This window comes from Pedobacter sp. JY14-1 (genome assembly GCF_029269825.1).
Classification (GTDB): domain Bacteria; phylum Bacteroidota; class Bacteroidia; order Sphingobacteriales; family Sphingobacteriaceae; genus Pedobacter.
Genome location: NZ_JARJHU010000009.1, coordinates 601 through 58271, shown reverse-complemented (window position 1 = coordinate 58271; position 57671 = coordinate 601). Strand labels below are relative to the sequence as shown.

At 45.3% G+C, this 57671-nt stretch carries 49 protein-coding genes, 1 tRNA gene, 1 other RNA gene and 1 pseudogene (1 of these 52 running past the window's edge); 33 read left to right on the top strand and 19 right to left on the bottom strand.

Going from position 1 to position 57671, the window contains the following annotated elements:
* The 3 genes from P2W84_RS17355 to P2W84_RS17345 form a co-directional block, all read right to left on the bottom strand.
* A protein-coding gene (locus P2W84_RS17355; RefSeq protein ID WP_276091430.1) for an AraC family transcriptional regulator crosses the window boundary here: on the bottom strand, positions 1-197 show its start. The gene continues 559 nt to the left of window position 1, outside the view; 197 of the gene's 756 nt are visible here — the first part of the coding sequence; the start codon lies at positions 195-197; its stop codon lies off the left edge, out of view.
* 2 nt (positions 198-199) lie between these two features.
* Positions 200-1909, bottom strand: coding sequence for a serine hydrolase domain-containing protein (locus P2W84_RS17350; RefSeq protein ID WP_276091429.1), 1710 nt, complete (start codon positions 1907-1909; stop codon positions 200-202).
* A gap of 67 nt (positions 1910-1976) precedes the next feature.
* Complete coding sequence (locus P2W84_RS17345; RefSeq protein WP_276091428.1) at positions 1977-2822, bottom strand: sulfurtransferase; 846 nt, start codon at positions 2820-2822, stop codon at positions 1977-1979.
* Positions 2823-2905: 83 nt separating this feature from the next.
* Here P2W84_RS17345 and P2W84_RS17340 point away from each other — a divergent pair, with 83 nt between their 5' ends.
* From P2W84_RS17340 to P2W84_RS17325, 4 genes are all read left to right on the top strand, one after another.
* Positions 2906-4447 (top strand): glycoside hydrolase, encoded by a 1542-nt coding sequence (locus tag P2W84_RS17340; RefSeq protein WP_276091427.1) that lies wholly within the window; start codon positions 2906-2908, stop codon positions 4445-4447.
* Between the two features lie 75 nt (positions 4448-4522).
* Complete coding sequence (locus P2W84_RS17335; RefSeq protein ID WP_276091426.1) at positions 4523-4975, top strand: carboxymuconolactone decarboxylase family protein; 453 nt, start codon at positions 4523-4525, stop codon at positions 4973-4975.
* 58 nt (positions 4976-5033) lie between these two features.
* Positions 5034-5375 carry a YciI family protein gene (locus P2W84_RS17330; RefSeq protein WP_276091425.1) on the top strand — a complete coding sequence of 114 codons (342 nt, stop codon included), beginning with the start codon at positions 5034-5036 and terminating at the stop codon, positions 5373-5375.
* A 50-nt stretch (positions 5376-5425) separates the two neighbouring features.
* Positions 5426-6664: a DUF6596 domain-containing protein gene (locus tag P2W84_RS17325; protein WP_276091424.1), complete on the top strand. Its 1239-nt coding sequence runs from the start codon at positions 5426-5428 to the stop codon at positions 6662-6664.
* Here the strand turns inward: P2W84_RS17325 and P2W84_RS17320 are convergent.
* The 3 genes and pseudogenes from P2W84_RS17320 to P2W84_RS17310 all read right to left on the bottom strand — a co-directional run bounded on the left by P2W84_RS17320 (position 6661) and on the right by P2W84_RS17310 (position 8560).
* Complete coding sequence (locus P2W84_RS17320; RefSeq protein WP_276091423.1) at positions 6661-7725, bottom strand: cellulase family glycosylhydrolase; 1065 nt, start codon at positions 7723-7725, stop codon at positions 6661-6663. The two genes, P2W84_RS17325 and P2W84_RS17320, sit on opposite strands and share 4 nt — an antisense overlap.
* A 24-nt stretch (positions 7726-7749) precedes the next feature.
* Positions 7750-7887 (bottom strand): annotated as a pseudogene (locus tag P2W84_RS17315) (gfo/Idh/MocA family oxidoreductase); the annotation flags it as partial.
* A 55-nt stretch (positions 7888-7942) separates the two neighbouring features.
* Entirely contained in the window at positions 7943-8560 is a 618-nt protein-coding gene (locus P2W84_RS17310) for a competence protein (protein ID WP_276091422.1), read from the bottom strand.
* A 232-nt stretch (positions 8561-8792) separates the two neighbouring features.
* Between P2W84_RS17310 and P2W84_RS17305 the strand changes: the two genes are divergently transcribed.
* Positions 8793-10382 carry a LamG-like jellyroll fold domain-containing protein gene (locus tag P2W84_RS17305; protein WP_276091421.1) on the top strand — a complete coding sequence of 530 codons (1590 nt, stop codon included), beginning with the start codon at positions 8793-8795 and terminating at the stop codon, positions 10380-10382.
* Positions 10383-10426: 44 nt separating this feature from the next.
* Positions 10427-11986, top strand: coding sequence for a glycoside hydrolase family 76 protein (locus P2W84_RS17300; protein ID WP_276091420.1), 1560 nt, complete (start codon positions 10427-10429; stop codon positions 11984-11986).
* 34 nt (positions 11987-12020) lie between these two features.
* Here P2W84_RS17300 and P2W84_RS17295 read toward each other — a convergent pair whose 3' ends face one another.
* Together P2W84_RS17295 and P2W84_RS17290 are read right to left on the bottom strand one after the other, a co-directional pair.
* On the bottom strand, positions 12021-12419 hold the full coding sequence (locus tag P2W84_RS17295; RefSeq protein ID WP_276091419.1) for a DUF2784 domain-containing protein: 399 nt from the start codon (positions 12417-12419) through the stop codon (positions 12021-12023).
* Positions 12416-14044, bottom strand: a complete 1629-nt coding sequence (locus P2W84_RS17290; protein WP_276091418.1) for a L,D-transpeptidase family protein — start codon at positions 14042-14044, stop codon at positions 12416-12418. The genes P2W84_RS17295 and P2W84_RS17290 overlap by 4 nt, the downstream gene beginning before the upstream one ends.
* A 124-nt stretch (positions 14045-14168) precedes the next feature.
* On the opposite strand from P2W84_RS17290, the gene P2W84_RS17285 reads away from it, so the two are divergent.
* The 6 genes from P2W84_RS17285 (at position 14169) to P2W84_RS17260 (ending at position 25437) form a co-directional block, all read left to right on the top strand.
* A complete protein-coding gene (locus P2W84_RS17285) occupies positions 14169-15167 on the top strand; it encodes a 2-hydroxyacid dehydrogenase (protein ID WP_276091417.1) in 999 nt (332 codons plus the stop codon).
* Positions 15168-15225: 58 nt separating this feature from the next.
* A complete protein-coding gene (pta, locus tag P2W84_RS17280; RefSeq protein ID WP_276091416.1) occupies positions 15226-17322 on the top strand; it encodes a phosphate acetyltransferase in 2097 nt (698 codons plus the stop codon).
* A 10-nt stretch (positions 17323-17332) separates the two neighbouring features.
* Positions 17333-18496, top strand: a complete 1164-nt coding sequence (locus P2W84_RS17275; RefSeq protein WP_276091415.1) for an acetate kinase — start codon at positions 17333-17335, stop codon at positions 18494-18496.
* The gene (locus tag P2W84_RS17270) at positions 18493-19269 is read left to right on the top strand and encodes an endonuclease/exonuclease/phosphatase family protein (RefSeq protein ID WP_276091414.1); all 777 of its coding nucleotides are present in this window, start codon (positions 18493-18495) and stop codon (positions 19267-19269) included. Before P2W84_RS17275 ends, P2W84_RS17270 begins: the two co-directional genes overlap by 4 nt.
* Positions 19270-19602: 333 nt before the next feature.
* A complete protein-coding gene (locus P2W84_RS17265) occupies positions 19603-23409 on the top strand; it encodes a PVC-type heme-binding CxxCH protein (protein WP_276091413.1) in 3807 nt (1268 codons plus the stop codon).
* 51 nt (positions 23410-23460) lie between these two features.
* Positions 23461-25437 (top strand): glycoside hydrolase family 97 protein, encoded by a 1977-nt coding sequence (locus tag P2W84_RS17260; RefSeq protein ID WP_276091412.1) that lies wholly within the window; start codon positions 23461-23463, stop codon positions 25435-25437.
* Between the two features lie 113 nt (positions 25438-25550).
* Here the strand turns inward: P2W84_RS17260 and P2W84_RS17255 are convergent, their stop codons facing one another.
* Entirely contained in the window at positions 25551-26594 is a 1044-nt protein-coding gene (locus P2W84_RS17255; RefSeq protein ID WP_276091411.1) for an aldose epimerase family protein, read from the bottom strand.
* 135 nt (positions 26595-26729) lie between these two features.
* Here P2W84_RS17255 and P2W84_RS17250 point away from each other — a divergent pair, with 135 nt between their 5' ends.
* The 5 genes from P2W84_RS17250 (at position 26730) to P2W84_RS17230 (ending at position 30513) form a co-directional block, all read left to right on the top strand.
* Positions 26730-27881, top strand: coding sequence for a galactokinase (locus P2W84_RS17250; protein ID WP_276091410.1), 1152 nt, complete (start codon positions 26730-26732; stop codon positions 27879-27881).
* A 6-nt stretch (positions 27882-27887) separates the two neighbouring features.
* Positions 27888-28421, top strand: a complete 534-nt coding sequence (locus tag P2W84_RS17245) for an RNA methyltransferase (RefSeq protein WP_276091409.1) — start codon at positions 27888-27890, stop codon at positions 28419-28421.
* Positions 28422-28538: 117 nt separating this feature from the next.
* Entirely contained in the window at positions 28539-29084 is a 546-nt protein-coding gene (locus P2W84_RS17240; RefSeq protein ID WP_276091408.1) for a YdeI/OmpD-associated family protein, read from the top strand.
* 45 nt (positions 29085-29129) lie between these two features.
* Entirely contained in the window at positions 29130-29927 is a 798-nt protein-coding gene (locus tag P2W84_RS17235) for a metallophosphoesterase (RefSeq protein ID WP_276091407.1), read from the top strand.
* Positions 29914-30513 (top strand): hypothetical protein, encoded by a 600-nt coding sequence (locus tag P2W84_RS17230; protein ID WP_276091406.1) that lies wholly within the window; start codon positions 29914-29916, stop codon positions 30511-30513. Before P2W84_RS17235 ends, P2W84_RS17230 begins: the two co-directional genes overlap by 14 nt.
* 79 nt (positions 30514-30592) lie before the next feature.
* Here P2W84_RS17230 and P2W84_RS17225 read toward each other — a convergent pair whose 3' ends face one another.
* On the bottom strand, positions 30593-32059 hold the full coding sequence (locus P2W84_RS17225) for a glutamate synthase subunit beta (RefSeq protein WP_276091405.1): 1467 nt from the start codon (positions 32057-32059) through the stop codon (positions 30593-30595).
* A 3-nt stretch (positions 32060-32062) separates the two neighbouring features.
* Entirely contained in the window at positions 32063-36574 is a 4512-nt protein-coding gene (gene gltB / locus P2W84_RS17220) for a glutamate synthase large subunit (RefSeq protein ID WP_276091404.1), read from the bottom strand.
* A gap of 373 nt (positions 36575-36947) precedes the next feature.
* Between gltB and ffs the strand changes: the two genes are divergently transcribed.
* Together ffs and fsa are read left to right on the top strand one after the other, a co-directional pair.
* An RNA gene (ffs, locus tag P2W84_RS17215) (signal recognition particle sRNA small type) lies at positions 36948-37047 on the top strand.
* A gap of 139 nt (positions 37048-37186) precedes the next feature.
* Positions 37187-37852: a fructose-6-phosphate aldolase gene (fsa, locus tag P2W84_RS17210; RefSeq protein WP_276091403.1), complete on the top strand. Its 666-nt coding sequence runs from the start codon at positions 37187-37189 to the stop codon at positions 37850-37852.
* Between the two features lie 55 nt (positions 37853-37907).
* On the opposite strand, the gene P2W84_RS17205 is transcribed toward fsa, so the two are convergent.
* Entirely contained in the window at positions 37908-38258 is a 351-nt protein-coding gene (locus P2W84_RS17205; RefSeq protein WP_276091402.1) for a DUF2200 domain-containing protein, read from the bottom strand.
* Positions 38259-38302: 44 nt separating this feature from the next.
* On the bottom strand, positions 38303-39217 hold the full coding sequence (locus tag P2W84_RS17200) for a LysR family transcriptional regulator (RefSeq protein WP_276091401.1): 915 nt from the start codon (positions 39215-39217) through the stop codon (positions 38303-38305).
* A gap of 98 nt (positions 39218-39315) precedes the next feature.
* On the opposite strand from P2W84_RS17200, the gene P2W84_RS17195 reads away from it, so the two are divergent.
* On the top strand, positions 39316-39933 hold the full coding sequence (locus P2W84_RS17195; protein WP_276091400.1) for an NAD(P)H-dependent oxidoreductase: 618 nt from the start codon (positions 39316-39318) through the stop codon (positions 39931-39933).
* A gap of 5 nt (positions 39934-39938) precedes the next feature.
* Here the strand turns inward: P2W84_RS17195 and P2W84_RS17190 are convergent, their stop codons facing one another.
* From P2W84_RS17190 to P2W84_RS17175, 4 genes are all read right to left on the bottom strand, one after another.
* Positions 39939-41048, bottom strand: a complete 1110-nt coding sequence (locus P2W84_RS17190) for an acyltransferase (RefSeq protein ID WP_276091399.1) — start codon at positions 41046-41048, stop codon at positions 39939-39941.
* A gap of 17 nt (positions 41049-41065) precedes the next feature.
* Entirely contained in the window at positions 41066-42031 is a 966-nt protein-coding gene (locus P2W84_RS17185; RefSeq protein ID WP_276091398.1) for a glycosyl hydrolase, read from the bottom strand.
* A gap of 154 nt (positions 42032-42185) precedes the next feature.
* Positions 42186-42258 (bottom strand) — tRNA-Lys (locus tag P2W84_RS17180).
* A 114-nt stretch (positions 42259-42372) separates the two neighbouring features.
* Positions 42373-43203 (bottom strand): alpha/beta hydrolase, encoded by an 831-nt coding sequence (locus P2W84_RS17175; RefSeq protein WP_276091397.1) that lies wholly within the window; start codon positions 43201-43203, stop codon positions 42373-42375.
* Between the two features lie 68 nt (positions 43204-43271).
* Between P2W84_RS17175 and P2W84_RS17170 the strand changes: the two genes are divergently transcribed.
* The 3 genes from P2W84_RS17170 to P2W84_RS17160 all read left to right on the top strand — a co-directional run bounded on the left by P2W84_RS17170 (position 43272) and on the right by P2W84_RS17160 (position 45004).
* Positions 43272-43799, top strand: coding sequence for an HAD family hydrolase (locus tag P2W84_RS17170; RefSeq protein ID WP_276091396.1), 528 nt, complete (start codon positions 43272-43274; stop codon positions 43797-43799).
* An 80-nt stretch (positions 43800-43879) separates the two neighbouring features.
* Entirely contained in the window at positions 43880-44290 is a 411-nt protein-coding gene (locus P2W84_RS17165) for an Rrf2 family transcriptional regulator (RefSeq protein ID WP_276091555.1), read from the top strand.
* Between the two features lie 60 nt (positions 44291-44350).
* Positions 44351-45004: an NAD(P)H-binding protein gene (locus P2W84_RS17160; protein WP_276091395.1), complete on the top strand. Its 654-nt coding sequence runs from the start codon at positions 44351-44353 to the stop codon at positions 45002-45004.
* A 63-nt stretch (positions 45005-45067) separates the two neighbouring features.
* Here P2W84_RS17160 and P2W84_RS17155 read toward each other — a convergent pair whose 3' ends face one another.
* Positions 45068-46126: an NAD(P)-dependent alcohol dehydrogenase gene (locus tag P2W84_RS17155; RefSeq protein WP_346348969.1), complete on the bottom strand. Its 1059-nt coding sequence runs from the start codon at positions 46124-46126 to the stop codon at positions 45068-45070.
* A 177-nt stretch (positions 46127-46303) separates the two neighbouring features.
* Between P2W84_RS17155 and P2W84_RS17150 the strand changes: the two genes are divergently transcribed.
* Positions 46304-46876, top strand: a complete 573-nt coding sequence (locus P2W84_RS17150; RefSeq protein ID WP_276091394.1) for a lipocalin family protein — start codon at positions 46304-46306, stop codon at positions 46874-46876.
* Positions 46877-46892: 16 nt separating this feature from the next.
* A complete protein-coding gene (locus tag P2W84_RS17145; protein WP_276091393.1) occupies positions 46893-47351 on the top strand; it encodes a low affinity iron permease family protein in 459 nt (152 codons plus the stop codon).
* A 12-nt stretch (positions 47352-47363) separates the two neighbouring features.
* Here P2W84_RS17145 and P2W84_RS17140 read toward each other — a convergent pair whose 3' ends face one another.
* Positions 47364-48233: an AraC family transcriptional regulator gene (locus P2W84_RS17140; RefSeq protein WP_276091392.1), complete on the bottom strand. Its 870-nt coding sequence runs from the start codon at positions 48231-48233 to the stop codon at positions 47364-47366.
* A gap of 103 nt (positions 48234-48336) precedes the next feature.
* On the opposite strand from P2W84_RS17140, the gene P2W84_RS17135 reads away from it, so the two are divergent.
* The 8 genes from P2W84_RS17135 to P2W84_RS17100 all read left to right on the top strand — a co-directional run.
* The gene (locus P2W84_RS17135; protein ID WP_276091391.1) at positions 48337-49980 is read left to right on the top strand and encodes an alpha-L-fucosidase; all 1644 of its coding nucleotides are present in this window, start codon (positions 48337-48339) and stop codon (positions 49978-49980) included.
* Between the two features lie 12 nt (positions 49981-49992).
* Positions 49993-50991: an aldo/keto reductase gene (locus P2W84_RS17130; RefSeq protein ID WP_276091390.1), complete on the top strand. Its 999-nt coding sequence runs from the start codon at positions 49993-49995 to the stop codon at positions 50989-50991.
* Positions 50988-51323: an L-rhamnose mutarotase gene (locus P2W84_RS17125; RefSeq protein ID WP_276091389.1), complete on the top strand. Its 336-nt coding sequence runs from the start codon at positions 50988-50990 to the stop codon at positions 51321-51323. Before P2W84_RS17130 ends, P2W84_RS17125 begins: the two co-directional genes overlap by 4 nt.
* Complete coding sequence (locus P2W84_RS17120) at positions 51323-52345, top strand: zinc-binding alcohol dehydrogenase family protein (RefSeq protein ID WP_276091388.1); 1023 nt, start codon at positions 51323-51325, stop codon at positions 52343-52345. Before P2W84_RS17125 ends, P2W84_RS17120 begins: the two co-directional genes overlap by 1 nt.
* Complete coding sequence (locus P2W84_RS17115; protein WP_276091387.1) at positions 52342-53424, top strand: endo-1,4-beta-xylanase; 1083 nt, start codon at positions 52342-52344, stop codon at positions 53422-53424. The genes P2W84_RS17120 and P2W84_RS17115 overlap by 4 nt, the downstream gene beginning before the upstream one ends.
* Positions 53425-53457: 33 nt before the next feature.
* A complete protein-coding gene (locus P2W84_RS17110; RefSeq protein ID WP_276091386.1) occupies positions 53458-55914 on the top strand; it encodes a glycoside hydrolase N-terminal domain-containing protein in 2457 nt (818 codons plus the stop codon).
* 5 nt (positions 55915-55919) lie between these two features.
* Positions 55920-56777, top strand: a complete 858-nt coding sequence (locus tag P2W84_RS17105; protein WP_276091385.1) for an alpha/beta hydrolase-fold protein — start codon at positions 55920-55922, stop codon at positions 56775-56777.
* Positions 56778-56786: 9 nt separating this feature from the next.
* Positions 56787-57671 (top strand): ThuA domain-containing protein (locus P2W84_RS17100; protein WP_276091384.1); only part of this gene is annotated, 885 nt, incomplete at its 3' end.

The window sequence follows — 57671 nt, the reverse complement described above, 5'->3', positions numbered from 1 at the left end:
GCTGTTTCGAGCCCGATCAGCAAGGGCTGAAAGAAACCTAATCCTGAACGCATGAAAAACAGGTCGATCCGGCCATCCGGTAACAGTACAGCTTCCTTCGGGTTATCGGAAGGATTATGGAACATGCCTATGCTTTCGACAAAATCGGCAACGGGCCCTTCAGGCTGACAGAACTGGTATCGGAAGTCGGCTGCCATTTTTAATCTATCTTATTGAATAGCAAATGCATTACACGGCCATCGTTTACTTCAAAACCAGTGATCTGGTTGGTATTGTTACGTAAGACCTTCAGGTGTGCCATCCACCAGAATGCCGTACGAAGATGATCCTCTCCGGTAAACTTTATGGGAGTGTCATCGTATTTGACATTGGTCAGTACCAATTCATGGCCTTTCAATGCGATGCCGTACTTGCAGTCCAGTTCCGGGGAATAATAGGTGCCGGCGTAGGCCTGCAATTGCTTATCTGTAGGATGAAAGTCCAATGTATACTTTTTAAAGATCTGCCCTCCCGGCCAGCATTCACGAACAATGGTGTCACCTGTCCTGGTTACACTGAATATGAATTTGAGGTCAGGTTCTGATGCAGTCTGGAAGGTGTCTTTCTTTAATTTTAAGAGCAGTTCCGTCCTCCCTTGTCTTTCTCCGTACAATTTCTGGCCGGTAATCCTGAAATGATACTGTGCACCATCATCTGCAAGGTAGTCTCCCAAAAAACGCTTAATGGCAGGTATATCTTTTAAGACCGCATTACTTGTATCCGGAACAACCCTCTTATTGACAGGAACTCTAGATATTGTCTTCTCCTTAATGAACAATCCGGCCATTTCATAGAATTTGCCCATATTAAAATCACCTAGGTTACTGAAGAGTATAAAACCCATTTTCAGTTCTGGAAATGAGGCTACAGCGGTCCGATACCCCGCATCGGCACCATTATGGGTGTATTGCTTCCAGCCTTTGAAGTTGTTAACTACAATACCCAGGGCATAATCGATGGTTTTTCCATTGTTGAGTTTTCCCTTTTCAGTGAGTGTTTGTATATCTTCTGCCTCGCCTACCCTATGCATGTAAAAATTTGCGATCCATTTTGCCATATCGCTGACATTGGTAAAGAGACTGGTAGCGCCCGCATTAGAATAGGACAATATGCTGTTGCTAAACCCTTTGCTCCCTGAATAATAAGAATACGAACGATTCTTTACAACTTCGGTATAATCATCATGGAAATGGGTATTTTTCATACCAAGTGGTCGGAAGATGGCAGAATCGGTAAACTGTCTGAGACTCTGCCCTGTAACAGACCTGATGATTTCGGCCAGCATGGTGTATCCGCTGTTGGAATAGCTGTATTGTTCGCCAGGCCGGAAGTTGAGCGCACGTTGTTTTTGCAAGATTTTAACAATATGTTCTTGCTTAATAACATCGTCGATCCTGGTTCCGGATATGGCCAGCAATTGCCACTGGTCCCTGATACCGCTGGTATGATTGAGCAATTGACGGACGGTGATGCTGGATTTGAGGTCCGGAAACCAGGGAAGGTATTTCCGGATATCTTCGTCAAGTCCGATTTTACCTTGTCTGGCCAGTAAAACGATCGCATATGCCGTAAACTGCTTGGAAACCGAGGCCATGTGGTATATGGTACCAGGAGTATTGGTAATGTCATATTCAATATTGGAAAGGCCATAACCTTTTGCGTAGATCACCGAATCATTACGGACGATTCCGATTACACAGCCGGGGCTGCTGGGTTTATTCCATTGATCAAATATTGCATCTACTTTCCCTGCTAATGAATCGGGCAGTACGGACAACGTCTGACCCGATACAGACGCCGGTTTCAGCAAACAGAGTGCCGGTAAAATAAGGGCCATAATCCTTAGGGCCATATGAGAATTGCGGTACATAGGATGGTTTTAGTTTAGCAATTAATTATTTTCCGGCGATGGCAAAAGCGAACGATTGCACTACAACCTATAGTTCACTGGCCTGTTCTTTATCATTTCTGCTCCATTCGCTCCAGGACCCTACATATAGTTTAGGTATAGGTAAACCAGCATAGTCCAGTGCTAAAAGTGTATGACAGGCCGTAATGCCTGAACCGCAATGGACGATCGTATGATCAGCAGGAATACCCGCAAATGCCGCAATGTATTTATGACAAAGTTCCTCAGGAGCCCGAAAGGTGCCCTCTGGGTTCAGGTTTTCTGTAAATGGAATATTTATCGCACCGGGAATGTGTCCTGCAACAAGATCTATAGGTTCGGTAAGACCGGCATACCTCGCGGCATCACGGACATCGATGACCAGATGATCCTCAGATCCGGAGACATGCGCTACTTCATCCATATCTGCCAGAGACAACTCCCATTTGGCTGGCATGGGATAAGGTTCTATTTCTTTTGCCCTTTCTTCTTTTGAAGATACCGGAAAACCGAATTTTATGGCATGCTCAAAACCGCCGTCAACAACTTGGACCTTTTTATGCCCTATTGCCCTGAGCATCCACCATAATCTTGCCGCCGCATTTGCGCCCTGCTTGTCATCGTAGACAATAACGTGACTGTCTTTACCGATCCCCAATCTTTGCAGTACCCTGGCAAACCTTTCCAATGATGGCAAGGGATGACGCCCTCCCTTTGCGAAATCGCCGATCTCGGCAAGATCGATGTTTACATCAGCAAACAAGGCCCCTTCGAGGTGTCTCATGCGGTAACGTTCGGCTGAACCCGCACTTGCGTCGATAATGACAATTTCCTCATTATTGTTCAGTCTGATCAACTCCTGTAGCTGTATAACTGGAGAAATATGCTTGTCCATTTTTCTTCTGTTTAGTACTGTTATAATTGCCTGTATCTTCATGTGAAGTGGCAATAAGCCAAATATAACTGTATTTTTAAGGCATGAACCCAATCAGTCTAAAAACATATGCTCCCGCCGTCGTTCTGCTGGTGTGTACTTGCGTGTTTCCTGGCTTTGGCCAAAATAAGGAAATAAGGGTAACCATAGACCTGTCAGAGACCTACCAGGCCATTGATAACTTTGGTGCATCAGATGCATGGGGATGCCAGTTTGCAGGTAATTGGCCTGATGAGAAGAAAGAGAAGATAGCTGACCTGCTTTTTAGCAACCTTAACTATCCTGACGGCTCGCCAAAGGGTATTGGGCTAACGATGTGGAGGTTCAATATCGGTTCGGGTAGTGCTGAACAGGGTGAAAAAAGCGGGATAAGGGATGAGTGGCGGCGTGCGGAATCTTTTCTGAATGACGATGGAAGTTATAACTGGCAAAAGCAGAAAGGACAAATATGGTTTCTAAAGGCTGCAAAAAAGAGAGGGGTTTCTCAGTTTCTCGCCTTTACCAACAGTCCGCCGGTCCAGTTTACGGTCAACGGCAAAGCTTTTGCTACTCAGGGTAAAACCAATATTTCCATGGACCGGTATGGTGACTTCGCCGGGTTTCTGGCCAGAACGATAAAGGGCATACAGCGGTTGAGCAGGGTAAATATTGGCTATATCAGTCCGGTGAACGAACCTCAGTGGGATTGGAGCGATGGAGGCCAGGAAGGATGTCCTTACGACAATGTTGAAATAGCAGGTTTGGTGAAATCGATAAGCAACGCATTTTCAGCCGCGAAAATAAGCTCGGGGATTATTATCGGTGAGGCGGGAAAAATAGACTATTTGCTGAGCATGGCAGATAAACCAAGAAAGGGAAACCAGATCAGGGAGTTTTTCAACCCTGCTTCTGCCAGCTATATCGGTAACGTTCCGGGACTAGTTCCCATAATTACCGCACATAGTTACTTCACAACTTCTCCGGCTTCATTTGCCGTAAATCTGCGCAGTAGGTTGCGTGACAGTATCGGCAAGATAACAGGTCTCAGGTTCTGGCAATCTGAGTACTGTATTCTGGGCAACAATAACGGAGAGATCAATGGTAGCAAACGGGATCTGGGTATTAATGCAGCATTATACGTAGCAAAGGTAATCCACCGTGACCTGGCAATTGCAAATGCATCTGCCTGGCAATGGTGGACGGCTGTTTCTGCATACGATTATAAGGACGGCCTCATTTATATAGATAAAGACAAAGAAAACGGCAGCTTTTACAGCAGCAAAATACTCTGGGCACTGGGAAACTACAGCAGGTTTATAAAACCTGGTTCCGTGCGTGTTGGGGCTGGAATTTCTACGAAGCAGCAAGTGGAGTCATTATTGGTTTCGGCTTACAGGAAAGGACAAAATCTCTCCGTAGTAATGGTCAATACCGGTGAAGATACACTCCATGTTAAACTTTCCGGGGTCAGCAGCAAACTAAACACAACAGCAGCCTATTTAACTTCAGCTACATCAGACCTGAAGTATAGCGCAACAGAAAGTACTGGTGCTATGGTTCCGCCGAGGTCTATTGTAACGGTAATAGCAAAAATATCCTCCATGTAGAATAAATTTTTAAAAATTTGTCCAATATCTGGCTCTTGGTTGTCATTGGATAAAACATCAAAAACAAATTATCACATGGAAAAGAGAATCAACATCTTCGCAAAAGGACAAAATCACCTGAAACATCTACTGGAGCTGGGGCGTGAGCTTAAAAAGTCTACCCTGGGAACCGGCCTCCTGGAACTGGTCCACGTCAGGGTTTCACAAATCAACCAATGCGCATATTGTATTGATATGCATTATAAGGATGCCCGGGCAAATGGCGAAACTGAACAAAGGCTTTATGGCCTGAGTGCCTGGAGAGAGGCCCCTTACTATAGCGATCGTGAACGGGCGGCATTCGCCTGGGCTGAGGCAGTAACTGCGGCACATGTTTCAGACGAGGTGTATAACGAAGCCATCAGCCAGTTCTCTGAGCTGGAACTTGTTGAACTTACACTGACCATCACAACGACCAACGCCTGGAACCGTATTAACATCGCATTTCCTCACGGCGTAGGGACCTATAAAGTTGGCATGTTTGGTTAGCAATAACAGTTTGGTCTATATTTAAAACATCAATTATTTAAAAATGAGTGATTTTTTAATGATTTTCAGAAGGGACTTTGTCACTCCCGAAGTACAACCCAGTGAAGCTCAGTACAAGAAACATATTTTGCAGTGGCAGGATTGGCTGGGCAGCCTGGCAGCCCAAAACAAGCTTTCACGGCCTTTACAGCGTTGGGATTCAGGTGGGCGGGTCCTGAAACCGGACCATAGCGTCACAGACGGACCCTATGCGGAAATCAAGGAGTCGATCGGTGGCCTGGTCATCATTAAGGCAGACAGCTATGATGAGGTTGTGGAAATTGCCAGGGGCTGTCCGATTCTGAGTGTCGGTGGCACCGTAGAGATCCGGCAGGGTTTCCAGGCTTTGGATCTGGTCTGAGGCTATGGTCATAAAAAAAAATGCCGTGTATATTTACATGGCATTTTTTTATGGACAATAACGGATTATTACAACAGCTTTTCAGGTCGGAATACAACAAGATTGTTTCGGTATTATGCCACCGTTTTGGTATCAAGCATATTGAAAATGCAGAGGACATCGTTAGTGAAACTTTTCTGGCTGCTTCAGAGCACTGGGAGCTCAGGGGTATTCCTGAAAACCCAGCCGCATGGCTGTTTACCGTAGCGAAAAACAAGACCAGGAATCTGCTTAAGCGTCATTCGCTATTTGAACAGAAACTGACTCCGGAATTCAAGGCCGGACAGCCCCTTTATGAAGACATGGTGGAGATTGATCTGTCTGAAAAGAACATTAGTGACAGCCAGCTGGCAATGATATTTGTAGTCTGCGATCCTGTTAACTCTGTTGATGTCCAGGTAGCCCTGGCACTGAATTTATTGTGCGGCTTTGACATACAGGAAATTGCCGATGCATTCCTGTCCGGCAGGGAAGTGATCTATAAACGGATACAGCGCGGGAAACTGAAGCTGAAGGAAGCGGGGATCAAGGTCGAACCGCCGGGAAAACAACAGATAGCCGACCGGAAAAAAGCAGTGCTTACAACATTGTACCTGTTGTTTTCTGAAGGTTATTACTCAGCTTCACAGCATGTAACTCTGAGAAAGGATTTCTGCCAGGAAGCGATGCGGCTGGCTTATTTGCTGGTTAGCCATGAGCGGACCAACGGGCCGGAAGTGAATGCATTGCTTTCACTTATGTGCTTTCATGCATCCCGGTTCGAGGCGAGGACGAATGAGCAAGGTGAGCTGATATTGTATCAGGATCAGGATGAATCGCTCTGGGACATGGCCTTAGTTGAAAAAGGCGCTTATTTTCTCGGCCAGGCTGCGTCGGGAGAGCAACTGAGCAAATATCATCTGGAAGCCGGTATCGCCTACTGGCACACGCAGAAACAGGACACCCGCGAAAAATGGGAAAACATCCTTCAGCTGTACAATCAGCTACTGATCCTGGAATATTCACCTGTTGCCGCATTAAACAGGACCTTTGCGCTGGGCAAAGCTAGAGGTAACGAAGAAGCGATCGCAGAAGCGGAAAAACTAGGTCTTACGGACAATCACTTCTATCACACCTTGCTTGGCCATCTTTATACTGGAATGGACAATGACCTGGCAATAGCACATTTTAAAAAGGCGTTGGGCATTGCCAGGAGCAATAACGACAGGCAACTGATATTAAAGAACATAAAAGCGGTCACTTCCCGTTAGAACTGCTGCAGCAAGCTAAGCATTTTACGATCGAGCCGGTGCCCCTGATAATCTTCGTAATCAACGTCTGTCCGTTCGCTGTCCAGTATTCCAAAAGTTCCCCTGAAATTCCAAAGTGACCAGCCCCAACCATTTTCCCTGAAGATCTCAAGATTGTCCTTCATCCATGACAAAGCAACTTCATGAGGTGTGTAGTGATAGGCTCCCCACTCTCCTACATGCACACCAGCTCCCTGGCCCTGAATTTCCTTCCATGGATTAAAGATCTCCCGCTTCAGACGTTCTTTGTCCCAACGGTCATTTCCATTCGGGTACAATGGCCAGGTTGGTTCAGCCCAGTCCGCATTTACCCAGTTGGCCTTGTAATGGCTCACCTGCATAGGTGCATAGCCCCTTGTGCTTTGCCCGACATTGAGTTTGATGGCACCGGGTACAGGTTGGGTACCGTATTGGAGCCCGTCAATAATGATCAGCCTGGATGGGTCTTCTTTACGGATGGTTTCGGCGATACGGTTGATGACACGCAGGTAATCCTGTTCATCTACTTTTGAAGGCTCGTTGATCAGGTCGAAACTTAGTTTTTTACTGCTGATACCTTTATACCTTCTGGCAAAGTGCTGCCAGTGAAAGGCAGCAGCTTCCAGTGCTTTTTCATCCTTCCATAAATTAAATGGTTCTTCCGGAGGATTAACACAATAACCTGGTACTCTGTGTAAATTGAGGTTTACATGTATTTTATATTTATCTCCGTAAGCGATCGCCTGGTCAATTTCTTTAAGTACGGACTCGTCCATTTTCAACCAGTCAGACGGCTTTGACCAGCAATGATAAGACATCGGTAATCTTGCAAAATCAAACTCCCATTCCTTCATCATCCTGAAATCGGCTTCTTTGAATGGCTGGTTCACATCACCGTTAAATTTCTCGAGAAGGTTGAAGCCTCTCCATCGGGGTAGTTTGTTGGCAGGACTAAAGACCATACCGGCTGACGCGACTGCCGGGGCGAGGAGCCCGCCGACCGCGAGGCCGGAACTAATTTGCAGGAATCTTCTTCTTTTCATGTTTTTATATTTTTTGGCTGATCACTATATACTCCATTCCTTTCGTAACTTCCTGCTCAACAAAAAGTTTGCTTCCTTATCGTTAAATCTTCCTTTAACCGGATCCCATTTAAGCGAACGTTTGAGCGCGTATGCAATGTTACCGATATTACATACAGTAGCTGTGCGGTGGCTGAACTAAGCTATGAATTTTACCGGACTTTTACAGCGGGCGAACTTAAAGCGTACCGGCCGTATATTTCTGGATAAAAGATTTGCGGGTAATCATGTGCAGATAGGGATAGTTTCCGGATATCTGCGTGCGTTGTTTTAAATAATATAGAAAATGTCCCCCTAGATCGACAACAATAGGGCACCTGGCCTCATACCATACCCTGTGCGGATGTTTCCAGCAAAATGAATAATAGCAGGTGGTCATTGGTATCGAACACAATTCCGGATGATGGAAACTGAGCCGTCTGGTTGAGCCGTCCCGGAGTTCGGACGTCCGGTACACGGCCAAATGGTCACTATGGGAAAAATCATACGCTGACAGCTTTGGATCATCTACGTCGGGTAAATGTTTAAGTATCCTAAACCCTTTGAATTTCTTACCATTGAGTACCCAGATGAGTTTAGGATAAAATGCCTCCCTGCTCCTGAGTTCTTCCAGTGTAATCGGAGAATTCTGAAACTCTATCGCTGTTCCGCACAAGGTATAGACATCCGCACGGTGAAATCCTCCCTGAAGCTCATCTGCAAAGCTGACCTCCCTGAAGCCCTCGGGAAAAGCCTTCTTCCAGTCGCGGTGCCAGGGAGTTTCTCCCTTTAGGAATAAGCTTAGGTCCGTATTCATGGTTTACAAAGAGATGGAACAAAATTAGTCCAATTGAACAATCGTTCAAAATTCTGTGCAATTAAACAGTAGTAAAACGTTTTATCAAATTATTTGCATACCTGATGCCCAATATGTACTTTAGGCTAAACCAAATATTAAATCCCTGATGAACGATCTCTGCCTGCTGGCTTTCACTGGCCATTAGCTTTCCCTGAATTAACCACCATTAACCAAATAACCAACCATTTTTATGCTAAAAAAGAATCATATCCTATTCTTATTTATGGTCTTTCAGTTGCTGATCATTCAGGGCTGCTCGAAGAAAGACCCGGAATTTAACATCGTAGAACTGAAGCTCGAACAGACCGGGATCTCTCTTACTCCGGATAATAGCCTGAACGTCACAATTGAAACCGGAAACGGAGATTATACTGTAGTATCTTCCAATGATCAGGTAGCACAGGCTAATGTATCAGGGAACGTAATTACCATCAAGGCGACGACAAGGGAAGACAGGGCAAATGCAGTGATCGTAGTAACAGATAAGATGTTCAAACGTGCAACTATTGATGTTTCTGTTACGAAATTGCTTGAACTTACGTTGAATAGTAATGAGCTAGTGCTTGAAGCCGGCGTACCGGGAAAAAATGAGGCGACCATCTCAGTTAAAACGGGGAATTTTGGATATAAAACCAAACTGCTGGACAATGCCGCTGATATCGTGCATATTGATGCAGCAAAGCTGGAAACTTATGGTAAATTTACCGTAAAGGCGCTTAAAGCAGGAACAGCGAAAATTAAGGTATCTGATGTTAAGGGAAAGGATGCTATTCTGATTATCTCCGTGACTTCGCCTGCAGGAGTCGTCACGGATAAGTCTTCGGTTAAGCTTGCGGCTGTTCAGGGGACCGGGCAAGTAACCATTACCGGAGGTAACGGAGGTTACCGGGCTATAGTTGCAAACCCTTTGGTAGCTAAGGCTGTGGTAAATGGTAATATAGTCACCATCAAGGGAAAGATAAATGGTGCTACAACCGTAGACATTATTGATAATAAAGACCAGAAAACTACTGTAAATGTTATTGTAGAAGGTCCGGCATATGCCATGAACTTCAGCGATCAGTATTTTGGCTATGCAAATTTTACAGATATAGGTATTGTTGACCAGTCGGTAAAGAGGCTAAAGAAGGTTACCTTCGAGATGACCTGTAAAATTGATGGTTACCGGGGTCTTCAGACCTTTATGGGACTAGAAGGAAAACTGATTATCCGGGGAAAAAATGATGACTATAAAGACACCCACCCGATACAGATTGCCGGTCTTGGTGATAAGATCATGCTGGAGAGCACTACCAGCTTCAAACTGAACGAATGGATGAATATTACCTTGGTTGTCGATTGCGACCAGCAGGATATAAGGGAAAAATATAAGCTATACATCAATGGTATACAGGATGTACTGGTTATTGCAAGACAAGATGAGACTCATACAACAGTAGACCTGACTTCCAGCGCCGATGGCAACAGGTTTGAAATAGGCCGAGCTTTTGGACAGGATTTTCGGGCCATGAGGGGAACAGTCTCAGAAGCCAGGGTATGGACTGTCGCACGTACTGCCCAGCAGATCAAAGATAATATGTGTGGGCTTTCGGGACAGAATAATAACGGCCTGCTTGCCCGGTGGGATTTCTCTGCCGGTACCGAAACAGGATACATCCAGGACAGCAATGGTGGAAAATACGAAACCAACCTGATCCTTGCCAATGCAAAATCGGGCAATAATTATGATCAGGTCAAAGTACCCAAACTCGTGTTCGTAAGTAAAGGATGTCCTGATTAATCTGTATCTATTATTGCGCAAACCATAAACTTAAGATCCTTAAAATGAAAAAAATAACATATATCATATTATTATCGTGCCTTGCCTTTACAGTTGTATTGACCAGTTGTAAAAAAAGTAAGGAGGTTGAACTGTCGCAAGACGGTGTAGGAAAGTCAGTCAAGCAGGTCATTTATCTGAAGGTTGTTCCAACGACGGAGGAAAATGAGCTTGAGGTAAGCTGGAAAAATCCGGATGACGACGCATTGATCAAAGCTGAGGTTTCCTTTAGCCCGGTAGCACAGGGAAGCGCAAAATCTTCCCCAAATCCAATAGTGGTGAATGCAGCTAAAAATGCAGAGATGAAAATGAACATCATGGTTCCTGGCCATGAAAAATATACGATTAGTGTAGTCACCATCAACAGTGCCGGCTACCGGTCTGAGCCTGTTACGATGCAGGCAACTCCATATTCTCCTGTTGCCCCAGATATGACACCGGTATTTTTGAAAAGGGCAGATACATTAATGACGGCATTAGTAAAATTATACCTGGATGGCAAGGCAAGGGACATTTGGACTTCAAACTATCCTTTTACAGATGGTTACTGGGACGGAGCAGCAGTTATATGGGGACATGGAGGAGCTTTTTCCGGTTATGCAGCGCTTAAGGAAGCCGCTGAAGCATATCCTGTTTATAAAGATAAGATTGCAAGGATCTATGATGACAGGTTACTTAAGGGTATCGACCAGTTCAGGAATACCCGGAATGGTAAAAGGGAAGCTTATGCTGTATATCCCGGTGCTGGCGACGAGCGTTATTATGATGACAATATATGGGTAGGCATAGACATGACTGATCTTTATTTGCTAACTAAAGATGTAAAATACCTGACCAGGGCCAAACTGGTCTGGAATTTTATCCTGGCAGGAACCGACAACGTTATGGGCGGCGGCGTTTACTGGAAAGAAGATGGAAATTCGAAGAATACCTGCTCTACTGCTCCTGCAGCGGTGTTTTCGGCAAAGCTCTACCTCGCGACAAATGAACAGGATTACCTAAACAGTGCCAAATCATTGTATGCCTGGGTTAAACAAACACTTCAGGATCCTTCAGATTATTTGTACTGGGACAATGCGCGCTTGTCAGATCAAAGCAACCCAAATTCAGCGCTGGTCATTGCCAGGGATAAATACAGTTATAATTCGGGTCAGCCGATGCAGGCGGCTGCTTTGTTGTATAAGATAACTGGAGAGCAAACTTATCTTAACGATGCACAAAACATCGCAAAGTCTGCGTATCGAAAATGGTTCGTACCCTTCAATTCATATACACTTGGAGAATCTTTCAGGATTCTGGATCCTGGACATGTTTGGTTCCAGGCGATCATGTTCAGAGGCTTTATTGAACTGTATAAGCAGGATGGGAATGCAACTTACGTGAGGGCTTATCAGAAAACGATGGCCAATGCCTGGTTGTCCAGCGCGCGTAACCGGTCTACAAACCTGATCAATGGTGATTTCCGTGGCGGTACAACGCAAAACAGCTGGGAAATACTGCACGAAGGCGCATGCCTGGAAATGCTTTCCCGGCTTGCTTTGCTGGAGCATGAAGGGTTGAAGTAATGTCTTAAAGGCCCGGACATTTTTGCCCGGGCTTTTAAACTGATTTTTTCCTGGGAAGGAAGAAATTCAGATAAACTGAAAGTACGACTGCCATTGCAAAGCCTGCTGCAGTGAACCAGTCAATCAGATCAGAACTGATATTGCTGCCTGTTATTTTATCGGCTAAATATTTTATAAAAGATGAGGGAAGATTTTGTTCACCAAGGTGTTCCTTCAGTTGCCATTGCCAGTCAGTTACCGGACAATATCCGATGCCAAACCACATGCCGAGGATAAGCCAGCATCCTGCAGTGACACAGACCGCAACGAAATGTACCTTCCTGGTTTTCGGCCATATCCAGCCCAGAAGGTCAAAGCCCACGATCAGTAAATGGACTATGGTTAACAGGTAGTCGAGCAAACGTAACGCTGTCAGAACTGCTGCTATTTTCATAAATAAAGAAGATTACTTAAACGCTGGTCAAGTTTATAAATATCCTTTCTGAAGTTAAGACGGCCGTCGCGGTCTACAAACGCCGTAAAATAAGCAATAAAGACCGGCACACGCTTTTTTAAGGTTACATACCTCTCCTTACCGGCATGCATTGCAGCACTGATCTTATCATCGCTCCATTGTACGGTATCTTTCAGCAGAAAAGAAGCCAGCCTGGCCGGGTTGCTTACACGGATACATCCATGACTGAAGGCCCTGGATGATTCGCCGAAGAGAGATTTGGAAGGCGTATCATGCAGATAGATGTTGTAACTATTGGGGAACATGAATTTGACAAGTCCGAGGGAATTTTCAGGCCCCGGTTTTTGCCTGATGACAGGAAGTCCTCCTTCGATACCCGTTTTCTCCATATTGTGTTTCCTCAGGTAATTCGGGTCACGTTTCATGGCCGGGATTACCTCCTGTCTCAAGATACCTGGCGGCACATTCCAATAAGGGCTGAAGACGATATATTGTACTTCTCCATAAAATACGGAAGTCTGGTGCATAGTCTGGCCGACGACTACATTGGTACTCCACAGCAAGCTGTCTGCATGATAAACATGAAGTTTGTATTCCGGAATATTGACGCCTAGATAATCGCCTTCTAAACTCACAGGCATCCACCTGCTCCGTTCCATATTCACCAATAGCTGCGAAATTCTGACGGCGGGGCTCACATTGAGTTCATAAAGTGTTTGCTTTCCTATAGTTCCGTTATTTTCCAGCCCGTGACGTTCCTGAAATTGTTTTACCGCCAGCAACAGCGTATCATCATATAAAGTACCCGTCGTGTCGCCCTTAAAATCCCCGAGAAGAAATAATCGTTGTCTTACCTTTTTAACGAGATCGGCATTGCTTCCTGGTTTTACCAGATCTTCGGCAGCCAATTTGGTCCAGTCTTCCCTTGCATTCAGGTCCCTGTATTTTGATAAATAAGATCTCAGCAAATTGTACTGACGGTATACTGGCCCTCCCGTAAAGAACTCATCTGCCGGTTTCCTTAGCATACTATCAAGATAAGCCTGATAAGACACCTTCTTTCTTGGCAGAAACCAGCTTGCCTTCTTACTGATATCCGGATCGGCACCATCCCAGGCATACCTTGAAAAAACAAAGTACTGGGCAGTAAGCATCAGCTCCAGTTCTGGATCGGCAACCTTCTTCCCGACTGATACCTCCTGTCTCAGGGAATCAAGTTGCTTCCGGTAAGGGATAGACTTGCTGATCCCCTCGGCTCCGATATTGGTTACCCTGTTGATCAGGTTACCTGCCTGTTCGATCAGGGTATCGCCCTCAAACCAGGCGTATGCATATTTACGTTCCTGGTAGAATTCCCTGATACCGGAGGTATCTGTATTGAATACAGGATATTTCTCCAGAAAGATAGCTATCCTGGCACTGTCCAGGAGTAGGTCTTTCTGTTCGCTGAAGTTTCCTTTAATAGTCTGATCCCAGTTGCGGGTTACGGTTTCCTTCCTGCTGATCTTTTGTGTCTTATCCCTGCACCCCGCAAACCACACGGCAATAACGATCAGGTTTAGAAAGAAGCACCTTAAGCTAATGTTAATCTTTTTTACAGGCATTTTATGGGGTTATGTAAAATTGAAGATAAAAACATTTTCCGGTTCATATGCTTAGTGATGTACATCATATATCAACTGATATCTTTAACTTAACTTGCATACCCGTTAATTTAATTGATCAGCTATGAGAATCGCTTTTTTTTCTGCAAAACCTTATGATAGGATGTTCTTTAACCAGTGTAATGAAGGTTACGGCTTCCAGATCGATTACTGGGAAACGCATCTGGGTCCTCATGTAGTCAGTGCAATAGAAACAGGCACAGATGCAGTGTGTGTGTTTGTAAATGACAGGCTGACTGCAGATGTGATCGGTGTCCTGGCAGACAAAGGCGTAAAAGTTATCGCATTGCGCTGCGCCGGATTTAACAACGTAGATCTGGATGCTGCAAGGAAAAGGAATATACAAGTATGCCGTGTACCCGCCTATTCTCCTGAAGCAGTGGCTGAGCATGCCGTGGCTATGCTATTGACGCTGAACCGTAAAACACATAAGGCTTATAACCGGGTCCGGGAACAGAATTTTGCGCTCAACGGATTGCTGGGTTTCAATCTTCATGGCAAAACTGTCGGCGTTGCAGGTACGGGTAAAATCGGAAAAGCCTTCTGTCGCATCATGCTTGGATTTGGATGCCGGGTACTAGCCTTTGACCCCTTTGAAGATGAGGAACTGAAGACACTTGGTGTACAATATTTACCAATGTCTGACCTGCTCGCTGCCGCTGATATCATTTCCCTGCATTGTCCGCTTACTCCTGAAAACCATTATATGATCAGCAATGAAGCACTGGAGAAAATGAAACAGGGCATCACCCTGATCAATACCAGCCGGGGCGGGCTGCTGAATACCAAGGATGTAATTGCAGCACTTAAGAAAGGTAAGATCGCTTATCTGGGCATTGACGTATATGAGCAGGAAGAAAAACTGTTTTTCAAAGATTTAAGTGGTTCGATCATTATGGATGATGATATTCAGCGGTTGATGAGTTTTCCGAATGTACTCGTAACCGGCCACCAGGCTTTCTTTACTGAAGAGGCCTTAACGGAGATCGCGTCGGTAACCCTGCATAGCATTTCTTTACTGGACAGTGGTAAACAACCTCAAAACGGCGAAATGCTTGTCTGAGAACTTTGAAGATGGGAAAACTGTTGCTATTACTATCTTTGAACAGAAAACCAGGTTTATGACCAAAAATATTTTTATCGCTTCCGCAGAACCTTACGTGGGTAAGTCAGTAATCGCCTTTGGCCTGATTAACATGCTGCTCACGAAAACGCAAAAGGTCGGTTACTTCAAACCCATAATAGCCCAGGAAGACCCGGACAAGAAGGACGAACACGTAGCCGCAATGCTCGGTTACTTTTCTCTTCCTGTCAACTATGAGGATGCCTTCGCATTTACCCGTCAGGGAATGATGCATCAGATCGACAATGAAGGAAACGCATCTGTGATCAATACAATTATAAGCAAGTACAAGAAACTTGAGGATAATTACGATTTTACGGTAATAGAAGGAAGCGACTTCCTTGGTGAAGGGATCGCATTTGAATTCGAATCTAATGCACTGATGGCAAAAAATCTTGGCGCCCCGGTCCTGATCGTAGTGTCGGGAAGAGGTAAGACGGCAAGCCAGTTATTCAAGTCGGCCATCAATATCTACCGTAACTTCCTTCAACGTGACGTACAGGTACTTGGCGTTGTGGCCAATATGGTTAATCCTGAGGAGGCAGAGCGGATCAGACAGGCCTTTCAGAACCAGCTTCCTGCTGAGCTGATGATCGCTGTTATTCCGGTAGAGACAGCGCTGCAAAGTCCGACGATGAAAGAGATTACAACGGCGTTAAATGCAGAAGTACTTTTCGGTGAGTCTTTGATGGACAATCAGGTGGACAACTTTGTAACCGGTGCAATGATGCTGCCCAATTTTCTGAAGCATATCAAGGAAAATGTCCTGATCGTTACCCCTGGTGACCGGGGTGACATCATCATTGGCGCCTTACAGGCTAACCTCTCGGCAAATTATCCCAAGGTAGCTGGTATTGTGCTTACGGCAGGAAGCCTGCCTGACGATCCTATGCTGAAGCTTATTGAAGGTCTGCAGACAGTAATACCGATCATATCTGTAAAAAAGGGCACTTTTGAGACAACCACGACCATAGGTGCGATACACTCCAGGATAACTATTGATGACAGGAAAAAGATCACTATGGCTATTGATCTTTTTGAACGTTACGTAGACAGTAAGGTGCTGGACAACAAAATCGTCACATTTAATTACACCGGCATTACACCGCATATGTTTCAATATCAGCTGGTCAAATGGGCGAAGCGGCAGAAGAAACATATCGTATTGCCGGAAGGAAATGATGAGCGGATATTGAAAGCGGTTGAAAAACTTATTGCACAGGATATTGTAGACATTACCTTGCTGGGCGATGCGACAGAGATCGGTGTGCTGGTGAAGAAGCTGGGACTGAACCTAGATCTGAATGCAGTACGCATACACAATCCGGCTACCTCGGAGCGATATGACGATTACGTCGAAACATTGTATATGCTTCGTAAGGCCAAGCAGGTCAATATGGAGATGGCAAGGGATATGATGACGGATGTTTCTTACTATGGAACAATGATGGTTTATAAGGGAGATGCCGATGGAATGGTTTCCGGAGCGGTACATACGACACAACATACCATAAGACCGGCGCTTCAGTTTGTAAAGACAAGGCCTGGTGTTTCTGTAGTATCATCTATCTTTTTTATGTGCCTTCCGGAACGCGTGGCAATTTTTGGGGATTGTGCAGTTAACCCTAATCCTACGGCGCAGCAACTGGCTGAAATTGCAATTTCATCTGCGGAAAGTAGTGCAAGGTTCGGAATTGAGCCGAGAGTAGCGATGCTCTCCTACTCTTCAGGGACATCAGGAGAAGGTGAAGATGTAGAACGGGTACGCGAAGCTACCGCTATAGTAAGGGCAAGGCATCCCGAACTTAAGATAGAGGGGCCGATACAATACGACGCAGCAGTAGACCCGCTGGTAGGCCGGCAAAAGCTGCCCGGATCTGAGGTAGCGGGACGTGCCAGTGTCCTGATATTCCCTGACCTGAATACAGGTAATAACACCTACAAAGCGGTACAACGGGAAACGGGCGCACTTGCAATCGGACCGATGCTGCAGGGTCTCAATAAACCGATCAATGACCTGAGCCGTGGTTGTACAGTTGACGATATCTTCAATACAGTGGTGATTACGGCGATCCAATGCCAGGACTTACAATAGGATACTGCAAATGAAAATTTTAGTGATCAATTCGGGCAGTAGCTCGTTAAAATACCAGTTGTTTGAGATGCCGGGGAAAATCCCGTTGACCAGCGGTTTAGTAGAGCGTATCGGTGAACGCGGAAGTGTGGTTCCGAACCACAGGGCGGCGTTGGAGCAGGTACTTGACCAGCTTTCTGAGGGTGAAGAACCATTTATTGAGAGCCCCGACGACATTATGGCGGTAGGTCATCGTGTGGTACATGGCGGTGAAGCTTTTTCGGATGCTGCAATGATAACGGACAAGGTGAAACAGCAAATCAGAAAGTTGTTCTCTCTGGCACCCTTGCACAATCCGGCAAATTACTCCTGTATTGAGGTAGCAGAGGAAACCTTCCCAAAGGCGGTACAGATCGCTGTTTTCGATACTGCATTTCATCAAAGTATCCTGCAGCAGGCCTACCGGTATGCAATACCCCGGTCCTATTACGAAGATTATGGCATAAGGGTTTATGGATTTCATGGCACAAGCCATAAATATGTAAGTGAACAAGCTGCGCTGTGGCTGGACAAGCCGGATGCAAAGCTGATCAGTATACATCTGGGAAATGGTTGTAGTATGGCTGCCATTGACAAGGGCAGGTCAATAGATACCACAATGGGTTTCGGACCCTTAAGCGGACTGATGATGGGAACGCGTTCGGGAGATATTGACCCTTCGGTCATCTTCCATTTGATGGAACATTCAGGATATACACTTGAACAGCTCAGTAAACTGCTCAATAAGCAATCCGGTTTGCTCGGCGTTGGCGGGACTGGAGATATGCGGGATATACGTCAGCGCATTGAAGAAGGCAACGAAGAAGCAAGACTTGCTGTAGATTTATATGTTTACAGGATCAAAAAATTCATTGGGGCATATACGGCAGTTTTGAATGGCGTTGATGCGCTGATCTTTACGGCGGGTGTCGGAGAGAATGATGCCGCAATACGCGCACTTTCGTGTTCAAACCTGGATTATCTGGGAATAAAGATCGACCCTGCAAAAAATACGGTACGGGACAAAATGTTACGGGATATCAGCCTTGATGGCTCCAGGGTTCGTATATTGGTCATCCCTACTAATGAGGAATATGAGATTGCCAGCCAGTGCTACAAAATGTTAAACCAGTCATCAGTTATCGAGGGCAAATGAAACTGTTCATTTTATTTATGCTGTTCCTCGTCATTCCCTTCGAGGGATTTTCGCAAAATATCCTGAAAGTAATGACTTATAATATCCATCATGCCAATCCGCCAGCCAGGAAAGATGTTATAGATATAGAAGCCATTGCAACGGTAATCAAAACTCAGGATCCGGATTTGGTTGCCCTACAGGAACTTGATGTAAACACCAGGAGGAGCGGCGGTGTCGATCAGGTTAGGAAGCTCGCGGAGTTGACAGGTATGCAGGCTTTTTTTTCAAAAGGTATTGATTATGAAGACGGAGCGTATGGTATTGCCATTCTTTCAAAATATAAGATCAGGAGTACAGAACGGTTCGCCCTGCCGTTTAAGGAAGGATTGAAATACGAACAACGCGCTCTTGCTGTCACAAGTGTAAATATACCCCATATAGGCCCGGTATATTTCGCCTGCACTCATCTGGACCTTAAGGACGAACACCGTATACTCCAGGTAATGGAGATCAACCGTATCCTGGGAGGCAGAAAGCAACCGGTGATATTGGCCGGTGATTTTAATTTCCAGGCTTCGAACCCCGCGATGAAAATAATGGAAGACAAATTTATACGAAGCTGTACGGTAGATTGTCCTCCGACTATACCCGACGTAGACCCTGTTTCCGAAATTGACTTTGTCTTCCTAAAGAAAGGCTCAAGACTCGATTTTCAAAAACATCAGGTGATTACCGGCATACATGCTTCCGACCACTTGCCGGTAGTAGTGACCATCGTTAACCAGAAATAAATCCTTACAGAAGTTTAATCATATCGCAACGCAGGATATCCAAGCAACCTGCGGTACTACCGTTGTTGTTTTCATAGTTTTTGCTTTAAGCTTATCCTTGGTTTTCAAACCTACGCTAAGTTAAGGTCTGTAAAGTTTTTACAGATGGCGTTAAACCGACAAAATAAGAGGCTGATTGCGTCAACTCAGATTTTAGGTTCCTGCACACTGGGTACTCATTGTGCATAATTATAATACAAGTACATGGTATCAATAACTTACAGCAGGAAAGCGCCCACTTGTATATACAAATTTTTAGCTTATATTTAAGCGACCAAATGTGATCCTGAAACCATGTTAAAACCAATTTTATTATTTACCCCACTCCTTTTCCTGCTTTGGGTGGGGTCTTTTTTCCTTGACCTGACTCCATATGACAACAATACGCTGGAAGCAGTACAAAATGAAGAAAAGGGAACAATAACAATTATCCGTAAAGACAACGGACAGACCGTACTTACGCAACATGCCGAAGATGATATGCGTCCATACATCCATCCGATCGCATCTCCTGACGGTAAAGGTGTGCTTACCGAGTTTAGTCCGGCGCACCATAAACATCAGACTGGTCTCTACTGGGGGCTGACAAATGTCAACGGCAGGGATTATTTCAGTAACCCAGGTAAGGGTTTCTGGAAAAGAGTTGCTGCCAGGATCACCGAAAAATCCGGGCCAAATGTAAGATGGCAAACCGTCTATGATCTGCTTGATGAGAAAGGTGCAACACTGATGACGGAAATACAGAATTGGAAAATGGAGCTTGAAAACGACAAGTTTCTGCTGACGCTGGAATGGAAGGGAGAGGCCAAAACTGATCTGACCATAGCAAAATATCCTTATGGCGGGTTGTTTTTAAGAATGCCCTGGAAACCTGGCATTGATGGGGAGGTCGTCAATGCGGCCAGGCAGCGTAATGAAAAGGCTGAGGGCCAGCGCTCGACATGGGTAGATATTGCAATGCAGGTAGAAGGCCGGACAGACCGGGCGCATATTGCCATATTTGATCATCCCGGAAACAAAGGCTATCCTCAAAAATGGCGTGTTGATCATGAACTTGGTGTCGGGCCTGTCCGCATGCACGATGCTGACTGGACAATGAAAGCGGGGGAAACAGAAACCATCAACCATCAGCTGATGGTATATACGGGTGCCTTCCACGACCTCGAACTCAATACGGCATGGGCAAAATTTGCCGGCAAGGATCCGTCATGGGCAACCGTAGATCTTTGGGCACTGGCCAAACAGGAAGGAATGGACGCCAAATTCCTTACTCCTGAAGAGGCCGTGCAGGCAATGACACTCAAAGATGGTTACAAAGCTGGTGTATTTGCTGCAGAACCCATGATCACACAGCCAATGGCATTCTGCTGGGACGATAAGGGCAGACTCTGGGTAGCCGAAAACCGGGACTACGAGTCGAGGTCCGCCGGATTCTCTAACGATGGCAACAGCAGGATTGTCATTCTTGAAGATACCGACCATGATGGCAAGGCTGACACAAGAAAAGTATTTGCAGATGGCATCCCTTTTCCCGCGGCGATGGCCGTAGGATTCGACGGCGTATTTATTGGTGCTCCGCCTAACCTGCTGTTCATACCCGATAAGAATGGTGATGACAAGGCAGATATGGAGAACATCGAGGTCCGTCTGACAGGCTGGGGCATCCGGGACCGTCATGAAACATTAAACAGTTTTCACTGGGGACCAGATGGATGGCTGTATGGATGCCAGGGATTTGCGACACCGTCCAGGATAAGAAAGCCCGAAGGCAAGGGAAAACTCTACAGTCACAAAGAGCCTTTTCCTGATGACGATATCCTGAAAGGAGAAGGCGTAGACATCAATGGTGGTGTATGGCGTTACCACCCACTTAAAGACAAATTTGAAGTAGTCGCCCATGGTTTCAGTAATCCATGGGGTATTGATTATGATGCTAACGGACAGATCTTCATCACCGCATGTGTAATACCGCATCTCTGGTATATTATTCCAGGTGGTATTTATCACCGCCAGGGTGGACAACACTTCAACCCCTATACCTATGCCGATATCCGAACGATAGCAGATCACAGTCACCGTTCCGCACATGGAGGTGCAAGTATCTATCAGTCAGACGCATTTCCGGAAGATCAGCAAGGGAGGATCTTCATGGCAAATATTCATGAGCATGCAATACTCACCGATATCCTGAAACCAAGGGGTTCGGGATTTACGGGAATTCACGGTGAGGATCTGATGGCTGCCAACAATGCGCAATGGGTAGGTTTCAGTACATCTGTGGGCCCGGATGGCAATCTCTATGTACTTGACTGGCACGATGCCGATATCTGCGGAGGCTCGGTACTCAACAAGGAAACCGGGCGCGTGTTCAGAATTGCGCCTAAGGAAACACATGCTGTTGATTTTAAGAACCGGTATGCTGATCTCAGCAAGCTTTCTGATAAGGAACTGGTAGGGCTTCAGACCAGTAAAAGTGACTGGCATTCCCGAAGGGCCAGACTGATCCTGCAAAACAGGGCGGCGAAAGGCAAGTTGAAAAAAGGAACGCTGGAATCGCTGCGACAGTTATTTACACAAGCCACATTACCAGAACATCGGCTAAAGGCGATGTGGGCACTGTATGTTTGCAACGGGCTGGACAAGCTCCAACTGCTCAGGGCACTTAACGATCAGGAACCTTATGTCCGTGGCTGGGCAGTTCAGTTCCTGTCGCAAGACAACATACCTGATCCCGAAACCATCACCAAATTTGAGCAGCTTGCGAATACGGACCCCTCCCCTGTTGTCCGGCTTTATCTCACCTCAGCATTACAGCGGATTCCGCAGTCACAACGATGGACGCTTGCCGGTAACCTGATACGCCATGAAGAAGATGAGCAAGACTATAACCTCCCGAAAATGCTGTGGTATGGCATAGAACCTCTTGTGGCTTCAAATCCCCGCAAAGCATTGGATATGGCAGCCAGCGGTAAATTAAGTATGATCAGGAAATTTACCGCCAGACGCATAACCGATGCTGAGTCTACAAATGAACTTGTAACCTGGATCGGCGGGCAAACGCGGGTAGATACCGCAATCATAACAGGAATGCGCGATGGTCTGGAAGGAAGGACTGACCTGAAAACGCCTGCCGGTTGGAAGGTGGCTTATCAGAAATTGCAGTCTCAGGGAGATCGGAACAAGCAATTGTCATTGGAAATTGCACAGTATTTTGGGGATACCGAGGCAGCCGCACAATATTTCACCACATTAAGAACTGCAACTGCGCCAGAACAGGAGCGTAGAAAGGCCTTGCTGGCGCTTTCGGCCCAGCAGCGCCCCGAGTTGCTAAAGGATCTGCCCAGGTTACTGGACGACAAGGCGCTGCGTAGTGATGCCATTAAAGCCATTGCCAGCTATGACGATGAAAATGTTGCCCGGTTGCTTTTGAAGAAATACCCCCAGTTCAGCGAAAAGGACAAGGCATCAGCTATTGAAACACTGGCCTCAAGGCCAAAGTCCGGCTGGTTGCTGGCAACTGCGATCAAAGACAAGATGATAGAAAAGCGCGATGTCCCCGCCAATGTTGCCAGGCAGCTGAGAAGGGTTGTAGGAAGTGGTTTTGTAGAAATCTGGGGTCCCATAGACCAGTTGCCTTCCAATGAACTTGCTTATAAGAAGTATCGTGAATTGCTGACGCCGAAGGCCCTGGACAAGGCTAACCTGGTTAAAGGCCAGCAGCTTTTTATGCGGACTTGCGGAAGTTGTCATAAAATGTATGGGAATGGTGGAAACATAGGACCTGATCTCACTGGTTCCAATCGCTCAAAGGTAGATTACTTGTTGTTTAACGTTATTGAACCCAGTGGCGAGATTCAGGATGACTATAAACTGGTGGTCATTACCACCAGAGACGGACGCACCTATTCAGGCAATATCATTTCAGAAAACGATCGGCAGATGACGATGCGTATCGTAGGACAGGATGCAGTCGTGATCAATAAGTCGAACATACAGTCACGCGAGGTCATGCCGGTATCTATGATGCCCAACGGGCTGTTTGAAACACTTACCAATACCGAAATTATTGATCTTGTTGGTTTCCTGAGCAGGTCAAAATAGTATAGAATTTGCTACCTTAGTGGCGCACACTAATAACAATTACAGCACACTATGCCAAAACCAGCGAAACAAATTTTCAGGAAATTTCTGATCATGGTGCTTACCATATCAGGTTTGTATGCTCAGTCAAACGCCCAGGGACAATCTAAAGCCTTAAGTTCCCCAGATGGCAAGACGAAAGTAACGGTTACCGTTACAGACAAGATCTATTATAGCATTATCTCCGGCGAAGAGACGCTTCTGGACAAGAATTACCTTTCTCTGTCGCTTCGTAACGAAGTGCTGGGCAGGGCTCCAAAAATAACCACTGCAAAAACGGGCAAAGGTACGGGTACCATTAAACCTGACTTTCCTGTAAAATTCTCGACAGTCAGTAACAATTACAATTCGTTATTACTAAACTTTAAGGGTGATTATGCTGTAGAGTTCCGAGCCTACAATGAGGGAGTTGCCTATCGTTTCGTTACCACTAAAAAGGGTAGCGTCGATGTAATTAACGAAGAAGTAGCGTTAAATTTCCCTCGGGATTACACACTGCATCTTCAGCAGCCGGGCGGCTTCAAAACCTCTTATGAAGACAACTACACCACCGTCAGCTCAGCAGACTGGAAGGCTGACAGTAAAATGTCTAACTTACCTGTATTGATCGACACCAGGAAACAGCATAAGATACTAATCAGTGAATCTGACCTTTCTGACTATCCTTGCCTGTTTCTGAAAGGAACCGGTTCCGGTGCAACAGCGACGTTTCCGAAAGCGCCGCTGGAATTTGGTGAGGATGGCGACCGTAGCCAGAAAATCCTTAAAGAGGCAGATTATATAGCCCGTACAAATGGTACGAGAAGTTTTCCCTGGCGGTATTTTGTAGTTACAGATAATGACACCCAGATCATTGAAAATACCATGACTTTGAAACTCGCTGCTCCGAGCGCGTTGAAGGATGTTAGTTGGGTAAAGCCTGGGCAGGCAAGCTGGGAATGGTGGAATGATGCCGCACCTTATGGTCCTGATGTCAACTTTGTCTCGGGGTATAATCTGGAAACCTACAAATATTATATAGACTTCGCATCGAAATATGGCATCAAATATATCGTGATGGATGAGGGCTGGGCCAAGGATACGCGTGATCCCTATACCCCTAACCCAAAGGTAGACGTCCATGAACTGATCCGTTATGGCAAGGAAAAAAATGTGGGTATTATCTTGTGGCTGACATGGCTGACTGTACACAATCACATGGATCTCTTTAAGACGTTCAATGAATGGGGTATAAAGGGCGTCAAGATCGATTTTATGGACCGGAGTGACCAGTGGATGGTCAACTATTATGAAAACGTTGCTAAAGAGGCGGCGAAACATCATCTGTTTGTAGACTTCCACGGTGCTTTCAAACCTGCTGGTCTCGAATATAAGTATCCAAATGTGATCTCTTACGAAGGTGTAAGAGGAATGGAGCAAATGGGAGGCACAAAGCCTGATAATAGTCTGTTTCTTCCTTTTATGCGGAATGCGGTAGGTCCTATGGACTATACACCGGGTGCGATGCTGAGCATGCAACCTGAAGTATACAGAGCTGAACGGCCAAATGCGGCAAGTATTGGTACAAGGGCTTATCAAATGGCCTTGTTTGTTGTATTTGAAAGTGCTTTGCAAATGCTGGCCGATAATCCTACATTATACTACAGAAATGCAGATTGTACAGAATTCATCACAAAGGTACCAACGACCTGGGATGAAACCCGTGCACTGGAGGCAAAAGTTGGCGAGGTCGCGATTGTAGCTAAGCGCAAAGGTGAACAGTGGTTCATCGGAGGTATCTGTAATGGAAAGGAAAAGGAAAGGAACTTTAGCCTTAAGCTTGATTTTCTGAAACCAGGTAAAACCTACACCATTACTTATTTCGAAGATGGCATTAATGCCGGACGCCAGGCAATGGATTACAGAAAGAAAACGAAACAGGTAAAATCCGGAGATCAGCTGGACGTCAAGATGGTACGTAACGGTGGGTTTGCTGCCGTATTGAATTAGAAATATCTTATTCATAGAAAAGGCACCGGATCGGTGCCTTTTCTATTTAGCCGGTAAACAGTTACTGGAACTTAGAAAACACTAACGCAATGCAGAGCAGCAGGCAATAACGGTTAAATAGAGGTCAGGCCGATCTTAAAGATGGTGGTCTGGTGGTATTCTTCTCCGGGACGGAGTACCGTGCCCGGAAAAGCAGGAATATTTATGGCATTTGGATGGTGCTGTGTCTCTACGCAAAATCCTTCGAATGCATGATAATCTTTACCTCCTTTCGCATTTCTGACATTAATATATTTGCCTGTATAAAAATGCGCAATCGGCTCTGTGGTATACACAGATAAGGTGAGTCCGCTTTCGGCTTCCGAAGTTTCTGAAGCCAGGGTGAGCGTTCCATATTCCTTATCCAGTACATAGGTCTGATCGTAACCTTCCTGGGCATTCCAGTCCTGTGCTATTGGCTTAGGGCCCAGAAAGTCATGAATGGTACCTTCTACTGCAACAAGCTTTCCTGTTACTACATAGTTACTATCCTGCTCCAGATAATAACTGGCAGGCATATGGTGAATGTGGCTGCCTATGTTACCACCCTTCGGAGAGAGGTTGAAGTATCCGTGATGGGTAAGGTTAATAGCTGTTGGAATATCTGTCGTTGCCTTATAATCCAGAATTAATTCATTTTCGTCGGTAAGCTTAAACGTCAATTGTACAGCAAGATTTCCCGGAAAACCCTCTTCACCATCCGGACTTAAGTACTGTAAAGTGACGCTGGGATCAATTGTAGGAAGTATATCCCATACCCTCCGGTCAAAACCCCTGAGTCCGCCATGCAGGCAATCACTGCCATTATTCTGCGCAAGCTTAAAGGGTACACCATCAATACTGAACTCACCATTTTTGATGCGATTCGCATATCTTCCGATAACTGCCCCGAGGTAAGGATAGTTTTCTAAATAATCCGTCTGTACATAATCCTCAAAATCATCCAAGCCAAGCACAATATCTTGCTTTTCCCCGTCTGCATTAACAACAACAAACTTACTGACTATGGCTCCGTAATTGTAGATTTTAACATAAGTTCCCTTATTGTTTGTCAGTTCTACAGCCAATATTTCTTTGTTGTCTATTACTTTTCCGGTCTTGATGAGCTTCGCGTTCATAAGTGATTTTAATACTATTTATTGGTTCTGTTTTAGCGGATACGGGTACATAATTGTATATTAGCCCGCTTAAAAATTACAGCAATAGTATCAATACTTTATCGAAACTAAAACATAAATCTGAAATATATTACAATGAAAGCTGAACTAACCGAGAAATTCCAGGAAAAATACGGCAGGATACCTGCAGCCCACTACTTCACTCCTGGCCGGGTTAATCTCATTGGCGAACATATTGACTACAACGGCGGCTTGGTAATGCCCTGTGCGGTTACGTTAGGAACCTGGTTAGCACTTGCCCCGAACCATGAGCAAGTGATCAGGTTTTCCAGCATGAACTTTAGTGAACAAGCTGAAATACCACTCTCAGACAGCTATACAAAGACAGGCTCCGAATGGTTCAATTATCCATTAGGGGTTTTTAACGAGATACAGCAAAAGCACGAAATTACCACAGGTTTTGATTTACTGTTCTTTGGCAATATTCCCATTGGTTCCGGACTTTCTTCATCTGCTTCCATAGAAGTCGCTATGGCTTATGCCCTGAACCATTTCCTCAACCTGGGTTATGAGAAGGTGGAGATACCTTTACTGGCCCAAAAGGTAGAAAATCAATTTATCGGTGTAAATTGCGGCATCATGGACCAATTTGCCGTTGCTTTCGGCGAAGCACATAAGGCCTTAATGCTTGACTGTGATAGCTTGAAACATAAGGTCGTAGACTGTAACCTTGGCGATTATAAACTGGCAATCATAAACACCAATAAGCCGAGGAAACTGGCCGAGTCAAAATATAATGAAAGGGTATCGGAGTGCCAAGCGGCACTAAAGGCACTGAATACAGAGATCAGGCTTAACAATCTATGTGAACTGAATGCTGAAAAATTCGCTTTGCATAGCCATCTCATAACTGACGGAACGGTATTGAAGCGGGCTACACACGTAATTAAGGAAAACGATCGTGTACATTCTGCTGCGAAAGCACTGAACGAAGGCAATATTGAGGAATTTGGCAGGCTGATGTATGCTTCTCATCAATCATTAAAGGACCTCTATGAAGTTACAGGTCCGGAATTGGATGCCGTTGTTGAATTTGCGACAGGGTACCAGCATGTTGTAGGTGCACGCATGACCGGTGCCGGCTTTGGCGGATGTGCAATTGCATTACTTAAAAAAGGCCAGGAAGAAGATTTTACAGAGAACCTGACCTCTTTTTATACAGACCTGATCGGTTATGCACCAACCGTATATTTCAGCGAGATTGGAAATGGTGCTTCTGAAATATAACTTGCTTTGAAAAAACTAAAACTGGACGAACTGAACCGCGTCGATTTGCAGGGCTACAAGGAGCAGGAAAAGCTGCCCCTTGTAGTAGTGCTGGATAATGTCAGGAGTATGCATAACGTGGGTTCTATATTCCGTACAGCAGACGGGTTCTCCTTGTCAAAGATTATCCTTTGCGGAATTACAGCAGTCCCACCCCATCGTGAAATTGAAAAAACTGCTCTTGGAGCAACATTATCCGTTGATTGGGCTTACTCTGAAAGTACCCTTGAAGCTTTAACGGAATTACGCTCGAATGGATATCAGATCGTTGCTGTTGAGCAGGCCTCCGGAAGCATCATGCTCAACAACTACATGCCCGCCATCTCGGGTAAATATGCGCTTATATTTGGCAATGAAGTAAACGGAGTAAGTGACGAGGTGATGCAAGTCGTTGATGAATGCATAGAAATACCTCAGTTTGGCACAAAGCATTCATTCAACATTGTAGTTTCAGCAGGTATTGTCCTTTGGGATTTCTTCGCTAAATTGAAGCTGAATTAAACAAAAACGGAAAATTCGGTACTGAAAAAGCTATATTTCAAGCCAGGGTTTAACATACTCCTGGCCAACAAACCTGAAAATGGAAATTTCGAACCCGGAGCTTCATCGGGGGTCCATATGGTTACCGACAGCAGCATGTCCTTTGATGGTCTGTTGATCTTTGTTAGGAACAGTGCTGAATTATCTAATGCCCTTGAAATCTGGGCACCGCATATCGATGGTATAAAGATCGTATGGATTGCATATCCCAAAAAGGATTCGGGTATTCCCAGCGATCTTAAAATGGAAAAATGGAGCGAATTCGAAGATTATAAGCTGACCCCATGCGGATCAGCAGCGATAGACAGTACCTGGACCGCTCCTCGCATTAAACCTATAGACGCTGTAAAAAAATCAGGTACCGGCAACGCTCAGATCAGGACTAACTCCTTCTCAGAGTACATTAATGTAGAACTTAAAAAGGTCATTCCACCTCCGGATCTTGAAAAAGCTTTGATTGCGCATCCAGCTGAGGCTGAATTTTTCAATACACTTGCTTACTCCCATAAAAAAGAGTATGTGCTTTGGATACTTACAGCAAAGCAAGAGAAAACCAGGATTGCAAGGATCAATAAAACAATTGAAATGTTAAGATCGGGTAAAAAAAGCCCTACGATGAATTAGCCCTGACAAACTTTACCGGAATAATGGTGTTTTTTGCACATATATATGAGAGCAATTCTACCATTACTGATCTGCCTGTTGGCGGTCACCGGTTGTAATCACTTTGAATTCAGCCCAAACCAGGCATTTGACAGGATATCCCTGGAAAACATCAACGCAACCAACCTGCAAAGATTGGGCAAAGGCGAAAATGATAACACCGTTCGCTTTATTCTTACCGGTGACACTCAAAAATCCAGAGACGAGACTGTTGCTTTTGTCAAAGCAGTTAATGCCCGAAACGACATCGATTTTGTCGTACTGGACGGTGATATATCTGAGTTTGGTGTCCTTAAAGAAATGAACTGGATCTCCAGATCGTTAACCAAACTCAAAGTCCCTTATGTAGCGGTGATTGGAAACCACGACGAAACGGCGCGCGGCAGGGAAGTATTCTTGAAAATGTTCGGAGAGCTCAATTATACTTTTGTTTATGGAGGTATCAAATTTGTTTGTCATGACAGCAATAGCAGAGAATATAATTTCAATGGAAAAGTACCGGATATTTCCTGGCTTAGAAATGAGCTCAAACCGGAGAACGGGGTTACCGGATATATAGCAATTTCACACGTGCCAGCCAATTCAGTTGACTTCGACGGCGATCTTTTAAATGAGTACACCAGTACCTTTGCCCAAACGACCGGCTTCCTGGCTTCCTTACATGCACATGCACACAATTACCAGTTGTTCTACCCAGGTAAATCAGGCATTCCCTACATAATTACCAGTGCCGTACAGAATAACGAATTTCTTTTGGTACAAATTATCAACAACAAACTTACCTTCGAGCGTGTCTACTTCTAAAATAAAACTGTTCCTCCCGCTTCTGACATTGTTTACACTGGAATCCTCAGCACAAAAACTTAAATTTCTGATTCCCGATCAGGCCATCATACAATATGCCGGCAGCATTGGGTATTTTAGCGGTGGGGCCAGTTACGACCTGTTTCCTAATAAACGTGGCAATCTTGATCTGATGTATGGCTTTGTTCCCGGAAATAAAGGTGGCGTATTGAATATTGCAACTGTAAAAGTTGCCTATAAGCCCTGGAGCATCAGTTTAAAAAACTGGGGAAATTTCTATCCGTTCAACCCCGGCATGTTCGCTACTTATACATTTCATGAAGACCTGTCCTTCAAATTCCCGGGTGGCCAGTATTCACACGACTATTATTACTGGTCAGAAGCGCTCAGGCCTCATCTCGCCGTGAACAGTGAAATTTCCGTTAAGGCGGATAAATTATTAAAAAACACCGGTATAAAAACGGTAGGAGTGTACATCGAGGCCAATACCAATGATTACTACCTGATCAACTATCTGCAGAATATGTCTGCACTTACCTTCGATGACATTTTTCAGCTGGGTATTGGTATGCGGATCAGGTTCTGATAAAGGTACCTAAAAGAAAATGCCCCGGATATCCGGGGCTTTTCTTATCTAAACGGTTAAAAATACACTAAACCATTTATTATGCATAAGGAATTCCATCCTTTGATGGCAGGCTGCTATGCCCCATCAGGTATTGGTCAACTTTACGTGCAGCTTCCCGGCCTTCAGAAATTGCCCAGACAACCAGCGACTGACCACGGCGCATATCACCAGCCGCAAAGATTTTGGCTATATTGGTTTGATACTTACCTTCTTCAGCTTTTACATTACCTCTGTTGTCCAGTTCAACACCCAGGTTTTCCAGCAAGCCTTCTCTCTGAGGGTGCAGGAATCCCATGGCCAACAATACCAACTGGCAAGGCAACTCACGTTCAGATCCCGGTTTCTCCTTAAAGTTCAAAGGACGGCCGTTTGCATCAATCTCCCATTCTACATCTACAACTTTTACTGCACGCAGATTTCCGTTTTCATCTTTCAGAAACTCCTTTGTATTCACACCCCAGCCTCTCTCGCACCCTTCTTCATGAGAAGTAGTCACTTTCAGCAGCATAGGATACGTGGGCCATGGCATATTTGAGGTCCGCTCCGAAGCTGGCATAGGCATAATCTCAAACTGGGTCACAGATTTTGCGCCCTGGCGATTAGACGTACCGATACAATCGGAACCAGTATCTCCCCCACCAATTACAATGACATCTTTTCCCGTAGCCAGTATTTCCTCTCCTTCAATTCCGAAATTTCTCACACGCTTATTTTGCTGTTTCAGAAAATCCATAGCAAAATGCACACCCTTTGCATCTCTTCCTGTTGCAGGTAAATCACGCGGAATCGTAGAGCCTCCGGCCAGGATAATGGCCTGGTTTTCTCTTAACAGGGTATTCAGTTCTACATTTACGCCCACATTTGCATTGCATTTGAATACAACACCTTCTTTCTCCATCAGCGCGATACGGCGGGCTACTATATCCTTTTGCAGCTTAAAATCTGGGATACCATAATTCAATAACCCGCCTGGAGTATCATCACGTTCATAAACCACTACTTCGTGACCGGCCTTATTTAGCTGAGCAGCAGCGGCCATACCTGCAGGGCCCGAACCGATAACCGCAACTTTTTTACCTGTGCGGATCAACGGGGGTTCAGCTTTAATATATCCCTTACTGAAAGCGATCTCAATAATGTGCCTTTCTATCTCTTCAATAGATACCGGCGCTTTATTAATCCCCAACACACATGCAGACTCACAAGGCGCCGGACATATTCTGCCGGTAAACTCAGGAAAGTTATTGGTACTCAACAAAATAGTTGTTGCAAGATGCCAATCTCCCTTATATACCGCATCATTGAACTCGGGAATCACGTTACCTAACGGACATCCCGACTGGCAAAACGGCACCCCACAATCCATACATCTCGCAGCCTGTCGGTTTACTTCTTCCTTTGCGAGCTCCTGTACAAATTCATTATAGTGTTTTAAACGCGCTTTAGCATCTTCTTTGCCAGGAGCGGTCCTTTCATATTCTAAAAATCCAGTTACTTTTCCCATGGCTTAAGATATCGTAAGTTTGTTGGTTTTGTTCATTAATACTGCTTTGTATTCTTTAGGGAATACCTTGATAAAATGTGCAGACTGAGTTGCCCAGTCGCTGAGTAAGAACTTGGCAATGTTGCTGTCCGTGAGCTGAACGTGTAGCTTTAATAAGTGATTGATCCGCAACTCATCCTGTTCATCAAGCGGATCAAGATCAACCATTTCCTTATTACATTTACCCGCAAATTCACCTTTTACATCATATACCCAGGCTACACCACCGCTCATACCGGCCGCGAAATTGCTTCCCGTATCACCAATCACCAGCACTTCTCCCCCCGTCATATATTCACAACCATGGTCACCCAATCCTTCAACAACAGCCGTTGCACCTGAATTTCGTACCGCAAAACGCTCGCCTGCTTGTCCTCTTACGAACAACTCTCCTGAAGTGGCACCGTATAAGGCAACATTACCGATGATGATATTTTGCTCAGGTACATATTTTACTTCCGGGAATGGGTAGATAGACAACCGTGCACCGGAAAGTCCTTTTCCTACATAATCATTACCTTCTCCTTCCAGTTGCAGTGAAATTCCTTTGGTAGCAAATGCACCAAAACTTTGTCCTGCAGATCCTTTAAATTTGAAATTGATCGTATCCTGTGGTAAGCCCTGGCTCTTGTAAACCTTAGAAACTTCATTAGACAACATCGTACCAATAGAACGGTTCGTATTTTTCACTTCAAATTCACAATATACCGGTTCTTTAGATTCCAGTGCAGGACGTGCGGCTTTCACCAACTCATGGTCAAGTATTTCGTTAAGACCATGGTCTTGCACCTCTGTATTGTACAGACTAAGGCCGTTATCTGGAGCTTTGAAAAGGATTTTTGAAAAATCCAGATCCTTTTGCTTCCATTCCGTCTCGTCGATATTACGCACAGTCAGCAGGTCCGCCTGTCCAACCATTTCATTTACAGTCCTGAAGCCCAGTTCAGCCATGATCTCCCTCAATTCCTCAGCGAGGAAACGGAAGAGGTTCACGACATGATCAGGTTCACCGGTAAATAGTTTTCTTAAGTTGGGATCCTGGGTAGCTACACCAACAGGACATGTGTTCAAATGGCATTTGCGCATCATGATACATCCTGCAGTTACCAGCGCAGCAGTAGCTACACCCCACTCCTCAGCACCCAGCAAAGTAGCAATCGCAATGTCCCGGCCGGTTTTTAACTGACCATCTGTTTGTAATACTACCCTGCTTCTCAATCTGTTTTTTACAAGTGTCTGATGAGCTTCGGCAAGGCCAAGTTCCCAGGGAAGACCTGCGTGTTGTATAGAAGTCAAAGGAGAGGCACCAGTTCCGCCGTCAAATCCTGAGATCAGGATCACATCGGCATGAGCTTTAGCCACACCCGCAGAAATTGTACCTACTCCGGCTTTGGAAACGAGTTTTACATTGATCCTTGCTGCCCGGTTCGCGTTTTTCAGATCGAAGATCAGCTGAGCTAAATCCTCGATAGAATAAATATCGTGGTGCGGAGGAGGAGAAATTAAACCAACACCCGGGGTAGAGTGACGGACCTTTGCAATCCACTCATCTACCTTATGACCCGGTAATTGACCACCCTCTCCTGGCTTTGCGCCCTGAGCCATCTTAATCTGCAATTCATCTGCATTGGTCAGATAATAACTGGTCACACCAAAGCGTGCAGACGCTATCTGCTTAATAGATGAACGCATGGAATCGCCATTTGGAAGCAGTTCATAACGCAGTTCATCTTCACCACCCTCTCCGGTATTACTCTTTCCGCCAATTCGGTTCATCGCAATAGCCAGTGTGGAATGTGCTTCATGAGAGATTGAACCAAAAGACATCGCACCGGTTGCGAAACGCTTCATAATGCTTTCTATTGGCTCAACTTCACTTAATGGTACAGAAGGTCGGGTGTATTTAAAATCAAACAAGCCTCTTATGGTATAAGCCTGCGTCGTCTGGTCATTAACCAGCTTTGCATATTGCTTATATATAGTATAATCATTTCTGCGTGTGGAATTCTGCAGCAAATGGATAGTCTGGGGATTGAATAAATGCTGTTCACCCTTACGTTTCCACTTATAGTTTCCTCCCGTAGGTAAGATAGCATCCGGACGGTTAGCCAGCTTAAAGATACGGTTATGTTTAATAAGGGTCTCTTTTGCAATCTCATCAAGGCCCAGCCCACCGATACGTGAAACCGCACCAGTAAAATACTTGTCTACCACAGCCTTATTGATACCCAGTATTTCAAAAATCTGCGCACCGTGATAAGACTGCAAGGTAGAAATGCCCATCTTGGAGAATATCTTTAATAAACCGCTATTGATCGCATAAATATAATTCTTGATCATCTTCTCAGGAGTCATTTCCAACTCCTTTTCAAAACCCGTAATGGTTTCAAGCGCCAGATAAGGGTTCACCGCAGTTGCACCAAAGCCGATCAATGTTGCAAAGTGATGTACTTCCCATGCGTCACCCGCCTCCACAACAATACCTACTGCACCACGATGGCCTTTACGGATTAAATGATGATGAACTGCAGATACAGCCAATAATGACGGAATGGCCGCATGTTCAGAATCCAGAGCGCGGTCAGAAAGAATAATCACCTGAAATCCGTCTTCAACTGCATCAACTGCATAACGGCAAAGCCTGTCCAGACCCCGCTCTAAGGAGCCAGGTTTTCCATCGGCCCTGAAATAACTTTGCAAGGTTTTCGATTGGAATACACCTGTATCTATACTTCTTAGCTTCTCCAGTTCCATATTCGTTAATACCGGATGTTTGATCCCCACGCAGTGGCACTGCATTGGGTCCTCCTCAAGAATGTTCCCGTTATTGCCCATGAAACCTGCCAGGCTCATGACCACCTTTTCCCTGATCGGATCTATAGGCGGGTTAGTTACCTGTGCAAACAGCTGCTTAAAATAAGAAGCCAGGTGTTGAGGCTTTTGTGAAAGCACCGCTAACGGAATATCTGTACCCATAGAACCGATAGCCTCTTTGCCTTCCTGCGCCATAGGCTTCAGTAAAAGATCCACATCTTCCCTGGTATAGCCAAATACCTGCTGATATCTGAAGATAGATTCTTCTGAGAGGTTGCTGAATACCAGCCTTGGCTCCGGTAACTCCTCAAGCCTGATTGCGTACTTATTGATCCAGTCACCGTAAGGCTTGCTTCCGCAAACTTGTTTTTTTATTTCTTCGTCACTGATGATCCTGCCCTGTTCCATATCCACCACAAACATCTTTCCTGGAGTCAGACGTCCTTTTTCAATAATCCTGGATTGGTCCAATACAAGAGCACCCGCTTCTGAGGCCATGATCACACGATCATCTTCTGTAATTGCGTACCGTTGCGGACGTAAACCATTCCTATCCAGTGTAGCGCCGATGATGTTTCCATCTGTAAACGAAACCGCTGCAGGACCATCCCAGGGCTCCATTAAAGTTGCGTGGAACTGATAGAACGCTTTCTTTACTTCGTCCATATCCTCATTGCCGTCCCATGCTTCGGGGATCAGCATCATCATCACGTGTGGCAGTGAGCGGCCGGAATGCATGAGCAATTCCACCACATTATCCAGACATCCTGAGTCAGAATTGGTCTCATCAATCACAGGCAACAGGATATCGAGTTCCTGAGGAGTAAAATAGGACGAGGCAAATGACTTTACACTGGCGCGGAACCAGTTCAGGTTACCCTGCAGTGTGTTGATCTCGCCGTTGTGCGCAATATAACGGAAAGGCTGTGCAAGCCGCCATGATGGAAACGTATTGGTTGCAAAACGTGAATGCACCAGACCGAAAGCCGAAACGACACGTTTGTCACTAAGCTCAGTAAAATAACTTCTCACCTGCAAAGAGGTAAGCTGCCCTTTATAAACAATAGTCCTTGAAGAAAACGACGCAATATAAAATTCACCATTTATCCCCTTGACAGTGTTGTTTATTGTTTTAATCAGATAGTTTTTAAAAACATACAGTTTACGCTCGAAATCAGCTCCCAAAGCCACCGAGTGAGGTCTTGCTACAAAAACCTGCTCCATCTCTGGCTCCACAGACAAAGCCATATCACCAATACCTTGTGTATTGGTAAGCACCTTTCTGAAACCCAGAATCTCAAGTTCCAGCTTCTCTGCTGCACGATAAATAATTTCCCTGCACTCCTCTCTTGCTTTCACATCTTTGGGTAGAAAAAGCATTCCAACGCCGTAGTCTCCGGATTCATTCAGGCTGAACCCGATCTTCAGACATTCATCATAGAAGAATTCATGTGGTATCTGAATCATAATACCGGCACCATCTCCCGTATTGATTTCGGCGCCAACTGCCCCCCGGTGATCAAGATTTTCAAGAATGGTTATCGCATCCGAGATGATCTGCTGTGACTTTCTGCCTTTTATGTGGGCAACAAAGCCAATACCACAAGCATCATGCTCAAAACGCTGATCATATAACCCTTGGTTATCTTGTGATTGTTCCATAAGTCCGTTTAAATATTTAGTTTTGGTATAGTGTATTTACGACACTAAGATACGAGAAAAAATCGACGAATTATAATATTTTCATATTTTTTCCAAATTGGGCTGCAGTTTCCAAAATATACCATGCATAATTGCCATATTAACAAGCATAGAAGGCTAAAATTATGACATTCACAACGCCGCTATTTAGAATCATTTTAACTGACAAATAATTATCTCTTAATAGGCATTCTGCAAAATCTGCTGTCCATGAATAAAACCACAGATGCTCCAAAGTTCTTAGCACCAACTCTTTAATTTAAAAATAGCAAAAAAAGCCAAATAAAACCTATTTAAGTTTTTGTAAATTGATGTCTTTTCCTACATTTGCGCCGGGCAAGTCTTTTACGATCAGCTCCCTTTGAACTCCCCCAGGGTGGGAACACAGCAAGGGTAGAAGGTTGTAGCGATGCGATAAGAGGTGCTTGCCCTTTTTTTAAACTCTGGCAGCTCATTCCTTTTATTATTCCGGTTTCTTAAAGGACTTACCGTCTAAAATCCTTAATTTCGTGACGTAGCGGTACCAGCAGTATCGTTTGAACTTTAACCAATAAATTAAAACATAAAACAGATATGAAATTCTTCATTGACACTGCAAACCTCGACCAGATAAAAGAAGCGCAGGATTTAGGTGTACTTGATGGTGTAACCACCAATCCGAGCCTGATGGCCAAAGAAGGCATCACAGGAGAACAAAATGTACTTAACCACTACAAGGCCATCTGTGCGATCGTAGATGACAATGTAAGTGCAGAGGTCATTTCTACTACATATGAAGAAATGATCAGAGAAGGTGAAGCCCTTGCTGCTTTAGATCCTAAGATCGTTGTAAAGATTCCCATGATCAAGGACGGTGTTAAAGCGATTAAATATCTTACCTCAAAAGGGATAAGAACAAACTGTACACTTATCTTTTCTCCGGGACAGGCTTTACTGGCAGCAAAAGCAGGCGCAAGCTACGTATCTCCCTTCCTCGGTCGTTTGGACGATATTTCTACAGATGGTCTACAATTAATTGAAGATATCAGGATCATTTTTGATAATTATCAATACAAAACAGAGATCCTGGCTGCATCCATTCGCGGGCCGCTTCATATCGTAAACTGTGCCAAGATAGGCGCAGATGTAATTACAGGACCACTTTCAGCAATCACAGCATTACTGAAGCACCCATTAACAGACACAGGCCTGGCGCAATTCCTTGCCGACCATAAGAAAGCAGCAGAAGCCGCTAAATAAATTCAGCAGGACTGACATAATAAAAAAAAGCCCCGGATACATCCGGGGCTTTTTTTTATTTTCTTAAAATCTTTTCCATTGTCTTTCCCTTGGCCAGCTCATCTATCAGTTTATCCAGATAACGAACCTTCCGCATCAGTTCATCTTCTATTTCCTCTATACGATAACCACAGATCACACCAGTGATCTTCGAACTATTTGGATTCAGCTGAGGAGCCTGATTAAAAAAGGTCTCAAAATCCGTTTTATGCTCAATATGCTTTTGTAAGGTCTGTTCATCATAACCTGTCAGCCAAAAAATGATGTCATCAACCTCAGCTTTTGTACGGCCTTTTTTCTCAGCCTTTTTTATATAATGCGGATAAACACTCGCAAAGGACATTTTGTAAACTCTTGAATTATCCATATCAAACAGATTAATTTCTCCTGTAATCTAACATTTTTTGTCTATTATTTTTGCGAAACCAAATCCCATTTCTTTTCCAGCAATCCCTCAAGTTGTACGATTTCCTCTTTATACATGGTTTTCTTTCTTGTTCCGAAGTAAAGTATATTTTCAAGCGGGTTACTACCTTCCCATACTTGCTTTATCTTGCCCGAAGCCATGGCTTCAGCACAAAGAAAATCCGGAACTATTGAAAACCCCACTCCATCACCGAGACAGCGAATAATTGAACTGATATTAGGAACAATGAAGTTAGGGCTAAAATCAGGATGTTCACCAAAATGTTTTTTCCAGAAGTTTCTGAGGTGGTCCATATCGGCAGCTGTACTATACCAGAGTTGCTGCTTCAGCAAATGAGCAGCCTCCTTTATTTTACGTGCATGCAGCAGGTTTTCTAATTCCAGCGTGTTGGTTTTACTGCCCGCAACCAATACTATTCTTTCTTTAGAGAACGGCCGGTATACCAAATTCTGCTGATCTCCTCTTTGAGGCGTGATAATCAGATCCAGCAGACCATGATCAAGATCATGCTGCATTTGGGGATATTCACCAAATTTAATGATAAGATTAAAAGGTAAACTTGAAATATGTTCCTCCAGAGTGTATTGAAAAGTTTCGAAACACATCCCTACACTGATAGTCACTCTTTCCTCCTGCGAACGCTTATGAAAATGCTGCTCACCGGTTTCCAGTTTCTTTAAAGGTTCCAGTATGTAGTTATATAAGAGTTTTCCTTTTTCAGTTGGCACCATTTTCCGAGCTGATCGATCAAACAATTTATATCCTGTAAACGCTTCCAGTGAATTCAAATGCAGACTTACACCTGGTTGAGAAATAAATAATTCCTGTGCTGCCGCAGACAGCGTGCCGGTTTCATAGATTGCTTTAAACGTTCTAAGCCATTCTAAATTCCATTTCATACTATCATTATTATGATACAAATATACAATTTAAGTTGTTTTGATAATATAAATATCTGATAGAAATTTGCAGTATCAATAATTTAAATTATAAAAAAATGAAGGTATTTATCATTAATGGAGGTCAGGCCTTCGCCCATTCAGGCGGCACGTTCAACAATACGCTAACAAACTGGACGACATCTTTCCTGAGTAAAAATGGATTTCAATTCCGCGTTACTAACATAAATGACGATTTCGACGCATTGGCCGAAGTAGAAAATTTCAAATGGGCAGATATTGTCGTATACCATACACCTATTTGGTGGTTTCAGTTACCCAACCGCTTGAAAAAGTATATAGATGAAGTTTTTTCTGCAGGCCATCAGAACGGCATTTACGCGAGCGACGGGAGAAGCAGGAGAGATCCTGAAGTTAATTACGGAACAGGAGGCTTAATGCAATCTAAAAAATATATGGTAACCACCACCTGGAATGCGCCAGATACGGCATTTACGCTGCCTGGCGAATTCTTCGACCAGAAGTCGGTCGACGATGGTGTATTATTCGGCTTTCATAAGATGAATCAGTTTGTCGGCATGAGCAGAATTCCAGGGTTCCATTTCCACGATCTGGAAAAAAATGCGACAAGAGAACGCCTGGACGGCTATTATAAGGATTATAACCGCCATTTAGGCGAAGTACTCCTTTCGCTAAATTCGCACGTCCCCGCTTAACATGCTTATCCGAGCTTTTTCCTCATCCATTTACGAACAGGCTCATCATACCACTTCAGACTGACGTAAGCCAGAATGATACTACCTGCCAATATCAGCAATGCATAAGGCCAGGCCTGCACGATGGTCATGCCCTTGTGGTTGCTGATCCAGGCCACGTAAAAATACACCAGAGGATAATGTACCAGGTAAAGCGGATAGGATATATCACCCAGGAATTTGCAGACCTTATATTCCGTCTGGGAATGTACTACACCACTGGCACCAAGATAAACAATCAATGGAAAAACAATGATGATGCACACAGATTCATAAATCCCGTTCATCCAGACATGCTCAGCCCCACCTATGCGCGGCATATATAAGACAACAGCGATCAAAATACTGCACCAAAAAAAAGCATGACGAATACGTGTGGGTTTAGCTATTCTTGAAAGCAGCAGACCTGCAAAGAATGGATACATTGTCCGGGTGATCCCTATACGTACCTGTTCCATGTTTAACGTCCAACCTCCGCTTACATCTCCATTAGGGCTCGTAATGGCCATATGAGCCAATGCGATTGCCGCAACCAACACCAAAATACCCAACGCTTTTTTAGAGAATTTTCTGACACCAATAGCATACAGTATATTGGCTACATATTCAAAGAACAAGGACCAGCCAACGCTGTTAAGCGGATGCATTTCTTCCCAGCCTCGTATATCCAATGATAGCGGAACAGGCAGAATAGTATAGCCGATGAGCATCACCAGCAACATTTTCCAAAGAGGGATAGTATGAATGAGTGGCCAGATCGTTGAATCTGTGAAATAGAACCCGATTGCGCCAAGGGTCATTCCTAATATCACCATAGGTTGAAGCCGTTCGATCCTGCGTTTAAGGAAAGTACCGGCAGTCATCTTATGCCAGCGGTCATCATAAGCATAGCCAATCACAAAGCCAGACAACAGAAAGAAAAAGTCAACCGCCAGATAGCCATGATTGACCAAAATATCCAGGTGCCCGGTCCCCAGCGGCTCAGTCAGGTGAAATGTTACAACGATGATGGCTGCGACACCTCGTAATCCATCTAATATCGGGTAATGCGGCTTTGTAGTAGCTATGATTTCCATTGAGTTTATGACCTGCCTTATTTTTGACGGAATTTTCTTGCTTGTTCAGCCCGGATCCTCAGTCTTTCTAATGACTTTGGTGTTTTATCAAGAGTTGTCAGTATACCTCCGTCTTCAAGATTGAAATAGCACACGTATTTACACCCATATTTATTTGTCTTCGCCCAATCGTAAATTGCATCGATATATTCCGGAAAGTCATTCAGACCTCGGGAATCGTCAATTCCTTCTTCTTTTACAGCAACATTACCCCATTCACCAATACATACCGGTTTAGCATGACTTGCCGCAAAATCCGCTTGCCATCTCAGCATATAGGGATCATTAAGAATACGGTTTAAAACCTCTTTCTTTGTAGGGTTTGTTTTACCCCAAACCATTCCATAAGTGTCCGACCCAATAATATCAACATATGCATCACCCGGATAGAAAGGCTCCGGATCAGGGGCTCCCGCATTTGTACACCAGACAATTTCTAACTTTTGCCCTTTGACAGCCTCAGACATGAATCCTTTTCTTATAAGAGGGATTGCCCGTTGCCAGGATTGTACGAAAAGCTGAGCCTGCTGCTTGACAGGATGCATGTTAAACTCCCACCATATTCTGGAGAAAACAGTCATCGTACCATACTTCGCTAGATTTTTTCCTAGTGATAAATATATGCTGTCATGTTTACCATCTACAACTTCCTGAAGTAACTTATTAATTTCTTCTGGCATATCAGTAGGGATTAATGGGGTACCGACATCAACAGCTCTCTCGAAATGGTCATTTTTCCATTTCGGAAGTCCACTCTCTTCAGCCCACATCCAGTTGCCATCCCTAAGATCCTTCCATGAGTTTCTGCCCATCCACGTACCAAACACATCTTGCCGGATTCCGTAATGCTCAATACTCTTGCCGCTAGATCCTGTAAGAGTCCTGGTTTGTGCGTCGCAAATACCCGTAACAAATAATGCCAGTATTAAAAGTTTTAGTTTCATTAGCGATGTCTGTATTGAATTTTGAACTTATTCACCGTATCCTGTGCTGTAATCAAGGGTGATTTACTCCATCGTCCTAAAATAGGTAGAACCCTAAGTAACAGCGAGCTATACAACATAAAAAAAGGACGACCAATTCTGATCGTCCTCTTTGTGATCCCGCTGGGATTCGAACCCAGGACCACTACATTAAAAGTGTAATGCTCTACCAGCTGAGCTACGGAATCATCGTTCTTTCGAACATTTTCCTTTAAGCGTTTCGTTTAAAGTGGTGCAAATATAGAAGTACGGAACATATTCTCCAAATTATATCCGAACAAAATATATAACCACACTGATTGTTAACCGATAAAATTAATAAGCAGCTGGTTCAGTTCCGATTTATGGGTAATAAACAATCCATGTGGCGCCCCTTCAATACGATAATAAGCCGCATTGGGAAGCAAAGAAGCGGTAATATCACTGGTTGCATTGATCGGTACGATCTTATCTTCATCACCATGTACGATCATTACCGGTATTGTAATCGTGCTCAGGTCAGTTCTGAAATCCGTTTCTGAAAAAGCCCGTACACAGTCAACAGTAGCCTTTGGCGAAGCCACAACAGCAAGCCCGTGCATCCAGTCCTGTATTTCCTGGCTTACCGGTTTATTCAGCAGCGCCTCCCCAAAAAACTGCTTGCCAAACTCCGTAAGAAAAGCCGGCCGGTCATCCCTGATATGAACAATCATTTCATTAAACACCTCTCCAGGTACGCCCTCCTCATGTCCGTCAGTTTTCAGCAGCAAGGGCACAACAGTGCTTACCAGTATAGCCTTTGAAATACGTGAAGCGCCATATCTGCCCAGATAACGGACAACCTCTCCCCCGCCCATCGAAAAGCCTGCAAGTATCACATCATTAAGTTCAAGCGTAGTAATTACCTGGTGCAGATCCGCCGCAAAAGTATCGTAATCATAACCAGTCCAGGGCTTATCAGATTGTCCGAAGCCCCTCCTGTCATAGGCAATACAACGGTAGCCGGCGTCAGTAAGCGCAGCAATTTGATACTCCCACATCTCGTGCGATACAGGCCAGCCGTGAATAAGTATAACCGGGCGCCCCGATCCATAGTCTTCAAAGAAAATATTTACAGAAGAAGGATTAGCAGGGTCTTTCTTGATATAAGGCATAATAATTCAATTAAGTAAGATATAATCTGTTAACAACATCCATTAAATGATTGTTTATATTTGAGCCGATGAACAAAGCTATCTTTTTAGACCGTGACGGAGTACTAAATCGCGAAAAATACGATTACATTACCAAAACAGAAGATTTCGAAATACTGGAATATCAGATTCCACCCTTAAAAAAATTATATGAGGAAGGTTATCTGCTGATCATCATAACAAACCAGGGTGGCATCGCCCAGCAGCGCTACACCGAAGAAACCCTGGCCGAAATGCACCATCTGCTCGGGCAGAAATTTCTTAAAGCCGGTGCAGAAATTACTCATGCTTACTATTGTCCCCATCACCCTACCATTTCCGGAGATTGCAGCTGTCGCAAACCCAAGTCAGGCATGATACTGGAAGCAATAGCTACCTATAATATAGACCCTGGGCTTTCAGTCATGATCGGCGACAAACCGAGAGATGTGGAAGCTGCCAACGGTGCTGGTGTAAAAGGTATTTTGATTGCGCCCGACGAGCAGATTGATTACAGCATGGTAAAAAAAGTTCTTGCTGGCGAAACCTACGCAAACCTGAGTTCCGATTTCAGCTAATTTCCCCACTGGGTCTGATGCCATTAAAACTTACAATTGACTGAATATAAATGTAACATAATTTATTACATTTGTACCTCATGAACAACACAAGGTTTGCTACAGCTATTCACATCATGACACTTCTGGCCAAAAGTCCGGATGAGTGGCTGTCATCAGATTGGATTGCAGGGAGCATAAATATTAATCCTGTGATGGTTAGAAAAGAGATCGGCATCCTCCGTGAAGCAGGTCTGGTAGAAAGCCGAAAGGGAAAAGATGGAGGCTGTCAGCTTTCCAGATCTGCACAGGCCATTTTCCTGTCTGAAATCTTCAGTGCGGTCAAAACAGCAGAGCTACTCGGCAGAAAAAATCAGCAGCCCAATCCGAAATGTAATATTGGTAAAGACATCAATCAGCGTCTAAATAGCCTTTTCAATGAAACCGATCATATAGTCAGCCAATTTCTGGGCATGAAATCTCTCGCTGACTTTTCAGCACAATTCACATAGTTTTTTTTGGCTCAAAATGTAACAAATTATATTACAATATAAATAAACACATACCCTCACATGAAAAAAATAGCAGTAATCGGAGCCACAGGCTTCGTAGGTTCAAAAATCGTCAAAGAACTCTCTGATCGCGGTTATCAGGTACTGGCCATTGCCCGGAATACAGATAATATTGCAGGCCAGCCCAATATTAAGGCAGTCAATGCGGACATTAATGATACCGGTCAGCTTGCCGAGATCCTCAAAGGCTCAGATGCTGTCATCAGCGCATTCAATTCCGGCTGGACAAACCCAAATATCTATGACGATTTCATTAAAGGTGCCAGGAGTATTGAAAAAGCAGTAGAACAATCCGGTGTCAGAAGATTTATTACCATCGGGGGTGCCGGGAGTCTGTATGTGGCAGACAATCTGCAGTTGATAGATACACCAAACTTTCCGGCCGAATATAAAGCCGGCGCTCAGGCGGCAAGAGATTATCTCAATGAAATTAAAAACAACACAATTCTCGACTGGACATTCTTTAGCCCTGCCATAGAAATGCACCAGGGCACCTCAGGCAAAAGAAAAGGTATCTACAGGACCGCCCTCGATACACCAGTATTCGACGAAAACCATAGATCCATTCTGTCCGCTGAAGATGTAGCCGTAGCGCTTGTCGACGAAATCGAACAAAACAAGCACATCAGGCAACGCTTTACAGCCGCATATTAGCCACCCTCCGCACATACGGTAACGGAAATCCCCAGACAAACATCCGGGGATTTCCGTTACCGATTATTTTCTCAGTGATGCCATATCAATAACAAAACGGTATTTCACATCCCCTTTAAGCAAACGCTCGTAGGCCTCGTTGATCTGGTCAATATCGATCATTTCAATATCTGCAACAATCTGATGCGCGCCACAGAAATCCAGCATCTCCTGAGTTTCAGCGATTCCACCGATCATCGAGCCCGCAAAACTCCTGCGACTTGGAATGAGGCTGAATGCAGCTACCGGAAGCGGGTGCTCAGGGGCGCCTACCAAAGCAAGCGACCCATCCACACGCAGCAAACGAAGATAAGAATTGATGTCATGCGCTGCAGAAACCGCATCCAGCACAAAATGAAGCTTACTTGCGTATTTAGCCATTTGCTCATTATCCGTAGACAACACCACATCATCTGCACCCAGCCTTCTTGCATCCTCAAACTTTGAAGCAGATGTAGTAAAGACAATCACTTCAGCACCCATCGCCTTGGCAATTTTAACAGCCATATGTCCCAGACCACCGATACCGACAACCCCTATCCGCTTACCTGGTCCGATATTCCAGTGCTTCAGCGGCGAATAAGTCGTAATACCCGCACATAATAACGGTGCAACAGCGGCAAGGTCCAGGTTTTCAGGCACACGCAGTACAAATGACTCATCCACCACAATACTTTCCGAATAGCCGCCATAAGTTCTGGTCCCCAGATGTTTATCCGGAGAATTATAAGTGCCGGTATTCCCCAGTTCACAGTATTGTTCCAGACCTTCTTTGCAGTATTCACATTCACGGCAGCTATCCACCATGCAGCCTACAGCCGCCAGGTCTCCTATTTTAAATTTGTTTACATGACTGCCCACACGCACGATCTTGCCTACAATTTCATGTCCCGGTACACATGGATAAACAGTACCATGCCACTCATTTCTTGCCGTGTGAAGATCTGAATGGCAAACGCCGCAATACAATATCTCAATCTCTACATCATGCGGTATAGGATTTCTTCTCTGGATATTTAAAAGGTCCAGGCGTGCATCTGCCGCCTGGGCACCAAAGGCTTTCGTTAGTTTCAATGATTCCATAATAAGTGGTTTAACGAGTTAAAATTACGACTTAACTGGCACCAATAGACTACCACACAATAATAATTACCAAATAAGACAACCAGTGTAAATCTTAGAAAACGGAAACAATTATGCCCTTTCACTGTTCAAATAGGCAAATGTCCCTGGCGACACACCCGGACCCTACTTAATCCTATGAATAAAACCGAAAGAAACACACTTTTAGTTACCCTGGCACTGGGAGCCTGTACCGTGCTTTTGAATGCCTGCCGGGTCAGCATCCCAAAAGGTGCAAAAGCAGTAAAACCATTTGATACACAAAAGTACTTAGGTAAGTGGTATGAAATCGCACGTATGGACTTCAAATTCGAAAAAAACCTCAGCAATGTGACCGCTGATTACACCGAAGGTGATGAAGGTATGATCCTGGTGCGTAATCGGGGCTATGACAAAGTAAAACTCAAATGGAAGGAAAGCATCGGAAAGGCAAGATCCGTCAGAGACCCGCAGGAAGGAAAGTTAAAAGTTTCGTTCTTTGGTCCGTTCTATGCCGGTTACAATGTCATCGCTATAGACCGCGGCTATCAATACGCACTTGTTGCAGGGAATAATCTCAACTACCTCTGGATACTTTCACGCACACCAGATATACCCGATTCTGTAAAAGACGACTATTTACACCGTGCCAGGGAACTCGGCTACCAGGTTGAGAATTTGGTCTGGACAGAACATGAGCATATAGCCGTCGAAAAGCAAATGACTAACTGATCAACAATATTTGATAATGGCAAAGAATAAGAAAGCAAACAGATTTGAGATCATTGCGAATAAAATTACCTGCTGGACGGGAAGTGCTACCGCCTTTGGTCTTGCAGCCCTGACAATAATCACCTGGGCAGTAAGCGGCCCCTTCTTTCACTATTCCGAAACCTGGCAGCTGGTCATTAACACAGGCACCACCATTGTCACTTTCTTAATGGTGTTCCTGATCCAGAAGTCACAGAACAAAGACAGCAAAGCCATACAGCTTAAGCTAAATGAACTAATTGCCGCCTCACGTTTTGCCAGCAACAGGATGGTAGACATTGAAGATCTGAGCGAAGAGGAACTCGACTTACTGCACAAATATTATGAGAAACTATCCGATATCGCTGAAAAGGACGATAACATCCATAAATCACATTCAATTGACGAGGCGGAAAAATTAGAAGCCGAGAAACAGAAGATCAGACAGGAGAAATGAAAAGTCTGTAAATCAAAACAATTTTTTATAAATACCCGGACTCATGCCCGTCACCTTCTTGAAAGTCCTTGAAAAATGTGAAAGACTCTCAAACCCCGTCATTTCCGCTACCTCCGCATATTTGGAGGATGTCGTCATAATCAGATATTGTGCACGCTCGATACGCTTCTCATTAATATAGGCCAACGGACGCGACCCGGTATATCTTTCAAAAAGCCTGGAAAAATACTCAGGGTTTTGGTGTGCCCTTTCCGCAAGCGATCTTACGGTAAGTGGCAAGTGCAAATGCACCGATATATAGCTGATCGCATCCAGGATTTTTACCGGGATAAACTTCCGTTCTGTTTTGCCAAGTACCTCCGGAGCCGTAAAGCGGGAAACCAGCTGGTATAGAATGCCCTGCGTTTCCAGGAACTGCGAAGTATTTTGCTGATTGTTCAGTTCCTGGTACTCCCGGTAATAAACATCCTTTTCATATACTTTCGGATCATCAGACCTGTTGATCCCGCGGCCCGGATTTATCGCCAGGAGGCGTTTAAAATTAATAACGTCAGTTTCTGCCGCCTTCACCTTAAAGATAGATCGGTTGTTGGCAAAAAGCGACATACCATCCGAAGATTCTTCAAAGAACTGCACGAAATACTGCTCCAGAAAATGCGCACAAAACAGGTTACAGATCGTAAAGCTGGGTATGAGATATAAATAACCCGCCTCAAGGCTCAATTGTCGCTCAAAGTGGGAAATTTCCCCTGCCCCATCAGAAATATAATAGATACGGTGGTATGGACTGATTACGTTCCTGTAATTCCACCTCGAGTCAAGTCTGACCAGATCTACATTCATCAGAGAGAAGCTATGGGTCAGTATTCGTTTGATCACCATGCAATATAGATGAAAAAGTCTGTTTTGAGAAAAAAAATGTCTGTTTTTGTCTTAAATAAACAAACAAAACAAGTGTAGTTTTGAATAAACCAAGTAAAAACTTATGAAACGTCGTACACTGATCAAAGGCGGTATCGCCAGCCTGGCTACCTTATACGTCACAAAAGCCTTTTCACAACCGTTAACTTCTGCCTTATTGCCTGGACAGCAGGGACCATTTTTACCTACCTGGGATTCACTGTCAGGGTACAGCGTGCCCGAATGGTTTCGCGATGCAAAGTTCGGCATCTGGGCGCACTGGGGGCCTCAGTGCCAGCCGGAACGTGGCGACTGGTATGCCAGAGGTATGTACGAAGAAGGAAGTGATCAGTACAGATACCACTGCGAAAAATACGGCCATCCCTCAAAGTTCGGCTTCAAAGATGTGATCAACGAATGGAAAGCAGATAAATGGGATCCCGAATACCTGGTTAGCTTATACAAAAAAGCAGGTGCCCGTTATTTCATGGCACTCGCCAATCACCACGACAACTTCGATCTTTTTGACAGTAAGCACCAGCGCTGGAACTCTGTAAATCTCGGCCCGAAGAAAGACCTGATGGCCGGATGGGCCAAAGCCGCTAAAAAACATGGGCTTCCGCTGGGCGTAAGCGTACACTCGGCACATGCTTGGCTGTGGTATGAAACCGCACAGCGTTCAGACAAGAACGGACCGATGAAAGGAGTTCCTTACGATGGTAAGCTAACAGCTGCACAGGGCCAGGGTACCTGGTGGCAAGGTTACGATCCACAGGAACTCTACGCACAGAACCACCCCCTTAGCGAGGGTAGCGAAGACAATGGCAGGATACACAGTCAGTGGAACTGGGGAAATGGTGTCTATCCCCCTTCGAAAGCATATTGCGAAAACTTCTACGACCGAACAATAGATCTCATTACCAAATACGATCCCGAACTCGTATACTTCGATGATACAGCACTGCCTCTGTGGCCGGTGAGCGATGCCGGACTGCGCATTGCCGCACATCTTTACAATAAGAGCATTAAAAAACATGGTAAACTGACCGGCGTTGTCTGCGGAAAAATTCTCGATGAACAACAACGCAAATGTATGGTGTGGGACATTGAACGCGGCCAGAGCAATAAGATCGAACCACTGCCATGGCAAACCGACACCTGTATCGGTTCCTGGCATTACGACCGCCGTATTTACGACAATAACCATTATAAATCGGCCAAAACAGTGGTGCATACACTGGTAGACGTCGTCAGCAAAAACGGCAACCTGATGCTCAACGTTCCGCTAAGGGGCGATGGCTCTATCGACGACAAAGAACTGGCTGTAGTAGAGCAGATAGGCGAATGGATGGCGGTAAACAGTGAAAGCATTTATAGTACAAGACCCTGGAAGGTATTCGGTGAAGGTCCTGCAATGGAATCTGCAGCGCCGCTAAGTGCCCAGGGCTTCAACGAGGGCAAGGGAAAGCCATTCGGTGCTGAAGACATCCGTTTTGTAACCAAAGGTAAAGTGCTGTACGCTACATTGCTGGGCAGGCCTTCAGATAACCTGGCACTGATCAGGACCTTAAAGGCACCGGAACAAGGCAAGGTCCGGAAAGTCACCTTACTTGGCCATAAAGCAAACCTGGAATTTGAACAGGACGCTACGGGGCTAAAGGTAAAATTACCCGCACAACTCACCGGAGACATTGCATTTGTGCTGAAAATAGAAGGTCAGTTAGTTTAACAACAGGAAAGCATGGATCTACCCCGGATCATATTTGGCACCAGCGGGCTTGGAAACCTGTACACCGCATTGACGGACCAGCAAAAGCTTGACATCGTATCGGAATGCCTGAAGCATTCAGAAAAACCCGCTGTATTTGATTCCGCCGGAAAATACGGTGCTGGCCTTGCCCTGGAGTCGCTTGGCCGTTGCCTGCACCAGCTTGCCGTAAACCCCCGCGATGTGGTCATCAGCAATAAACTAGGCTGGCTCAGGATCCCGCTGGTCACAGATGAGCCTACCTTCGAGCCCGGCATTTGGAAAAACCTGCAACACGATGCCGTGCAAAGCATTAGTTATCAAGGCATTCTGGACTGCTATTACCAGGGCAACGAACTGCTGAACGGATATTCCGCAAAACTTGTATCCGTACATGATCCCGATGAGTATCTGGCAGAAGCCCGCTCCCCTGCCGATCGCGAAAAGCGATTTCAGGACATACTATCCGCTTACCAGGCACTGAAGATGCTGAAAACAAAAGGCGAAGTAGATTCAGTTGGCGTCGGCGCAAAAGACTGGCGGGTCATCAAGCATATTGCAGAAGCAGTCCCCTTAGACTGGGTCATGATAGCCAACAGCATGACGATACACAGCCATCCGTCTCAACTGGCAGATTTTATGACATCACTGCAAAAAAAGGGCGTAGCGATCATCAACTCAGCAATCTTCAATGCCGGCTTCCTTACAGGTTCAGATTACTATAATTACAAACTCGTGAGCCAGGAAACACAGCCGGAACTTTACCGCTGGCGCGATGCCTTCTACGAGCTTTGCCGGAAAAGAAATCTTCAGCCAGCTGCAGTTTGTGCCGCTTTTGCCTTGACAGCTCCAGGCGTAAAAAGCATCGCCTTAAATACCACCAATCCATCCAGAGTAGCGGAAAACGTCAGCCTCGCAACGGTGAAAATACCTGATGGCTTCTGGGAAGAAATGAAGAATTTAAAATTAATTGAACAACATTACGAAATATGAAAAGATACTGCCTTGCACTCGACCTTATTGACGAACCCCAGCTGATTGCCGAATATGAAAACTGGCATCGGGCTGAAAACGGATGGAAGGAAATCCGTGAAAGCATCCTGGTTTCCGGAATTCTAGATATGCAGATCTACCGGACGGGAAACCGCTTATTTATGATCATGGAAACCGACGATCAGTTTTCCTTTGAAAAAAAGGCGCAAATGGACAATGAGAATCCAAAAGTCCAGGAATGGGAACAATTGATGTGGAAGTTTCAGCAACCCCTTCCCTGGGCAAAACCAGGCGAAAAATGGATCCTGTTAGAAAAGATATTCCAGCTATAATGGAAAATGTAACAACACTCGTTTGCAACCAGCCGGGTGAATTTACCTGGCAAAACCATGAACTGGGAGCATTAATCCCGGAACATACCCTCCTTAAGATCAAACGCATAGGGATCTGCGGTACAGATATCCATGCCTTTGACGGTACGCAGCCTTACTTCAGCTACCCTCGGGTCCTCGGCCATGAACTAGCGGCAGAAGTTGTCGAAAGCAGCGACCAAGAATCTTTTCCTGCGGGAAAAACAGTAACCATTATGCCCTACCTCAATTGCGGAGAGTGCATTGCATGCCGCAACGGAAAAACCAACTGCTGCACCAAAATGCAGGTATTTGGCGTCCATAAAGATGGCGGCATGGCTACTTATCTGCAGGTACCCACCAGGCTGGTCATCGATGGTCAGGGACTCAGCATCAATGAGCTTGCCGTTGTAGAACCCCTCGCGATAGGTGCCCATGGTGTCCGCCGTGCAGGAGTCCAGCCCGGAGAATTTGTTCTGGTCATTGGTGCCGGGCCTATAGGATTAGGTACGATGGAATTTGCTGGAATAGCCGGTGCGACCGTAATAGCATTAGACGTCAATGAAAACCGCCTCGCCTACTGCCGGGAAAAACTCGGTATTATACATACCATTAATGCAAAGGACGACGTTGTAAGCAGACTTTCCGAAATCACAAAAGGCGATATGCCTACCGTAGTTATAGACTGCTCCGGTAACCTTAAAGCGATGAACGGTGCGGTAGACTACATGGCCCATGGGGCCAGGTTTGTGCTGATCGGACTGCAGAAAGAACCACTTGTCATCAGCCATCCTGAATTCCACAAAAGAGAAGGAACGCTCATGAGCAGCAGGAACGCATTACCCGAAGACTTCAGCTTCGTAATAGACTGTATCAGAAACAAACGGGTAAACACCGGCGACTACATCACACACAAAATAAAATTTGAAGAAGTTCCTTCACTTTTTCAGTCGGTATCAGCACCCGGCAGCGGGGTAATCAAAGCACTGATCGAAGTATCATGAGAAACAGGATTATCATTGCACTTATTTTACTTGCAGGTATACCTCCGGCCACTTTTGCGAGACAGGCAAAAACAGAAGTTGGCCTGAAAGACTGCTACAAATCATATTTCCCGATCGGTGTAGCGGTCACCCCTGCCCAGCTCCGCGACCCGCAACAACGGCAGCTGATACTGAAACACTTCAACAGTATCACAGCCGAAAACGCGATGAAAATGGGCCCCATACACCCCCGTGAAGATTGGTACAACTGGAGAGATGCCGATTCTATTGTGGCATTCGCGCAATCAAACGGGCTTAAAGTCAGGGGACACAATCTATGCTGGCACACGCAGGCACCACGTTGGATATTTTATGACAGTTTAGGAAATCTGGTAAGTAAAGAGCTGTTGCTGAAACGGCTGAAAGCGCACATTGATGCGGTAGCAGGACGATATAAAGGAAAAATCTATGCCTGGGATGTCGTAAACGAAGCGGTTTCCGATAAACCGGGGGAATTCCTCCGCAATTCCTTATGGTACCAGATCTGTGGCGAAGATTATATTGCAAAAGCTTTTGAGTATGCCCACGAAGCAGATCCGGAAGCCGTACTTTTTTACAACGACTACAACACCGAGTACCCTGAAAAAAGGGAAAAAGTATACCGCCTCTTAAAAAAACTGAAGGATGCCGGTATACCCGTTCATGCGGTAGGGCTTCAGGGGCATTGGTCTGTGGCACAGCCATCCCGGCAGGTATTGGAAACTGCGATCAGCCAATATGCAGCACTCGGCATTAAAGTGCAGATTACAGAACTGGATGTATCCGTTTACACCGACGGCAACATCCCTGAGGAAGCAAAGGGTACAGAAGCAAGGGGCTTTACTCCCGAAAGGCAAAAAAGGCAGGCAGAACAATACGACATGTTCTTCCAGGTATTCAGAAAGCATAAAGATATCATTACAGGTGTCACTTTCTGGAACCTTTCCGACCGCTACAGCTGGCTCGACAACTTTCCTGTAAGGGGGCGGAAAAACTATCCGCTGCTTTTCGATGAACAGCTCAGGCCGAAAGAAGCTTACTGGAAAGTTGCAGATTTCTGAAGATGAAGTATAAAACACCAGATAGATACACGTATGAAACGGCATTTTAAAACAATTTTCCTGTTGCTGGTACTGGCAGTGTCACTGCCGGGTTTTGCCAGACAGGTGCCAGGCAACAAAGCAGACCTGCTTTGGTACGATAAACCAGCAGCCAGCTGGAATGAAGCCTTGCCTGTAGGCAATGGGGTTATCGGCGGGATGCTTTTCGGCACAACCGGCCGGGACCGCATCCAGTTGAATGAGGCGACGATATGGGGCGGTGGCCCAAATAACAACATAGACGAAAATGCAGCCGGGCCCATTGCCCAGGTTAGAAAACTGCTTTTCGAAAAGAAATACGTAGAGGCCCAGCAAATCGCAAACGAAAAACTTGGGCCAAAAGGAAACAGCGGTATGCCCTACCAGCTGGCTGGTAATCTTTACATTACCTTTCCCGGCCATGAAAAAGCTACCGGTTATTACCGCGACCTGGATATCGGAAATGCAGTCTCTGCCGTAAGCTATGTCAGTAACGGTGTACGTTACAAGCGTGAATACCTGGTTTCATTTACCCACAACGTAATGCTGGTAAGGCTCACAGCCGACCGGCCTGGAATGATCACCTGTAAAATGAAGCTGCAGAGCCCCTTGTCGACAAACATTCAGGCCAATGGAAATGACCTGGTCCTTTCAGGAAAAGGAAGCGACCATGAAAACCAGAAAGGACAGGTCCGCTTCAATGTCATCACCCGCGTCCGTTCTTCCGGCGGCACTCAGCAGACAGATACTTCAGGCATCAGCATTTCAGGGGCAGATACGGCAGTAGCCTACGTTTCCATCGCCACTAATTTTGTCAGCTACCGCGATATTTCCGGAAACCCGCTGACCAGGGCAACGACTACACTGGAAAAAGCTTACCAGAGCAATTTCAATGCACTTTTATCCGCTCATAAAGCCTTCTATAAAAGTTATTATGACCGTGTAAAACTAAATCTCGGCACTTCAGCAGCAATAGAGAAACCAACCGACATCCGTCTGAAGGAATTTGCAGATGGAAAAGATCCCCAGCTTGCAGCACTTTATTTCCAGTTTGGCCGCTACCTGCTCATCTGTTCATCGCAGCCGCAGTCTCAGCCGGCAAACCTCCAGGGAATATGGAATGGGGAACTGAAAGGTCCATGGGACAGTAAGTATACCGTAAACATCAATACCGAGATGAATTACTGGCCCAGTGAAGTTACCCAATTGCCCGAGTTGAGCACCCCGCTCTTCAACATGATCAGCGACCTCTCAATTACCGGGCAGGAATCCGCAAAAAAAATGTATGGTGCCAGAGGTTGGATGTTGCACCACAATACAGACATCTGGCGCAGTACAGGTATTGTCGACGGAGCGTTCTGGGGCCTTTGGCCTATGGGCGGTGCCTGGCTGTGCCAGCACCTCTGGGAGCATTACCTTTTCACCGGCGACAGACAGTTTCTGAAGAAATACTATCCGGTAATGAAAGCGGCCGCCTGGTATTATATGGATGTCCTGCAAACCGACCCCGAGCACAATTGGCTGGTGGTATCGCCATCCATATCACCCGAAAACCAGTATATCGGCGGAAAAACGGCCGTTTCAGTGACGGCCGGGGCTACGATGGACAATCAGCTGGTTTACGGTTTATTCACCAGTTTAACCAGGGCTGCAGCCGAGCTCAAGACAGACAAGGCATTTGCCGACAGCATACTCCGTTACCGAGACAAATTGCCCCCGATGCAGATCGGCAAGTATGGGCAGCTGCAGGAATGGCTCGAAGATTTTGACAATCCCGAAGACAAACACCGTCACGTGTCGCATTTATATGGATTATTTCCCGGCAACCAGATTTCGCCGTTCAGACATCCAGAACTTTTCGCAGCGGCAAAAAACGCACTGGTTTACCGGGGCGACGTGTCGACAGGCTGGTCAATGGCATGGAAGATAAACCTTTGGGCACGCCTGCTGGATGGCAACCACGCCTATAAACTCATTACAGACCAGATCAAACCTGTAACCGGTGGCTCAGGCGGCACCTATCCAAATCTGTTCGATGCCCATCCACCCTTCCAGATCGACGGCAACTTCGGTTGTACTGCGGGCATCGCCGAAATGCTGCTGCAAAGCCACGACGATGCAATCTATTTACTTCCGGCGCTGCCAGACGTCTGGCCGCAGGGAAGCGTAAGCGGGCTCATGGCCAGGGGTGGCTTCAAAATAGATATGGAATGGTCAGATCGTAAGATAACAAAACTCGTTATCCACTCCGCACTGAACGGCAAATGCCGGTTGCGCCTGAATCAGGCTGTCAGCAGCAAGCTGCTGAAAAAGTCTGCTGGTACTGCCGGGAATATCTTCAATCAACCCACAGACATTAAAACTCCGCTTGTCCACAAGAACGAAAAAGACTTAAGCATCAATCTGCCAGAAACATGGACTTATGACCTTCAGACAAAGGCTGGCAATAGTTATACAATAATCGGAAAATAAAACAGATGAAAAAGATTGCATTACTCATAACATTAGCGGTTATCGTCATATCCGTGAGGGCGCAGGAAGCAGGCCTGCCTCCTGCCGGATTTGATACTTTCCGGGACCAGGCAGTCCACGGCCGAATCGACACGGTAAGTTACTATTCCAAAACAGTAGAAAATACGAGAAAAGCCATCGTTTACCTGCCACCTGGATATTCCGGTCAAAAGAAAAATCCTGTTCTGTATCTGTTACACGGAATCGGGGGCAACGAATACGAATGGTTAAGTAACGCAAATCCTCAGCATATCCTGGATAATCTGTATGCAGATCATAAAATCGTTCCAATGATCGTGGTAATGCCTAACGGAAGAGCCATGAAAGATGACCGCCCGACAGGAAACATCATGGCCGCCGATAAGATTGAAGCATTTTCACGGTTTGAAAAGGACTTGCTGCAAGACCTTATCCCCTATATTGAAAAGCAGTATTCCGTTTCAGCAAAAAGAGATTCGCGCGCCATTGCAGGTCTTTCTATGGGTGGCGGACAGGCATTGAACTTCGGTCTCGGAAACCTGGGGCAATTTGCATGGATCGGCGGTTTCTCATCTGCACCCAACACCAGGCAGCCAGAAGCGCTGTTACCCGACCCTTCAGGTGCAAAAAAGAAAATCCGCTTGCTGTGGATATCCTGCGGTACAGAAGACAACCTGCTCAATATCAGCGAGAGGACCCATCAGTATCTCGACCGCAACCAGGTAGACCACGTCTACTATACTGCGCCCGGCAAGCATGATTTTGCGGTCTGGAAAAAAGACCTGTATAATTTCAGTCAGCTTTTGTTTAAATCAGCTTCAAACACCAAACCAACACATAAATAACCCTGACAGATGAGAAAGTATTTTATCCTTGCTGCGCTTTGCATAGCCGCATTTATAAATTTCAAAGGCAGTTTCTCCGGTATGGACAAAGGCCGTCGGCTGGAGCTGCTGCTGCTGGGCCACGACAGCAAACACCACAATTCCGAGAAGTTCACCGAGATCATCTCCCAGGAATTCTTCAAAAATGGCATCAACATCAGCTATACCACCAATCCGGACGACCTGAATGCCGAAAACCTCGCCAAATACGACGGCCTGGTCATCTATTCGAACCACGACCTGATCAAACCCGAACAGGAAAAGGCACTGCTCGACTTTGTGAAATCAGGAAAAGGATTCATTCCCGTACACTGTGCCTCCTGGTGCTTCCAGAACTCCCCCGCCTATATCGACCTGGTGGGCGGACAGTTCAAGACCCACGGCACCGGAGAGTTCCAGATGGTCATTAAGGATGCCAGACATCCTGTCATGAAAGGCATCACCCCTTTCACTACCTGGGACGAGACCTATGTCCACGATAAAGTGGCCAAAGACATCCATGTACTGACCGAGCGCATGGAAGGAGAACGTCATGAACCTTATACCTGGGTCAAAAAATACGGCAAGGGAAAGGTATTCTATACCGCCTACGGACATGATGAACGCACCTGGAAAAATCCGGAATTCCTCAAACTGCTGCAGAATGGCATCCTGTGGGCGGTCAGTGACGCCGCCCGTAAGGACTGGGAGAAACTGCCTAAGCCAGCACCTGCCTATACCGATGCCAAACTGCCCAACTATGAGAAACGTCCCGGCGGATTCCAGCTCCAGGCGGAGCTCAACCCCCAGCAATCCCAGCAGATGACACAGGTCCCTGTAGACTTCCGCATGCAGCTCTTTGCCGCTGAACCCGAC

Excerpts from the sequence above, each read along its gene's own strand:
- P2W84_RS17350 (WP_276091429.1), bottom strand. The coding sequence starts at position 1,909 with ATGTACCGCAATTCTCATATGGCCCTAAGGATTATGGCCCTTATTTTA.
- P2W84_RS17345 (WP_276091428.1), bottom strand. The coding sequence starts at position 2,822 with ATGGACAAGCATATTTCTCCAGTTATACAGCTACAGGAGTTGATCAGA.
- P2W84_RS17340 (WP_276091427.1), top strand. The coding sequence starts at position 2,906 with ATGAACCCAATCAGTCTAAAAACATATGCTCCCGCCGTCGTTCTGCTG.
- P2W84_RS17335 (WP_276091426.1), top strand. The coding sequence starts at position 4,523 with ATGGAAAAGAGAATCAACATCTTCGCAAAAGGACAAAATCACCTGAAA.
- P2W84_RS17330 (WP_276091425.1), top strand. The coding sequence starts at position 5,034 with ATGATTTTCAGAAGGGACTTTGTCACTCCCGAAGTACAACCCAGTGAA.
- P2W84_RS17325 (WP_276091424.1), top strand. The coding sequence starts at position 5,426 with ATGGACAATAACGGATTATTACAACAGCTTTTCAGGTCGGAATACAAC.
- P2W84_RS17320 (WP_276091423.1), bottom strand. The coding sequence starts at position 7,725 with ATGAAAAGAAGAAGATTCCTGCAAATTAGTTCCGGCCTCGCGGTCGGC.
- P2W84_RS17310 (WP_276091422.1), bottom strand. The coding sequence starts at position 8,560 with ATGAATACGGACCTAAGCTTATTCCTAAAGGGAGAAACTCCCTGGCAC.
- P2W84_RS17305 (WP_276091421.1), top strand. The coding sequence starts at position 8,793 with ATGCTAAAAAAGAATCATATCCTATTCTTATTTATGGTCTTTCAGTTG.
- P2W84_RS17300 (WP_276091420.1), top strand. The coding sequence starts at position 10,427 with ATGAAAAAAATAACATATATCATATTATTATCGTGCCTTGCCTTTACA.
- P2W84_RS17295 (WP_276091419.1), bottom strand. The coding sequence starts at position 12,419 with ATGAAAATAGCAGCAGTTCTGACAGCGTTACGTTTGCTCGACTACCTG.
- P2W84_RS17290 (WP_276091418.1), bottom strand. The coding sequence starts at position 14,044 with ATGCCTGTAAAAAAGATTAACATTAGCTTAAGGTGCTTCTTTCTAAAC.
- P2W84_RS17285 (WP_276091417.1), top strand. The coding sequence starts at position 14,169 with ATGAGAATCGCTTTTTTTTCTGCAAAACCTTATGATAGGATGTTCTTT.
- pta (WP_276091416.1), top strand. The coding sequence starts at position 15,226 with ATGACCAAAAATATTTTTATCGCTTCCGCAGAACCTTACGTGGGTAAG.
- P2W84_RS17275 (WP_276091415.1), top strand. The coding sequence starts at position 17,333 with ATGAAAATTTTAGTGATCAATTCGGGCAGTAGCTCGTTAAAATACCAG.
- P2W84_RS17270 (WP_276091414.1), top strand. The coding sequence starts at position 18,493 with ATGAAACTGTTCATTTTATTTATGCTGTTCCTCGTCATTCCCTTCGAG.
- P2W84_RS17265 (WP_276091413.1), top strand. The coding sequence starts at position 19,603 with ATGTTAAAACCAATTTTATTATTTACCCCACTCCTTTTCCTGCTTTGG.
- P2W84_RS17260 (WP_276091412.1), top strand. The coding sequence starts at position 23,461 with ATGCCAAAACCAGCGAAACAAATTTTCAGGAAATTTCTGATCATGGTG.
- P2W84_RS17255 (WP_276091411.1), bottom strand. The coding sequence starts at position 26,594 with ATGAACGCGAAGCTCATCAAGACCGGAAAAGTAATAGACAACAAAGAA.
- P2W84_RS17250 (WP_276091410.1), top strand. The coding sequence starts at position 26,730 with ATGAAAGCTGAACTAACCGAGAAATTCCAGGAAAAATACGGCAGGATA.
- P2W84_RS17240 (WP_276091408.1), top strand. The coding sequence starts at position 28,539 with ATGGTTACCGACAGCAGCATGTCCTTTGATGGTCTGTTGATCTTTGTT.
- P2W84_RS17235 (WP_276091407.1), top strand. The coding sequence starts at position 29,130 with ATGAGAGCAATTCTACCATTACTGATCTGCCTGTTGGCGGTCACCGGT.
- P2W84_RS17225 (WP_276091405.1), bottom strand. The coding sequence starts at position 32,059 with ATGGGAAAAGTAACTGGATTTTTAGAATATGAAAGGACCGCTCCTGGC.
- gltB (WP_276091404.1), bottom strand. The coding sequence starts at position 36,574 with ATGGAACAATCACAAGATAACCAAGGGTTATATGATCAGCGTTTTGAG.
- fsa (WP_276091403.1), top strand. The coding sequence starts at position 37,187 with ATGAAATTCTTCATTGACACTGCAAACCTCGACCAGATAAAAGAAGCG.
- P2W84_RS17205 (WP_276091402.1), bottom strand. The coding sequence starts at position 38,258 with ATGGATAATTCAAGAGTTTACAAAATGTCCTTTGCGAGTGTTTATCCG.
- P2W84_RS17200 (WP_276091401.1), bottom strand. The coding sequence starts at position 39,217 with ATGAAATGGAATTTAGAATGGCTTAGAACGTTTAAAGCAATCTATGAA.
- P2W84_RS17195 (WP_276091400.1), top strand. The coding sequence starts at position 39,316 with ATGAAGGTATTTATCATTAATGGAGGTCAGGCCTTCGCCCATTCAGGC.
- P2W84_RS17190 (WP_276091399.1), bottom strand. The coding sequence starts at position 41,048 with ATGGAAATCATAGCTACTACAAAGCCGCATTACCCGATATTAGATGGA.
- P2W84_RS17185 (WP_276091398.1), bottom strand. The coding sequence starts at position 42,031 with ATGAAACTAAAACTTTTAATACTGGCATTATTTGTTACGGGTATTTGC.
- P2W84_RS17175 (WP_276091397.1), bottom strand. The coding sequence starts at position 43,203 with ATGCCTTATATCAAGAAAGACCCTGCTAATCCTTCTTCTGTAAATATT.
- P2W84_RS17170 (WP_276091396.1), top strand. The coding sequence starts at position 43,272 with ATGAACAAAGCTATCTTTTTAGACCGTGACGGAGTACTAAATCGCGAA.
- P2W84_RS17165 (WP_276091555.1), top strand. The coding sequence starts at position 43,880 with ATGAACAACACAAGGTTTGCTACAGCTATTCACATCATGACACTTCTG.
- P2W84_RS17160 (WP_276091395.1), top strand. The coding sequence starts at position 44,351 with ATGAAAAAAATAGCAGTAATCGGAGCCACAGGCTTCGTAGGTTCAAAA.
- P2W84_RS17155 (WP_346348969.1), bottom strand. The coding sequence starts at position 46,126 with ATGGAATCATTGAAACTAACGAAAGCCTTTGGTGCCCAGGCGGCAGAT.
- P2W84_RS17150 (WP_276091394.1), top strand. The coding sequence starts at position 46,304 with ATGAATAAAACCGAAAGAAACACACTTTTAGTTACCCTGGCACTGGGA.
- P2W84_RS17145 (WP_276091393.1), top strand. The coding sequence starts at position 46,893 with ATGGCAAAGAATAAGAAAGCAAACAGATTTGAGATCATTGCGAATAAA.
- P2W84_RS17140 (WP_276091392.1), bottom strand. The coding sequence starts at position 48,233 with ATGGTGATCAAACGAATACTGACCCATAGCTTCTCTCTGATGAATGTA.
- P2W84_RS17135 (WP_276091391.1), top strand. The coding sequence starts at position 48,337 with ATGAAACGTCGTACACTGATCAAAGGCGGTATCGCCAGCCTGGCTACC.
- P2W84_RS17130 (WP_276091390.1), top strand. The coding sequence starts at position 49,993 with ATGGATCTACCCCGGATCATATTTGGCACCAGCGGGCTTGGAAACCTG.
- P2W84_RS17125 (WP_276091389.1), top strand. The coding sequence starts at position 50,988 with ATGAAAAGATACTGCCTTGCACTCGACCTTATTGACGAACCCCAGCTG.
- P2W84_RS17120 (WP_276091388.1), top strand. The coding sequence starts at position 51,323 with ATGGAAAATGTAACAACACTCGTTTGCAACCAGCCGGGTGAATTTACC.
- P2W84_RS17115 (WP_276091387.1), top strand. The coding sequence starts at position 52,342 with ATGAGAAACAGGATTATCATTGCACTTATTTTACTTGCAGGTATACCT.
- P2W84_RS17110 (WP_276091386.1), top strand. The coding sequence starts at position 53,458 with ATGAAACGGCATTTTAAAACAATTTTCCTGTTGCTGGTACTGGCAGTG.
- P2W84_RS17105 (WP_276091385.1), top strand. The coding sequence starts at position 55,920 with ATGAAAAAGATTGCATTACTCATAACATTAGCGGTTATCGTCATATCC.